Annotated in this window: 43 protein-coding genes (2 of these 43 cut by a window edge); 24 read left to right on the top strand and 19 right to left on the bottom strand. The window is 71.7% G+C overall.

Features of this window, described 5'->3' with window-relative positions; translation table 11 throughout:
* Window positions 1-133, top strand: the 3' portion of a protein-coding gene (locus tag ABZ463_RS01685; protein WP_362771941.1) for a siderophore-interacting protein. 863 nt of this gene lie to the left of the window's left edge; the window shows 133 of its 996 coding nt (coding positions 864-996); the start codon falls outside the window, past its left edge; its stop codon occupies window positions 131-133.
* Window positions 134-146: 13 nt separating this feature from the next.
* On the opposite strand, the gene ABZ463_RS01680 is transcribed toward ABZ463_RS01685, so the two are convergent.
* Window positions 147-446, bottom strand: a complete 300-nt coding sequence (locus ABZ463_RS01680) for an HGxxPAAW family protein (RefSeq protein ID WP_362771939.1) — start codon at window positions 444-446, stop codon at window positions 147-149.
* 70 nt (window positions 447-516) lie between these two features.
* Between ABZ463_RS01680 and ABZ463_RS01675 the strand changes: the two genes are divergently transcribed.
* Both ABZ463_RS01675 and ABZ463_RS01670 read left to right on the top strand, forming a co-directional pair.
* Window positions 517-999 carry a MarR family transcriptional regulator gene (locus ABZ463_RS01675; RefSeq protein ID WP_352015779.1) on the top strand — a complete coding sequence of 161 codons (483 nt, stop codon included), beginning with the start codon at window positions 517-519 and terminating at the stop codon, window positions 997-999.
* A gap of 180 nt (window positions 1,000-1,179) precedes the next feature.
* A complete protein-coding gene (locus ABZ463_RS01670; protein WP_352015780.1) occupies window positions 1,180-1,821 on the top strand; it encodes a response regulator transcription factor in 642 nt (213 codons plus the stop codon).
* 24 nt (window positions 1,822-1,845) lie between these two features.
* Here the strand turns inward: ABZ463_RS01670 and cydB are convergent, their stop codons facing one another.
* The 3 genes from cydB to ABZ463_RS01655 all read right to left on the bottom strand — a co-directional run bounded on the left by cydB (window position 1,846) and on the right by ABZ463_RS01655 (window position 5,177).
* Complete coding sequence (gene cydB, locus ABZ463_RS01665; RefSeq protein WP_352015781.1) at window positions 1,846-2,829, bottom strand: cytochrome d ubiquinol oxidase subunit II; 984 nt, start codon at window positions 2,827-2,829, stop codon at window positions 1,846-1,848.
* Window positions 2,830-2,842: 13 nt separating this feature from the next.
* Window positions 2,843-4,228: a cytochrome ubiquinol oxidase subunit I gene (locus ABZ463_RS01660; protein ID WP_362771936.1), complete on the bottom strand. Its 1,386-nt coding sequence runs from the start codon at window positions 4,226-4,228 to the stop codon at window positions 2,843-2,845.
* A 100-nt stretch (window positions 4,229-4,328) separates the two neighbouring features.
* A complete protein-coding gene (locus ABZ463_RS01655; RefSeq protein WP_362771934.1) occupies window positions 4,329-5,177 on the bottom strand; it encodes a universal stress protein in 849 nt (282 codons plus the stop codon).
* A 276-nt stretch (window positions 5,178-5,453) separates the two neighbouring features.
* Here ABZ463_RS01655 and ABZ463_RS01650 point away from each other — a divergent pair, with 276 nt between their 5' ends.
* The 3 genes from ABZ463_RS01650 (at window position 5,454) to ABZ463_RS01640 (ending at window position 7,748) form a co-directional block, all read left to right on the top strand.
* A complete protein-coding gene (locus ABZ463_RS01650) occupies window positions 5,454-5,927 on the top strand; it encodes a hypothetical protein (RefSeq protein ID WP_362771932.1) in 474 nt (157 codons plus the stop codon).
* Between the two features lie 77 nt (window positions 5,928-6,004).
* Entirely contained in the window at window positions 6,005-7,102 is a 1,098-nt protein-coding gene (locus ABZ463_RS01645; protein ID WP_362771930.1) for an LLM class flavin-dependent oxidoreductase, read from the top strand.
* Between the two features lie 31 nt (window positions 7,103-7,133).
* Window positions 7,134-7,748 (top strand): FMN reductase, encoded by a 615-nt coding sequence (locus tag ABZ463_RS01640; protein WP_352015786.1) that lies wholly within the window; start codon window positions 7,134-7,136, stop codon window positions 7,746-7,748.
* A 10-nt stretch (window positions 7,749-7,758) separates the two neighbouring features.
* Here the strand turns inward: ABZ463_RS01640 and ABZ463_RS01635 are convergent, their stop codons facing one another.
* Window positions 7,759-9,177, bottom strand: a complete 1,419-nt coding sequence (locus tag ABZ463_RS01635; RefSeq protein WP_362771928.1) for a carboxyl transferase domain-containing protein — start codon at window positions 9,175-9,177, stop codon at window positions 7,759-7,761.
* A gap of 478 nt (window positions 9,178-9,655) precedes the next feature.
* Here ABZ463_RS01635 and ABZ463_RS01630 point away from each other — a divergent pair, with 478 nt between their 5' ends.
* A complete protein-coding gene (locus tag ABZ463_RS01630) occupies window positions 9,656-18,697 on the top strand; it encodes an SDR family NAD(P)-dependent oxidoreductase (protein ID WP_362771926.1) in 9,042 nt (3,013 codons plus the stop codon).
* A gap of 57 nt (window positions 18,698-18,754) precedes the next feature.
* Here the strand turns inward: ABZ463_RS01630 and ABZ463_RS01625 are convergent, their stop codons facing one another.
* From ABZ463_RS01625 to ABZ463_RS01595, 7 genes are all read right to left on the bottom strand, one after another.
* A complete protein-coding gene (locus ABZ463_RS01625; RefSeq protein WP_362771924.1) occupies window positions 18,755-19,162 on the bottom strand; it encodes an ester cyclase in 408 nt (135 codons plus the stop codon).
* Window positions 19,163-19,199: 37 nt separating this feature from the next.
* On the bottom strand, window positions 19,200-20,015 hold the full coding sequence (locus ABZ463_RS01620; protein ID WP_352009431.1) for an SDR family oxidoreductase: 816 nt from the start codon (window positions 20,013-20,015) through the stop codon (window positions 19,200-19,202).
* A gap of 9 nt (window positions 20,016-20,024) precedes the next feature.
* The gene (locus tag ABZ463_RS01615; protein ID WP_362771921.1) at window positions 20,025-21,881 is read right to left on the bottom strand and encodes an ABC transporter ATP-binding protein; all 1,857 of its coding nucleotides are present in this window, start codon (window positions 21,879-21,881) and stop codon (window positions 20,025-20,027) included.
* Window positions 21,878-22,714 (bottom strand): ABC transporter permease, encoded by an 837-nt coding sequence (locus ABZ463_RS01610; RefSeq protein ID WP_362771919.1) that lies wholly within the window; start codon window positions 22,712-22,714, stop codon window positions 21,878-21,880. Before ABZ463_RS01610 ends, ABZ463_RS01615 begins: the two co-directional genes overlap by 4 nt.
* Window positions 22,711-23,649, bottom strand: coding sequence for an ABC transporter permease (locus ABZ463_RS01605; protein ID WP_362771917.1), 939 nt, complete (start codon window positions 23,647-23,649; stop codon window positions 22,711-22,713). Before ABZ463_RS01605 ends, ABZ463_RS01610 begins: the two co-directional genes overlap by 4 nt.
* A gap of 5 nt (window positions 23,650-23,654) precedes the next feature.
* Entirely contained in the window at window positions 23,655-25,379 is a 1,725-nt protein-coding gene (locus ABZ463_RS01600; RefSeq protein WP_352009427.1) for an ABC transporter substrate-binding protein, read from the bottom strand.
* A gap of 244 nt (window positions 25,380-25,623) precedes the next feature.
* Window positions 25,624-26,568 carry a LysR family transcriptional regulator gene (locus tag ABZ463_RS01595; protein ID WP_362771915.1) on the bottom strand — a complete coding sequence of 315 codons (945 nt, stop codon included), beginning with the start codon at window positions 26,566-26,568 and terminating at the stop codon, window positions 25,624-25,626.
* 177 nt (window positions 26,569-26,745) lie between these two features.
* On the opposite strand from ABZ463_RS01595, the gene ABZ463_RS01590 reads away from it, so the two are divergent.
* Entirely contained in the window at window positions 26,746-27,165 is a 420-nt protein-coding gene (locus ABZ463_RS01590) for a hypothetical protein (RefSeq protein ID WP_352009425.1), read from the top strand.
* 4 nt (window positions 27,166-27,169) lie between these two features.
* Here the strand turns inward: ABZ463_RS01590 and ABZ463_RS01585 are convergent, their stop codons facing one another.
* The 4 genes from ABZ463_RS01585 to ABZ463_RS01570 form a co-directional block, all read right to left on the bottom strand.
* On the bottom strand, window positions 27,170-28,372 hold the full coding sequence (locus tag ABZ463_RS01585) for a cysteine desulfurase-like protein (protein WP_352009424.1): 1,203 nt from the start codon (window positions 28,370-28,372) through the stop codon (window positions 27,170-27,172).
* Window positions 28,373-28,477: 105 nt separating this feature from the next.
* Window positions 28,478-28,771 (bottom strand): hypothetical protein, encoded by a 294-nt coding sequence (locus tag ABZ463_RS01580; RefSeq protein WP_352009423.1) that lies wholly within the window; start codon window positions 28,769-28,771, stop codon window positions 28,478-28,480.
* Complete coding sequence (locus ABZ463_RS01575; protein WP_352009422.1) at window positions 28,768-29,106, bottom strand: hypothetical protein; 339 nt, start codon at window positions 29,104-29,106, stop codon at window positions 28,768-28,770. The genes ABZ463_RS01580 and ABZ463_RS01575 overlap by 4 nt, the downstream gene beginning before the upstream one ends.
* 214 nt (window positions 29,107-29,320) lie before the next feature.
* Window positions 29,321-31,024, bottom strand: a complete 1,704-nt coding sequence (locus ABZ463_RS01570; RefSeq protein WP_362771911.1) for an AMP-binding protein — start codon at window positions 31,022-31,024, stop codon at window positions 29,321-29,323.
* A 146-nt stretch (window positions 31,025-31,170) separates the two neighbouring features.
* Between ABZ463_RS01570 and ABZ463_RS01565 the strand changes: the two genes are divergently transcribed.
* The 14 genes from ABZ463_RS01565 (at window position 31,171) to ABZ463_RS01500 (ending at window position 53,807) form a co-directional block, all read left to right on the top strand.
* Entirely contained in the window at window positions 31,171-31,815 is a 645-nt protein-coding gene (locus tag ABZ463_RS01565) for a hypothetical protein (protein WP_352009420.1), read from the top strand.
* A gap of 199 nt (window positions 31,816-32,014) precedes the next feature.
* On the top strand, window positions 32,015-32,245 hold the full coding sequence (locus ABZ463_RS01560; RefSeq protein ID WP_362771909.1) for a DUF6289 family protein: 231 nt from the start codon (window positions 32,015-32,017) through the stop codon (window positions 32,243-32,245).
* Window positions 32,246-32,699: 454 nt separating this feature from the next.
* Window positions 32,700-34,148, top strand: coding sequence for a DNRLRE domain-containing protein (locus ABZ463_RS01555; protein ID WP_352009418.1), 1,449 nt, complete (start codon window positions 32,700-32,702; stop codon window positions 34,146-34,148).
* Between the two features lie 172 nt (window positions 34,149-34,320).
* The gene (locus tag ABZ463_RS01550; protein ID WP_352009417.1) at window positions 34,321-34,812 is read left to right on the top strand and encodes a MarR family transcriptional regulator; all 492 of its coding nucleotides are present in this window, start codon (window positions 34,321-34,323) and stop codon (window positions 34,810-34,812) included.
* Between the two features lie 382 nt (window positions 34,813-35,194).
* Window positions 35,195-38,956, top strand: coding sequence for a nitrate reductase subunit alpha (locus tag ABZ463_RS01545; protein ID WP_362771906.1), 3,762 nt, complete (start codon window positions 35,195-35,197; stop codon window positions 38,954-38,956).
* A complete protein-coding gene (narH, locus tag ABZ463_RS01540; RefSeq protein ID WP_362771904.1) occupies window positions 38,956-40,581 on the top strand; it encodes a nitrate reductase subunit beta in 1,626 nt (541 codons plus the stop codon). The genes ABZ463_RS01545 and narH overlap by 1 nt, the downstream gene beginning before the upstream one ends.
* Window positions 40,578-41,204, top strand: coding sequence for a nitrate reductase molybdenum cofactor assembly chaperone (narJ, locus tag ABZ463_RS01535; protein WP_362771902.1), 627 nt, complete (start codon window positions 40,578-40,580; stop codon window positions 41,202-41,204). Before narH ends, narJ begins: the two co-directional genes overlap by 4 nt.
* Window positions 41,201-41,905 carry a respiratory nitrate reductase subunit gamma gene (gene narI, locus ABZ463_RS01530; protein WP_362771900.1) on the top strand — a complete coding sequence of 235 codons (705 nt, stop codon included), beginning with the start codon at window positions 41,201-41,203 and terminating at the stop codon, window positions 41,903-41,905. Before narJ ends, narI begins: the two co-directional genes overlap by 4 nt.
* Window positions 41,906-41,909: 4 nt before the next feature.
* Window positions 41,910-42,623, top strand: coding sequence for a hypothetical protein (locus tag ABZ463_RS01525; protein ID WP_362771898.1), 714 nt, complete (start codon window positions 41,910-41,912; stop codon window positions 42,621-42,623).
* A gap of 508 nt (window positions 42,624-43,131) precedes the next feature.
* Window positions 43,132-49,227 carry an RHS repeat-associated core domain-containing protein gene (locus tag ABZ463_RS01520; protein ID WP_362771896.1) on the top strand — a complete coding sequence of 2,032 codons (6,096 nt, stop codon included), beginning with the start codon at window positions 43,132-43,134 and terminating at the stop codon, window positions 49,225-49,227.
* A 2-nt stretch (window positions 49,228-49,229) separates the two neighbouring features.
* Entirely contained in the window at window positions 49,230-49,652 is a 423-nt protein-coding gene (locus ABZ463_RS01515) for a hypothetical protein (protein ID WP_352009410.1), read from the top strand.
* Between the two features lie 130 nt (window positions 49,653-49,782).
* Window positions 49,783-51,381, top strand: a complete 1,599-nt coding sequence (locus ABZ463_RS01510; RefSeq protein ID WP_362771894.1) for an amidase — start codon at window positions 49,783-49,785, stop codon at window positions 51,379-51,381.
* A 209-nt stretch (window positions 51,382-51,590) separates the two neighbouring features.
* Window positions 51,591-52,532: an NADP-dependent oxidoreductase gene (locus ABZ463_RS01505; RefSeq protein ID WP_362771892.1), complete on the top strand. Its 942-nt coding sequence runs from the start codon at window positions 51,591-51,593 to the stop codon at window positions 52,530-52,532.
* Between the two features lie 168 nt (window positions 52,533-52,700).
* Window positions 52,701-53,807 carry a nucleotide disphospho-sugar-binding domain-containing protein gene (locus tag ABZ463_RS01500; RefSeq protein ID WP_362771890.1) on the top strand — a complete coding sequence of 369 codons (1,107 nt, stop codon included), beginning with the start codon at window positions 52,701-52,703 and terminating at the stop codon, window positions 53,805-53,807.
* Between the two features lie 58 nt (window positions 53,808-53,865).
* On the opposite strand, the gene ABZ463_RS01495 is transcribed toward ABZ463_RS01500, so the two are convergent.
* A complete protein-coding gene (locus ABZ463_RS01495; protein WP_352009406.1) occupies window positions 53,866-54,441 on the bottom strand; it encodes a helix-turn-helix transcriptional regulator in 576 nt (191 codons plus the stop codon).
* A gap of 47 nt (window positions 54,442-54,488) precedes the next feature.
* Here ABZ463_RS01495 and ABZ463_RS01490 point away from each other — a divergent pair, with 47 nt between their 5' ends.
* Window positions 54,489-55,358, top strand: a complete 870-nt coding sequence (locus ABZ463_RS01490) for a methyltransferase domain-containing protein (RefSeq protein ID WP_362771888.1) — start codon at window positions 54,489-54,491, stop codon at window positions 55,356-55,358.
* Window positions 55,359-55,446: 88 nt separating this feature from the next.
* Here the strand turns inward: ABZ463_RS01490 and ABZ463_RS01485 are convergent, their stop codons facing one another.
* Window positions 55,447-56,478, bottom strand: a complete 1,032-nt coding sequence (locus tag ABZ463_RS01485) for a DMT family transporter (protein ID WP_362771886.1) — start codon at window positions 56,476-56,478, stop codon at window positions 55,447-55,449.
* A 73-nt stretch (window positions 56,479-56,551) separates the two neighbouring features.
* On the opposite strand from ABZ463_RS01485, the gene ABZ463_RS01480 reads away from it, so the two are divergent.
* Window positions 56,552-57,469, top strand: coding sequence for a LysR family transcriptional regulator (locus ABZ463_RS01480; RefSeq protein ID WP_362771884.1), 918 nt, complete (start codon window positions 56,552-56,554; stop codon window positions 57,467-57,469).
* An 89-nt stretch (window positions 57,470-57,558) separates the two neighbouring features.
* Here ABZ463_RS01480 and ABZ463_RS01475 read toward each other — a convergent pair whose 3' ends face one another.
* Window positions 57,559-57,671, bottom strand: partial view of a hypothetical protein gene (locus tag ABZ463_RS01475; protein ID WP_362771882.1) — the 3' end only. The gene runs 238 nt beyond the window's last position; the window shows 113 of its 351 coding nt (coding positions 239-351); its start codon lies off the right edge, out of view; it ends in the stop codon at window positions 57,559-57,561.

Here is a 57,671-nt window from a genome sequence, read left to right as displayed (position 1 = left end):
GTACGCGTGGCTGGCCGGCGAGGCGGCTGTGATCAGGACGCTCCGCCGCCACCTGGTCGCCGAGCGCGGCCTCGACCGGCGCTCGGTCGCCTTCATGGGCTACTGGCGGGCGGGCCGCGCCGAGTCCGCCTGAGCGCCGGTCTCGATCAGGCCCTCCCCGCCAACCGGCACGCGAGACAGTCGCGATGGCCGGTCATGGGGTCCTTCACCCGCCAGTCCCGCCGCCCGGCGGGCCGGGGGCCGCTCGGCTTGCCCCAGCCCGCCAGGTGCAACGCCCAGGTGACCAGGCCGGCACAGAGGATCGCTCCGGCGCCGAGCCAGAGGCCGGGCGTCCATCCGGCGCACATGGCCAGGCCCACCGCGGAGAAGCCGGCCAGGCCGATGAGGCATCCGGTCCATCCCGCGACGGTGTGTCCCAGATCGACGTCACCGTGCACACCGCTCATTGCCTCTCCTCGGCGAACGTAGAATACTTATCTCACGTAATAATTATCTTAGATGCTAAGGAGAATGCCTGTGGAGGGCAAGCCGCGGCCCGAGGCGACGGCGGAGCGGGCCCTGGCCGGGATGGACGGCCTCATCGCGCTCAGCCTCGTCGGCCAGCAGCACATCGCCCAGCGTCTCGGGCTGAACACGACGGACCTGACCTGCCTGGGCCACATCATGGGGGCCGGGCGACAGCCGATCAGCGCGGGCGAGCTGGCCGAGCGGGCCGGCCTCACCACCGGTGCCGTCACCGGCGTGCTGAACCGCCTCGAACAGGCCGGATACGCCCGCAGGCAGGCCGATCCCGCCGACCGGCGCCGGGTGCTGGTCGTCGCCGACACCTCGGCCGCCGCCCGTGTCGCCGCCGTCTACGAGCCCTTCTACCGGCGGCTCTCCGACCTGTTCGCCGACTACACGCCCGACGAGATCGGCGTACTGGCCGACTGGTTCACCCGCGCGACGGCCCTCATGCGGACCTCCCTTGAGGAGATCGGACGGGAGCCGTCCCCCTGAGCCTGTGACCCCGAGAGGCCCCGGCATGCCCTTCGCACCGGCGGCCCCCATGTCACGGCCGTCGTCGAGGACCACCGGCCAGGGGAACCTCCCGCCCGGCCTGAGCCGCGAGGGTCTTGAGGAGGTCATCGGGGACCAAGGTCCCTACCCCGCACGGCCACAAGCGACTAGCTTCGGAGCATGATTCGCGTGTTTCTCGTGGACGATCACGAGGTGGTACGGCGGGGCGTCGCGGCCCTGCTGGAGTCCGAGGACGACATCGAGGTCGTCGGGGAGGCGGGAACCGCGGAGTCGGCGATCGCCCGCATCCCGGCGTTGCGGCCGGACGTCGCGGTGCTGGACGTGCGGCTCCCCGACGGCAGCGGCATCGACGTGTGCCGGGAGGTCCGCTCGGCGACGCCGGGGGTGGCCTGCCTGATGCTGACCTCCTTCGCCGACGACGACGCCCTGTTCACGGCGGTGATGGCGGGGGCGTCCGGATACGTGCTCAAGCAGATCCACGGCTCCGACCTGATCGGCGCGGTGCGGACGGTGGCCTCCGGCCAGTCGCTGCTCGACCCGCAGACCACCGCCAGCATGCTCGCCCGGCTGCGCGACCAGGCGACCCGCAAGGACCCGGTCGAGGCGCTGTCGGAGCAGGAGCGCCACATCCTGGAGCTGATCGGCGAGGGCCTGACGAACCGGCAGATCGGCGAGCGGATGTTCCTGGCCGAGAAGACGGTGAAGAACTACGTGTCCAACCTGCTGTCCAAGCTCAACATGCAGCGCCGTACCCAGGTGGCCGCGCTGGCGGCGCGGATGAAGACGGACCGCGACCGGTGAGAGCGCTCCCGCGCTCTCCTGGCCTCACGCCCCCACGCGGGCGCCGGTGACCCGGCGGCGGAAGACCCAGTAGGTCCACCCCTGGTAGAACAGGACAAGTGGGGTGAAGATCACCGCGACCCAGGTCATCACCGTCAGCGTGTAGGGCGTCGAGGCCGCGTCGCGCACGTTCAGGCTGTTGGCCGGGTCGAGCGCGGGCATCACGTTGGGCCACAGGCTGCCGAACAGCGTGACGGTGACCGCGATGATCGCCACCGCGCTGGCCGTGAACGCCCAGCCGTCCCGGCCGCGCAGCGTCGCCAGGAGCGCGCCCGCGATCGCCGCGGCGGCCACCGCGACGGTGACCCAGGTGGCGGCCTTGCCCACGGTGAGCTGGGTGGCCAGCAGGAAGGCGCCGCCCACCAGGAGCGCGCCGACGGCCAGTCTCCCGGCCAGGGCGGCCGAGCGGGCCCGTAGGTCGCCGCCGGTGCGCAGGGTCAGGAACACGGCGCCGTGCAGGGTGAACAGGGTGAGCGTCGCCAGGCCACCCAGCAGGGCGTACGGGTTGAGCAGGGTGAGCAGCGAACCGGTGTACTCGTGGTCGGCGTCCAGCGGGACGCCCCTGACGATGTTGGCGAACGCCACGCCCCACAGGAAGGCCGGCAGCAGGGAGCCGAGGAACATGGCCCGGTCCCAGCTCCGCGGGCTGTCGCTCTTGCCGCGGTACTCGATGGCCACGCCACGCAGGATCAGCGCGACCAGGATGAGGAAGAGCGGCAGGTAGAAGCCGGAGAACAGGGTGGCGTACCACTCGGGGAAGGCGGCGAAGGTCGCGCCTCCCGCGACGATCAGCCAGACCTCGTTGCCGTCCCAGACCGGCCCGATCGTGGCCAGGATCGACCTGCGGTCGTCGTCGTCCCCGCCGAGGACCGGCAGCAGGACACCGACCCCGAAGTCAAAGCCCTCCAGGACGAAGTAACCGGTCCACAGCAGGGCGATGAGCAGGAACCAGACGGTCGTGAGCTCCATGAACGTTCCTTGGTCAGTAGGACAGGACGGGCGCCTCGCCCGTGCTCTCCGGTTCCGGTTCGTCCTCCGGGCCGCGCCGGACGAACTTCATCAGCAGCGCGACCTCGATCACCGCGAGCACCCCGTAGAGCAGGGTGAACCCGCTGAGGGTGATCGCGGCCTCGGCGACGCCGACACCGGGTGAGACCGAGTCGGCGGTGCGCATCCGCCCGAAGACGGTCCACGGCTGGCGGCCCATCTCCGTGAAGATCCACCCCAGCGAGTTGGCGAGCAGCGGCAGGCCGATACCCCAGACCGCGACCCAGTACGGCCAGCGGCTCCTGGGCAGCCGGTTCCCCCTGATGAGCCACAGACCGGCCAGCGCGACCAGGGCGGCCAGCACGCCGAACCCGATCATCAGGCGGAAGGACCAGTAGGTGAGGCCGATGATGGGCCGGTAGTCACCGGGGCCGTACTTCAGCTGGTAGCGGGCCTGGATGTCGTTGATGCCCTCGACCCGTCCGTGCAGGGTGTCGGTCGCCAGCAGGCTCAGGCCGTACGGGATCTGGATGTTGATGTGGTTCCGGCCGTTGCGGACGTCGCCGACGGCGAAGATCGAGAAGCCCGCGGAGGTCTCGTCGTCCCACAGCGCCTCGGCCGCGGCCATCTTCATCGGCTGCTGCCTGGTCATGATCTGCGCCTGCAGGTGGCCGCTGATCACGACGCCCAGCGCCGCGGCCAGGGTGACGACCATCCCGAGGCGGGCGGCGGGGCGGAACAGGTCCACGTGCCTCTTCTTGAGGAGCTGCCAGGCGCTCACCCCGACGACGAACATCCCGGCCGAGACGAACGCTCCGAAGATGACGTGCGGAAAGGTGATCAGGTTCGTGGAGTTGGTGAGCACCGCCCAGATGTCGACGAGTTCGGCGCGGCCGGACTTCGGGTTGAGCCTGAAGCCGACCGGGTGCTGCATCCACGAATTCGCAGCAAGGATGAAATATCCGGAAATCGTGGTGCCGATCGCCGCCGCCCAGATCGTCGCCAGGTGCAGTCCGGGGGACAGCCTGTCCCATCCGAAGATCCACAGGCCCAGGAAGGTGGATTCGAGGAAGAAGGCGATCAGGCCCTCCATCGCCAGCGGGGCGCCGAACACGTCACCGACGAAACGGGAGTAGTCACTCCAGTTCATTCCGAACTGGAACTCCTGCACGATGCCGGTCACCACTCCCATCGCGAAGTTGATCAGGAAGAGCTTCCCGAAGAACTTCGTCAGCCGCAGGTAGGCGGGCTTCCTCGTGCGGTACCACGCCGTCTGCAGACCGGCCACGACGGCGGACAGGCCGATCGTCAGCGGGACGAAGAAGAAGTGGTAGACCGTCGTTATCCCGAACTGCCAGCGCGACAGGTCCAAGACGTCCATGGGTGGTGCTCCGTCTCACAGATGCCGTCCCGGAACCCGGGAGACCCGCCGCGGAACCGCGGGCCTCCCTTAAAAGGACTTATGTCCTGACCATTACCCCTCAGGCCTTGGCCCGTACCACGGCCACCGGGCAGGAGGCGTGGTGCAGGACCCCGTGGCTGACCGATCCCAGTACGGCCGAGCCGAACCCGCCCAGCCCCCGTGACCCGACGACCACCAGGCCGGCGGCCTTGGAGGCCTCGCCGAGGGCGAACACGGGGTGCTCGAACAGCACCGTCTGCTCGACCTCGACCTCCGGGTGCCGCTCCCGCCACGGCGCCAGGATCTCGGTGGCGAGCCGTTCCTCGGTGCCGGAGATGTCCTCGATCAGCGGTGTGTAGGCGACGGAGCCGACCGCCATGACGGGCAGCTGCCAGGCGTGCAGGGCACGCAGCCCGGCGCCGCGGCGGGCGGCCTCCCCGAAGGCGTACTCCAGTGCGGCCTCGGACTCGGGCGAGCCGTCGAACCCGACGACGACTCCGCCGTGCCCTCCGTGCTCCTCGCCCCTGACGACCACGACGGGGACCGCCACGTGCCCGGCCAGCGAGAGTGAGACGGAGCCGAGCAGCAGCCCGGCGAACCCGCCCCGGCCCCGGCTGCCGATCACGATCTGCTCGGCGTCCTCCGCCTCCCGCCGCAGGACCTCGACGGGCCTGCCCGTCTCAAGGGAGGTGGTGACGTCGACGCCGGGGGCGCGCCCGCGCGCGAGGCTCGCGGCGGTCTCCAGCACTCCCCTCGCCTCCTCCGTCAGGGACTCCTCAAGCTCCCTCGGGGTCCCGCGCCGCCAGTCCTCGCGCACGTGGACGATCCGCAGCGCGCCGCCGCGCCGTACCGCGTCCTCTGCCGCCCACCCGACCGCGGCCTCCGCCGAGGGCGAACCGTCGGTCCCCACCACCACATGTGCCGTCATCCCGGCCTCCTGTCACGTCTGTCCTCATCCGATCACCGTCCCGCCCCGGGACTCACCGGCCGAAGGTCCCCTTCGGCCGGGACCTGTGTCCCTTCCCCGGGCGGGACGAACCATCCGGGCGCCCGTAGAGGACACAGCGGGCACGACCGATACGGCGGGCACGGCGGGTACGGCCCGCCCCGGCTGGGCATATTCAGGGGATCGCCCGCCGGGGTTTCCGCGGGGAGACGAACCGTGGAGACCGGGGGCCCGCGCACACGGATTCGGGGGACGCGCATGAATCTCACAGCCGGAGTCACCGCCGCCGCGGCGGGCATCACCGCCCTGGACACCGTCGGCTACCTGGACATGGTCGTGCGCGGCCGTCCCGCGAGCGACGTCCCGGCCGAGGCCGCGGACGAGCTGGCGGGACGGGCCGGGATCGACCTGGGGCACGGCGAGGAGGGCGACAGCAGGCGTACGGGCCTGGGAGCGCTGCTGGGCTACACCGCCGGTCTCGGGGTCGGCGTGCTGTACGGCCTGCTCCCCGGCGGACGGCGCCCGGCGCTGCCGCTGGCCGCGCTCGGGTTGTCACTGGCCGCGATGGCCGCGAGCGACATCCCTCTCGCGGCGGCCGGGGTGACCGACCCGCGGCGCTGGGACGCGGCCTCGTGGGTTTCCGACCTCCTGCCGCATCTCGCCTACGGGCTGACGACGGCCGTGGTCTACGACCGGCTCACCCGCCCTGGCCGCCGGCGGGGAAGGCGCTGACGGGGACGGGAATAGCCGGGAACCGCACCCTGTTCCCGTAGTTGAAACTTCAACCAAGAGGGAGGGCGGCGAGGATCATGCAGTTCGGAATCTTCACCGTCGGGGACGTCACGACCGACCCGACCACGGGCAGGACGCCCACCGAGCACGAGCGGATCAAGGCCACGGTCGCCATCGCGCTCAAGGCCGAGGAGGTCGGGCTGGACGTCTTCGCGACCGGAGAGCACCACAACCCGCCCTTCGTGCCGTCGTCGCCGACGACCCTGCTCGGTTACATCGCCGCCAGGACCGACAGGCTCATCCTCTCCACGGCCACGACGCTGATCACCACGAACGACCCGGTCAAGATCGCCGAGGACTTCGCGACGCTGCAGCACCTGGCGGACGGGCGGGTCGACCTGATGCTCGGCCGGGGCAACACCGGCCCGGTCTACCCGTGGTTCGGCAAGGACATCCGCCAGGGCATCCCGCTGGCCATCGAGAACTACGCGCTGCTGCACCAGCTGTGGCACGAGGACGTCGTGGACTGGCAGGGCCGCTTCCGCACCCCGCTGCAGTCCTTCACCGCGACGCCCAGGCCGCTGGACGGCGTGCCGCCGTTCGTCTGGCACGGCTCGATCCGCAGCCCCGAGATCGCCGAGCAGGCCGCCTACTACGGCGACGGCTTCTTCGCCAACAACATCTTCTGGCCCAAGGAGCACTTCCAGCGCCTGGTCGAGCTGTACCGGGAGCGCTTCGCCCACTACGGGCACGGCACCCCGGAGCAGGCGATCGTCGGGCTCGGCGGCCAGGTGTTCATGCGCCGCAACTCCCAGGACGCGGTGCGCGAGTTCCGGCCCTACTTCGACAACGCGCCCGTGTACGGCCACGGCCCCTCACTTGAGGAGTTCACCGAGCAGACCCCGCTCACGGTCGGCAGCCCGCAGGAGGTCATCGACAGGACCCTGACCTTCAGGGAGAGCTTCGGCGACTACCAGCGCCAGCTGTTCCTGATGGACCACGCGGGCCTGCCGCTGAAGACCGTGCTGGAGCAGCTCGACATCCTGGGCGAGGAGGTCGTGCCCGTGCTGCGCAGGGAGTTCGCCGCCGGACGGCCCGAAGGGGTGCCCGACGGCCCGACCCACGCCGTCCTCGTCGCCGCGGAGCGGGAGCGCGACACCGCCGAGGCCCGATAGAAGCCGTACGGAACACGAGAAGGAGAGAACGTTGACAGCCCTGAAGCTCGTCGCCGTCTCGGCGGGTCTCGGCAAGCCGTCCTCGACGCGCCTGCTGGCCGACCGGCTGACCGAGGCGACCAGGAAGCACCTCGAACCGGAGCGCCAGGTCGAGGTGCGCGTGATCGAGCTGCGCGACCTGGCGAGGGACATCGCCAACAACATGGTCACCGGCTTCCCGTCCCCCGCGCTGGACGAGGCGATCGAGGCCGTGACCGGGGCGGACGGCGTCATCGCCGTGACGCCGATCTTCACGGCCTCCTACAGCGGGCTCTTCAAGTCCTTCTTCGACGTGATCGACCACACCGCGCTCGCGGGCAAGCCGGTGCTCGTCGGGGCGACCGGAGGTACGGCACGGCACTCCCTGGCCCTTGAGCACGCCCTGCGCCCGATGTTCGCCTACCTGCGCGCGGTCGTCGCGCCGACGGCCGTCTACGCGGCCTCGGAGGACTGGGGCACGAGCGCGGGCTCGCAGGGGGAGGATCTGGCCACCCGCGTCACGAGGGCGGCCGGGGAACTGGCGGGCCTGATGCGGCACGGGCAGGCGACGACCGGCGCCGGGGAGGCGGTGCCGTTCGAGGAGCGGCTGGCGGCCCTGCGCCTGTGACGGGAGGCCCTCACAGCGGGATGTTGCCGTGGTGGCCGCGCTCCCCCGGAGCCCCGGCCAGCGCCTCGGCGACGCGGCGGCGGGTCGTGCGCGGGTCGATCACCTCGTCCACCACGCCGAGGTCGATCGCCCTGCGCACACCGCCCGCGTCCCGCTCGTGCTCCTCGACGAGCCTGGCCCGCAGCTCCGCGCGTTCCTCCTGCGGCGTCGCCGCCAGCCGCCTGCGGTGCAGGACCCCGACGGCGGCCTCCGCGCCCATGACCGCGACCTCGGCGTCCGGCCAGGCGAAGACCCGGGTCGCGCCGAGCGCGCGGGAGTTCATCGCGATGTAGGCGCCGCCGTACGACTTGCGCAGGACGACCGTCACCCGGGGGACCCGGGCCTCGGCGAAGGCGTGCAGAAGCTTGGCCCCGCGCCTGACCACCCCGTCCCACTCCTGGGCAACGCCCGGCAGGTAACCGGGGACGTCGGCCAGCACGACCAGCGGAACCCCCAGGGCGTCGCACATCCTCACGAACCTGGCGGCCTTCTCCGCGGAGAGGGCGTCCAGGCAGCCGCCCTTGCGCAGCGGGTTGTTGGCCACCACACCGACGGAGCGCCCGGCGAGACGGCCGAGCCCGACGACGACGTTCGGCGCCCAGCGGGGCTGGAACTCCTCGAACCGCTCACCCTCGTCCAGCAGGACGCGCACCAGCGGCCGGACGTCGTAGGCCTGCCGGGGAGAGGAGGGCAGCAGCGCCGCGGGGTCGCGGCCCTCGTCGAGGTCGTCGAGGTCGTAGTCTCCCTGGGCACCGAGGGCGAGCGCGATCCGCCGGGCGCGCAGGAGGGCGTCCTCCTCCCCTGCGGCGACCACGTGCACCACCCCCGAGCGGCGGCCGTGGGCGTCGGCGCCGCCGAGCCGCTCCATGTCGATGTCCTCACCGGTCACGCTGCGGACCACGTCGGGGCCGGTCACGAAGACCCGGCCCTGCTCGGACATGACGATCACGTCGGTGAGCGCGGGCCCGTAGGCCGCCGCCCCCGCCGCCGGGCCGAGGACCACGGAGATCTGCGGCACCAGCCCCGAGGCGCGGGTGTTGGCGGCGAAGACCAGCCCCGCGCCGTGCAGCGACTCGACCCCGTCGCCCAGTCTCGCTCCCCCGCAGTGCCACAGGCCGATGACCGGGACGCGTAGCCGTACGGCCTCGTCGACCGCCGCCACGATGTGCCGTGCCCCGGCGATGCCCAGGGCCCCTCCCATGACCGTGGCGTCCGTGCAGAACGCGACCACCGGATGCCCGCCGGCCAGCCCCTTGACCGCGAGGACGCCGCTGCGGTCCTCCGGGTGCAGCGGGGTGACCGATCCCGGGTCGAGCAGCCGGGCGAGCCTGTCCCCCGGGTGCCTGGAATCGCGGCCGATCTCCCCCGGTGCCGCCGCGACAACCGTCATGAAGCGCTCCCGTGTCTTCTCTTTTAACCGCCGATGCTTATTGGCACGCTAGGCGCGGCATCACGGGAACGTCCAATCACGATTCTTAATGAGTAACGACAAAGGAAGCCTTATGGCAGGTCAGAGGCCCAAAAAACCCTCAATCCCGCTTGACTTTGTAGGGAAATGCGTGCGACCTTCGTAGCGTGAACAGGGAAATAACCGCGACCGACCATCCGTGCCGGGACGTACGGCGGGCCGACCGGGCCTGTCGCTGAGTCCCACCGGGTTCCGCCCACGTAACACCGCCGCCCGCCGGAAGAGACCGAACGGGGAGAATCCTTTCCCCCACGGCTGTGCGATCTCACCGAATTCTTGCCGACGCGCCTTTTAATTGCGACGTCCGCTGGGCGGCCACCACCCGCGCCACAACTCCCGGAAGTCGATATCCGGAGCGCGAACGGATCGAAGAAGGCACGACAAGAGGCGGGTTTTCACAATGGCAGGAAATAAGCCGGAGAAGAGCACGCGGCGGGAGCGGAACGGCGGGGAGGCGATCGCGGTCATCGGGCTCGCCTGCAGACTGCCCGGCGCGCCGAACCCGGCGGACCTGTGGGAGCTGCTGCGGTCGGGACACGACGCGACCGGTGAGCCGTCCGAGGGCCGGCTGCGGGCCGACCCCGGGATCGCGGGGCTGCGGGGTGGCTTCCTCGACCACGTCGACCTGTTCGACGCCGGGTTCTTCGGCGTCTCCCCCCGTGAGGCCACGGCCATGGACCCCCAGCAGCGGCTCGTCCTCGAACTGGCCTGGGAGGCGCTGGAGGACGCCGGGCTGCCGCCCGCCACGCTGGCGGGGACGGCCTCGGGGGTGTTCCTCGGCGCGATGGCCTCCGACTACGCGACGCTGGTTTACCGGAACGGTGCGAACGCGGTGACCCGGCACACCCTCGCCGGGCTGACCAGGGGAATCCTCGCCAACCGCGTGTCCTACTTCCTCGGGTTGCGCGGCCCGAGCCTGACGGTCGACACGGCCCAGTCGTCGGCGCTGGTCGCGGTGCACCTGGCCTGCGAGAGCCTGCGTTCGGGGGAGTCGGCCGTCGCGCTGGCGGGTGGCGTCAACCTCAACCTCGTGCCGGAGAGCACGGTGACCGCCGACCGGTTCGGCGGCCTGTCCCCCGACGGACGCTGCTTCACCTTCGACGCGCGCGCCAACGGCTACGCGCGCGGGGAGGGCGGCGGCCTGGTCGTGCTCAAGCCGCTCGACCAGGCGCTGGCGGACGGGGACGAGGTGCACGCCGTCATCCTGGGCAGCGCGGTCAACAACGACGGCGCGACCAGCGCCCTGACCGTGCCCGACGCCACGGCCCAGGAGGAGGTCGTACGCCTGGCGCTGGGCAGGGCCGGGATCGAGGGCTCCGCCGTACAGGTGGTCGAGCTGCACGGCACCGGAACCAGGGTCGGCGACCCCGTAGAGGCCGCCGCGCTCGGGGCGGCCCTCGGCGCCGGCCGCCCCGCCGGGCAGCCGCTGCTCGTCGGCTCGGTCAAGACGAACATCGGCCACCTGGAGGGGGCCGCGGGCATCGCCGGGCTGCTGAAGGCCGTGCTGAGCATCCGCAACCGGGAGGTGCCGCCCAGCCTCAACTTCGAGACCCCCAGCCCGCTGATCGACTTCGAGGCGCTGAACCTGCGGGTCGCCTCCGGTACGGCACGGCCCTGGCCCCGCCCCGACGCCCCGCTTGTGGCCGGGGTCAGCTCCTTCGGGGTCGGCGGCGTGAACTGCCACGTCGTCCTGGGCGAGGCGCCCTCCGGCACCCGGGAGGAGGTCACCACGGAACCGGCCGCGGAGGCCGTCGCCGTACCGCTGGTCCTGTCCGCCGGGACGCCCGCCGCGCTGCGCGCGCAGGCCGCGAGGCTGGCCGCCTCCCCCGCGCTCGACGGGGACGTGCCGGACGTCGCGTTCTCACTGGCCACCACCCGGACGGCGTTCGGCCACCGGGCGGTGTTCGTGGGGGCCGAGGGCGGGGAGCTGCGCGAGCGGCTCAGGGCGTTCGGCGCGGGCGAGCCGGTCAGGGGCTCCGTGCGGGGCACGGCCCGTGAACTCGGCGGAACCGTGTTCGTCTTCCCCGGCCAGGGCGGGCAGTGGGCGGGCATGGGCAGGCGGCTGGCCGAGTCCTCCCCGGTGTTCGCCGGACACCTGCGGACCGTCGCCGAGGCCCTCGAACGGCACGTGGACTGGTCCCTGACCGACGTGCTGTGGCAGAAGCCGGGAGCGCCCTCCCTGGAGCGGGTGGACGTCGTCCAGCCCGCGTTGTTCGCGGTCATGGTCGCGCTGGCCCGGCTGTGGGAGTCGTTCGGCGTCCGCCCCGACGCCGTGATCGGCCACTCGCAGGGGGAACTCGCCGCCGCCGCCGTGACCGGGGCGCTGTCCCTGGACGACGCCGCCGCGATCGTGGTGCTGCGCAGCCAGGCGCTCGCCGCCATCTCCGGGCGGGGCGGGATGGCCTCGCTCCCGCTGCCCGTCGAGCGGGTCCGCGCCACGCTCGCCCGCTGGGAGGGACGGCTGAACATCGGCGCCGTCAACGGCCCCGACACGACCGTGGTCTCCGGTGACGCCGACGCGCTCGACGAACTCGTCGCCCACTACGAGGCCGAGGACGTCCCCGTACGGCGGGTGCGGATCGACTACGCCTCGCACTCCGCGCACGCCGAGGCGGTGCGGGACCGGCTGCTGGAATTCCTCCCCCGGTACGGCGCGCGCGGCACCGGCGTCGCGTTCTACTCCAGCGTCACCGGAGGTCCGCTCGACACCGCCACGCTCGACGCCGACTACTGGTACCGCAACCTCAGGCAGACGGTCGAGTTCGACCGGGCCGTACGTGGCGCCCTGGCCGACGGCCACACGGTGTTCGTCGAGGTCAGCCCGCACCCGATCCTGTCCACCGGGATTGAGCGAATCCTGGAGAGCGCCGCGCCCGGCTCCTCCGACGGGGTGGTGACGGGGACGCTGCGGCGTGGCGACGGCGGCCTGGACCGGTTCCTGCTGGCGCTCGCCCACCTGTACACGCACGGCGCCCCCGTCGACTGGACGGCCGCGCTGCGTCCCGGTGCGCGCCGCGTTCCCCTGCCCCTCTACGCCTTCCAGCGTGACCGCCACTGGATCGCCGCCACCGAGCCCGTACCGCCGCCGCTCGGCGGGCCACCTGTCCCGGATCCTGTCGCCAGGCCGTCCGGGCAGGCCCGGGAGCTGCTCGGCCTGGTCGTCTCGGCCACCGCGGAAGTCCTCGGCCACGAGGACCCGGGGGCCGTCGAGGCGGGCCGTACCTTCAGGGATCTGGGGCTCGACTCGCTCGGCGCCGTCGAGCTGCGCGACAGCCTGTCCTCGGCGACCGGCCTGACGATCCCCACGACCGTCACCTACGACCACCCGACCCCGCTCGCCCTGGCCAGGCATCTGGAGGCGACGGCCGAGGGCCGTACGGCGGACGTTCCCGCCGCCGAGGACGACCGGCGGGGCCAGGAGAACGAGCCGATCGCGCTGGTCTCGATGGCGGGACGGTGGCCGGGCGGCGCCGACACCCCCGAGGCCCTCTGGGAACTGGTGCTCGACGGCACCGACGCGATCGGTGCCTTCCCCGCCAACCGGGGCTGGGACGTGGACGCGCTCCACGACCCCGAAGGCGTACGGCCCGGCACCTCGACCACCCGGGAGGGCGGTTTCCTGCACGACGCCGACCGGTTCGACGCCGAGTTCTTCGGCATCGGCCCCAGGGAGGCCGCCGCGATGGACCCGCAGCAGCGGCTGCTGCTTGAGACGGCGTGGGAGGCCCTCGAACGCGCCGGCATCGTGCCCGAGACGTTGCGGGGCAGCCGCACCGGGGTGTTCGTCGGGCTGACGCCGCAGGACTACGGTCCGCGCCTGCACGAGACCGGAGAGGGGGCCGAGGGGTACGCGCTGACCGGCACCACCGCGAGCGTCGCCTCCGGCCGGATCTCCTACGTCCTGGGCCTTGAGGGGCCCGCGGTGACCGTGGACACCGCCTGCTCGTCGTCGCTGGTCGCGCTGCACCTGGCGGTCCGTTCGCTGCGTTCCGGGGAGTCGGACCTGGCGCTGGCGGGCGGGGTGACCGTCATGTCGGCGCCCGGGATGTTCACCGAGTTCTCCCGGCAGGGCGGGCTCGCCCCTGACGGCCGCTGCAAGGCCTTCTCCGGCGCCGCGGACGGCACCGGCTGGGCGGAGGGCGTCGGCCTCCTGCTGGTCGAGCGGCTGTCGGACGCCCGGCGCAACGGGCACCGGGTGCTGGCCGTGATCCGGGGCACCGCGATCAACCAGGACGGCGCCTCCAACGGCCTCACCGCCCCCAACGGCCTCGCGCAGCAGCGGGTGATCCGGCAGGCGCTCAGGGACGCCGCGTTGACCTCAACCGACGTCGACGCCGTCGAAGCCCACGGCACCGGAACCACCCTCGGCGACCCGATCGAGGCGCAGGCGCTCATCGCGGTCTACGGCAAGGACCGCCCCGAAGACCGGCCCCTGTGGCTGGGGTCGCTGAAGTCCAACATCGGCCACACCCAGGCCGCCGCAGGAGTCTCCGGTGTCATCAAGGTCGTGCAGGCCCTGCGGGAGGGGATCCTGCCCAGGACGCTGCACGCCGACCAGCCGTCCGAGCACGTCGACTGGGCCGGGGGCGGGGTCCGGCTGCTGACCGAGAACGTTCCGTTGCCCCGGAACGGACGGCCCCGCCGCGTGGGTGTCTCGTCGTTCGGGATCAGCGGCACCAACGCCCACGTCATCATCGAGCAAGCCCCGGAAACACCGTCGGAACCCCGCGACGAACAGCCCAACCCCGCCCCCGTCGCGCTTCCCCTGTCAGCCCGCTCGGCGGCGGCCCTGACCGCCCAAGCGTCCCGCCTGGCCGACCACCTGGAAACCCACCCCGAGCTGCGCCCCGAGGACGTCTCCCACTCCCTGGCCACCACCCGCGCCACCTTCGAACACCGCGCGGTCGTCCTCGGCGACACACCCGCCGAACTGGCCGGAAAGCTACGGGCGCTCACCGACTCCCACCCCGCCAAAGGCACACCCCGGGTGACCTTCCTCTTCACCGGCCAGGGCAGCCAACGCACCGGCATGGGCCGCACCCTGTATGACACCTACCCCGCCTTCGCTCACGCCTTCGACCAGGTCACCGCACTGTTCGACCCCCACCTCCCTGTTGCGTTGAAGGACGTCATCTTCGACCCCGCCCACGAAGAACTGCTCAACCACACCCTCTACACCCAACCCGCCCTGTTCACCCTCCACACCGCCCTGCACCACCTCCTGGCCTCCTGGAACATCCACCCCACCGCTCTGGCAGGCCACTCCATCGGCGGCATCACCGCCGCCCACCTCGCCGGCGTGCTCACCCTGGAGGACGCCGTCCACCTGGTCGCCGCCCGCGCCCGCCTCATGGACGCGTTGCCTCCCGGCGCCATGGCCGCCATCAACGCCCCCGAAACAGACATCACCCCCCTACTCGGCCCCGGGGTGGGTATCGCCGCCCTCAACACCCCCACCTCAACCGTCATCACCGGCGACGTGGAAGCCGTCCAGGAACTCACCGACCACTTCACCGAACTCGGCCGCAAAACCAAGCACCTCACCGTCAGCCACGCCTTCCACTCCCACCACCTCGACCCCATCCTCAACGAGTTCCGCGACGCCATCAGCACCCTGACCTTCAACCCCCCGACCCTGCCCGTCATCTCCGACCACACCGGCGAACCCCTCACCCACACCGACCCCACCTACTGGACCAACCACCTACGCCACCCCGTCCGCTTCCACGACGCCCTCACCACCGCCGCACCCACCACCGACCTCTTCCTCGAACTCGGCCCCGACCCCGTCCTCACCACCTTCGCCACCGAAACCACCCCCACCGTCCCGGCGCTGCCCACCCTGCGCCGCAACCGGCCCGAACCCATCACCGCCCTCACCGCAGCCGCCCACCTCCACACCAACGGCACCCACATCGACTGGACCGCCACCCTCACCGGACAGCCCAGGACCGTCGACCTGCCCACCTACCCCTTCCAGCGGGAACGGCTGTGGGCGCAGCCTCCCGCGGACCTGCCGCGTGACGTGGCGGGGCTGGGGCTCGGCGCGGCGGAGCATCCGCTGCTCGGGGCGGCGGTTCCGCTCGCGGACGGTGCGGGAACCGTTCTGACCGGCCGTCTGTCCCTGGCCACCCATCCCTGGCTGGCCGACCACGCGGTCTTCGACACGGTCATCGTCCCGGGCACCGCCTTCGTCGAACTGGCGGTCCACGCGGCCGACGTGACCGGCCTCGACACGATCGAGGAACTCGTTCTGCACACGCCGCTGGTCCTCACCGCCCGCGACGCCGTACAGCTGCAGGTCGTCGTCACCGGCTCCCAGGGGAGCGCCGTGGAGATCTACTCCCGTCCCGGTGACGGCTCCGGCGAGTGGACCCACCACGCCAGTGCGACCCTGACCGAGGGCGGCCCCCGGAAGGAGGCGGCCGACCTGACGGTGTGGCCGCCGGTCGGCGCGGAGCCGGTCGAGGTGGGGACGGTCTATCCGGTCCTCGACGAGGCGGGGCTGCGGTACGGCCCGGCGTTCCGGGGGTTGCGTGCCGCCTGGCAGCGCGGCGAGGAGTTGTTCGCCGAGGTCGCCCTGCCGGAGCCGTACGCGCAGGACGCGGCCGGCTTCGGGGTGCATCCCGCGTTGCTGGACGCCGCGGTGCACCTGCCCGCGCTGCGGGGGCTGGCCGACGTGCCGGAGGGCGGCAACCGGTTGCCGTTCGCCTGGAACGGCGTACGGCTGCACGCCTCCGGCGCGACCACGTTACGGGTCCGGGTGGTGATGTCTGATTCGGGGTCGTTGACCCTGTACGCGGCCGACGCCACGGGGGCGCCCGTCGTCTCGATCGACGCGCTCGTCGCCCGGCTCGTCTCGGCGGATCAGCTGAGGGAGGCGGGGCCCGCCACGGAGAGCGGCCTGTTCCGGGTCGAGTGGTCCGAGTTGGCTCCGGGGGTTCCCGGACGTCAGGCCTGGGCCGTACTCGGGGATCGGCAGCTGTACGACGGGCTCAGGGAGACCGGGGTGATCGCCTCACTCTTCGCCGACCTGGACTCGCTGACCGACGCCGTTTCCGCCGGGGAGCCCGTCCCGGCCTTCGTCGTGCTCGCGGTCTCTCCTCAGGACGATCCGGTGGCCGGGGCGCACGACAACGCGGAACGGGTGCTGGCCGTACTGCGGGAGTGGGTCGAACGGTGGGACGACGGACGGCTGCTGGTCCTGACCAGCGGCGCCGTCACCACGGGCGAGGAGCCCTCCGACCTGTCCACCGCCCCGGTCTGGGGGCTGACCCGTTCGGCGCAGGTGGAGCATCCGGGGCGTGTGCTGCTGGCGGACCTGGACGGCGCGGCGTCGTCGATGGAGGGGCTGCCGTCGGCGGTCGCCGCGGCGGTGGCGGGTGAGGAACCGCAGTTCGCGGTGCGCGCGGGGGTGGCCCTCGCTCCCCGGCTGGTTCCTCTGCGTGTCCCCGAGGTCTCCGAGGGGCTCGGGCTGGACCCTGAGGGGACGGTGTTGATCACCGGCGGCCTCGGCACCCTCGGCACCACCATCGCCCGCCACCTCGTCACCACCCACAACATCCGACACCTCATCCTCACCAGCAGACGCGGACCCCACACCCCCGGCGCCACCCAACTCCACACCGAACTCACCACCCTCGGCGCCCACATCACCATCACCACCACCGACACCACCGACCGACACGCCCTCACCCAACTCCTCAACACCATCCCCCCCAACCACCCCCTCACCGCCATCATCCACACCGCAGGCGTAACCGACGACACCCCCCTGACCACCCTCACCCCCCAACGACTCCACCCCGTCCTCACCCCCAAAATCGACGGCGCCCACCTCCTGCACGACCTCACCCGAAACCACCCCCCCACCATCGTCCTGTTCTCCTCCATCTCCGGACTCCTCGGCGGAGCCGCCCAAGCCGCCTACACCGCCGCCAACACCTACCTCGACGCCCTCGCCACCAACCACCCCACAACCACCTCCCTCGCCTGGGGACTCTGGCAACAGGAAAGCGACATCACCGCCCGGTTGAGTTCGGCGGACCAGGCGCGCATCGCGCGCACCGGGCTGCGGTCACTGCCGACGGAGCAGGCACTGGCGCTGTTCGACGCGGCCGTCTCGGGGCGGACGCGAGGCTCGGTCGTGGTGCCCGCGTTGCTGGCTCCGGCGGTGGAGGGGACACCGGCTCCGCTGCTGCGCGGGCTCGTCCGGTCCGCCCGGCCGGCCGCGCGGACCCGCGCGGGCGCGGGCGGCGGGGCGGCGTCCCTGGCGGGCAGGCTGGCCGGGCTCGACCGTGAGGCGCGCGCCGAGGCCCTGCTGGAGCTGGTCCGCGGCGAGGTCGGCACGGTGCTCGACCATCCGGCACCGGGCACCATTCCCGGTGACCGCGCGCTCATCGAGCTGGGTCTCGACTCGCTGACCTCCGTCGAACTGCGCAACCGCCTCAGCACCGCCACCGGACTCCGCCTACCGGCGACCCTCACCTTCGACCACCCCACCCCCCAGGCCGTCGCCGACCTGCTCGACCGTGAGCTGGGGGACACGGCCCGGGAGGTACGGCCAGGCCGTACCGGGGTGAGCGGGGCGGGCGGCGGGCTGGCCGCGATCCACCGGCGGATGCACGAGACGGGCAAACACCTGCAGGCGGCCGAGTTGCTGCTCGCGGTCTCGCACGTGCGCGGCCAGTTCGGCGCCGCCGAGCGCGACCGGTACGCGCGGCCCCCGATCAGGTTGGCCACCGGCCCCGGGCGGGTGTCCCTGGTGTGTTTCCCCGCGCTCAGCGCGATCTCCGGACCGCACGAGTACTCGCGGTTCGGCCAGGTCTTCAGAGGGGAGCGGAACGTCCACGTCGTACCGTCTCCCGGATTCACCGACGGGGAGGCCGAGGCGCTGCCCGACTCGCTGGAGACACTGGTCCAGATGAACGTGGAGGGTCTGCGTGCCTGCGTCGGCGAGGACGAGCCCTTCGTGATCGTCGGCCGTTCGATGGGGGGCTGTGTCGCGCACGCGGTCGCCGTCGCGCTTGAGGACCAGGGGCTGAGGCCCGCCGGGCTCGCGCTGATCGACAGCTATCCGATCGACGCGGCGGGCCAGGAGGGCATGGAGTGGTGGCTGGGCGGCATGATCGGCGGGATGCTCGACCGGATCGACCGGTTCGACATGACGTTGCACGACGACAGGCTGACCACGATGGGTCTCTACAACCGGCTCTTCGTCGGCTGGCAGCCGAAGCCGGTCCAGACGCCGATCCTGCTGCTGCGGGCGACGGAGCCGTTGCGCGGCACGACGGTCGATCCCGAGGGCCGGCTGGACTGGCGGGCGTACTGGCCGGTGGCGCACGAGTCGACCGACATCCCCGGCGACCACTTCACCACTCTTGAGGAGCGTTCGGACACCACCGCCCAGGCGATCAGGTCGTGGGTCGACGGGCTGGTGTGACGGCCGCATGGCACCGCCGCCCGCTCCGGACTCCCGGAGCGGGCGGCGGGCGGGCGCTCAGACGAGCTGCTGCACGATGCCGAGACGGTCGGGCAGGACCTCGTACTCGATGATCTGGCCGTCACGGAACCTGATGGTGCTGATGCTCTGGCCGACGAAACGGCGTCCGCTCGGCGGGGCGCCGAACACCTCGCCGCGCTGCACCCCTTCGATGGTCCAGTAGACGACGACCCTGTCGTTCTCGGCGACGGTGTCGGTCACCGTGGCCGTCACGCCCTCGACCGCCTGGCGCAGCCAGGTGATGTGCTGGACGAAACCGGCGCTCCCGCCGCCGCCCAGCGCGGGTCCCGCGGCGTCGGTGCCGTCCTCGGCGACGATCTCGTCGAGGACCTCCAGGCGGCCCTTGGACACGACCTCCTCGTAGAAGCGTCGCGCCACCGCGCGGTTGGTCTCCGTGGTGCTCATCGTTGACTCCTTTTCCGTTGAGGTGTGGGGAACGGGGTCACCGGACGCCGGGCAGCGGGAGGACTCCCAGGCTCGCGTCGAGGCCGCCGTCGGCGACCAGCGTCGTCCCGGTGACGTAGGAGGCGGCCGGGGAGGTCAGGAACCAGACGACCTCGGCCTGTTCGCGGGGTTCTCCGAAGCGCTGCAGCGGGATGCGCCTCTCGATCTCCGCCGCGAAGGCCGGGTTCTGCCGTACCCCCTCGTTGATCCGGGTCCAGGTGAGGCCGGGGGCCAGGGCGTTGACCCGGATGCCCTGGACGGCGTAGTCGATGGCGGCGGCCCGTACCAGGTTGATGACGGCGCCCTTCGAGGCGTTGTAGGCCCAGTTGCCCGGGTCTGCGCGCAGGCCGGCGACGGAGGCGGTCACCACGATGGAGCCGCCGCCTCCCTCGCGCAGCACGGGTGCCGCTGCCCGGATGCCCAGGACGGGGCCGCGCAGGTTGACGGAGAGGATGCGTTCGGCGGCCTCTACCGCGCCGGGCGCCTCGAAGGGACGGGTACCGCCGATCCCGGCGTTGAGCACGACGGCGTCGAGCCCGCCGAACTCCTCGACGGCCAGCGCGACCGCCTTCCGGTTGGCGGCCTCCGTGGACACGTCGCCGACGAGGGGGACGACCCGGTCGAGGCGGGCGATCTCCTTGAGGCTCCACTCGTCGTGGTCGACGGCGACGACGCCGACTCCCCGTTCGGCGAACAGTTCCACGGTCGCCCGGCCGATGCCCGAGGCGGCGCCCGTCACGACGACGGATCGCGGCGCCGGGGTCCAGCCCGGGTAGAGGCCCTCAGGACGTGGTTCAGGGGTGGTTGGGGTCATGTCGGCCTTTCAGGTCCGTGACGGGGACGGGTCTCCCGGCCGCGGGTCGCGCGGTTCCGGGTTCTGGGAAACGCGGGTGTGCCGTACGGGGCCGGGGCCGATCCGTGGCACGGCGGCGAGCAACGCCCGGGTGTAGGCGGCCTGTGGAGCACGGAAGACGGCCTCAACCTGTCCGGTTTCGACCACCTTGCCGTCCTTCATGACCGCCACCCGGTCGCACACCTGGCGGATGACGCCCAGGTCGTGCGAGATGAACAGCAGTGAGACCCCGGCCTCGTGTCTGAGCCGGGTGAGCAGCGTCAGGATCTGCGCCTGCACGGTGACGTCGAGCGCGGAGACCGGCTCGTCGCAGACGAGCACGTCGGGGGCGGGGGCGAGCGCCCTCGCGATGGCCACGCGCTGCCGCTGACCGCCGGACAGCCGGCCGGGCCGGCTGCGGAGGACGGCGGGGTCGAGCCCGACCTGCCCGAGCAGCTCGGCGACGCGTTCACGTACGACGCCTTTCCGAGCGCGGGGCAGCGCCTCCGCGACGATCTCCTCAACGGTGTGGCGGGGGTCGAAGGAGCTCAGCGGGTCCTGGTCGACGAGCTGGATGCGGGAGCGCCGGGCGCGGCGGTCCCGTTCCTTCAGGCCGCTCCAGGGCCGGCCGTGCAGCAGCACCGATCCGGCGTCGGGTTCGAACTCGGCCATGACGATCCTGGCGGTCGTGCTCTTGCCCGAACCCGACTCCCCCACGATTCCCAGCGCCTCCCCCGCGGCCAGGTCGAACGACACGTCGTCGACCGCGGTGCGGTGGGAGCCGCCGGGTGAACGGAAGCGTTTGACGACCCCCCGGACGGTGAGGACCGTCTCGGCCCGCGTCGGCGCGGCGGGGCCTGCGGCGCGCTTCCTGGACGCGGTCGCGGGCACGGCCCCCGGATACCAGCAGCGCACCACCCGGTCCGTCCCGTACGGCAGCGCCTCGGGCGGCCGTTCACGGCAGCGGTCGTCGGCCAGCGGGCAGCGGGGCGCGTAGGGGCAGCCCTCCTGGGCGGCGGGTGCGGAGCGGAGCCCGGACAGGTCGGGCACCGGGCCGTCGACGGAGGGCACCGCGGCGAGCAGGTCGGCCGTGTAGGGGTGGGCGGGCGCCGTGAGCAGGCCGACTGCGGGCCCCTGTTCGACGACCGTTCCCGCGTAGAGGACGGCGACGTGGCCGGCGAGCCTGGCGACGACCGCCAGGTCGTGGCTGATCAGCAGCAGTGCCGTACCGGCGTCCCTCCTGGCGGCCAGCACGTCGAGGACCTGGGCCTGGACGGTGACGTCGAGGGCGGTCGTCGGCTCGTCGGCGATCAGCAGCCGGGGGCGGGCCGCGACGGCGGAGGCGATCAGGGCGCGCTGCCGCAGGCCGCCGGACAGTTCGTGGGGGTACTGCAGGAGGCGGACCTCGGGGTCGGGGACGCCCACCTCGGACAGCAGCGCGATGACCTGGTCGTCGAGGTCGTCACGGGTGGCCAGGCCGTGTACCTCAAGGGGTTCGGCGACCTCGTAGCCGACCCTGCGCAGCGGGTCGAGGGAGGTCAGCGCGTCCTGCAGGACGTAGCCGATCCGCCGTCCGCGCAGCCGCCGCCACTGCCGTCCGCCCAGCCCGAGCAGGTCGTGTCCCGCGAAGGACAGGGTGCGCGCGCGAACGTCGGCGCCCTGCCCGGCCAGGCCGAGCAGCGCGCGGGCGGTGACGCTCTTGCCGGAGCCCGACTCGCCGACCACGGCCAGGCACTCGCCCGCGCGCAGCGTCAGGCCGACGTCCCGTACGGCGCGCACGACGCCGTGCCGGGTGGTGAAGTCGACGGAGAGCCCGTCCACGACGACCAGCGGTTCCTCCCGCGTCACGGCTCCCGCCTCTCGTAGCGGGCCTGCAGGGCGCGCCCCACGGCCGTGGCGGACATGACGGTCAGGGTGATGGCGGCGCCGGGGAAGAGGGCGAGGGTCCAGGAGACGTCGAGGTAGTTACGGGCCTGGGCGAGCATGGAGCCCCATTCGGGGGCCGGTGGCCGTGGGCCGAGGCCCAGGAAGCTGAGGGAGGCTCCGGCGATGACGGCGGTGCCGACGTTCAGCGTCGCCAGGACCAGCAGCGGCGCCAGCGTGTTCGGCACGATGTGCCTGCGCAGAACGCGGCGGGGTCGCAGCCCCAGGTTGGTCGCGGCCCTGACGTAGGCGGAGTTCCGCACGAGGAGGGCCTGGACCCTGACGACGCGGGCGAAGCCGGGGGCCAGGGCGACGGTGATGGCCAGGGTGGCGTTGCGGGTGCCGGGGCCGAGGACGGCGACCACGAGCAGTGCCGTGAGGACGCCGGGGAAGGCCAGCAGGATGTCGGCCAGGCGCATGGCCACCTCACCGGCGACCCGTCCGCCGAGCGCGGCCAGCAGTCCCCACGCCGAGCCTGCGGCTCCGGCGAGCAGTGTGGAGCCCAGGCCGACGAACAACGAGGCGCGGGCGCCGTACACGACACGGGCGAACACGTCGCGGCCGAGCTGGTCGGTGCCGAACGGGTGCCCGGCGCCGGGGCCTCGCAGGGCGGCGGTCGCGTCCACCTGGTCGGGTGCCCCGGCGAACAGCGCGGGGAACGACGCGGCGCAGCAGACGAGGGCGAGGAACGCGCAGGCCGCCCACAGTCCTGGCCGCGGGCGCGTTCCCCGGTACGGCACGAGCGTGGGGGCGGTCACGGGGTGGCCTGCCGTACACGGGGGTCGACCACCCGGTAGAGCAGGTCGAGGCCGGTGTTGATCACTGAGAAGATGAGGGCCGCGAGCACGACGACGCCGGTCACCACGGGGAAGTCCCTGCCGTTGACCGCCGAGACGATGACCTGGCCGAGTCCCTGGCGGGCGAAGACCGTCTCGACGACCACGACTCCGGCGAGGAGTTCGCCGAGGGCCCAGCCCGACAGGGTGAGGACGGGCAGTGCGGCGTGCCGCAGCGCGTGCCGCAGCCGGATGCGGTTCTCCGTGGCGCCCCTTGACCTGGCGGTCAGGGCGAAGGGCTGTCCGAGGGCGCGTTCGACGCCCTCCCTGGTGATCTGCGCGAGCACGCCCGCGATGGGCAGCGCGAGGGTGATCCACGGCAGCACGAGCGCGCGGGGACCGTCCTCGCCGAGTACGGGGAACCAGTGGAGGGTGAAGGAGAAGGCGCCGAGCAGCAGGATGCCGATCCAGAAGTTGGGGGTCGAGACGGCGCAGAACTCCAGGACGCGGGAGACGGCCCCGGCTCTGGGGCGTCCCGCGGTGAACAGGGCCAGGGTCACCGCCAGGGTGAAGCCGAGGACCGCGGCGCCGGTGGCCAGGGCGACGGTCGCGCCGAGCTGTTCCAGGATCACCGCGCTCACCGGCTGGTTGAGCTGGTAGGACTCGCCCAGGTCGGCGCGGGCCAGCCTGCCGATGAAGATCGCGTACTGGACGGGCAGGGGATCGTGCAGGCCGTACCGGGCGCGGATCGTCTCCAGCACCTCGGGGGTGGCGTTCGCCTGGACCCCGCCCGCGATGACGTGGGCGGGGTCTCCGGGCACGAGCCGCATGCCGATGAAGGCCAGTGTCGCCGTCCCCCACAGCACGAACAGGGTCAGCGCGAGCCTGCGTGCCAGCCGGCGTGCCAGCGGCGGCATGGGGATCAGGCCCCCAGCCAGGCGCCGTGGAAGACGGGGTAGGTCTGCGCGTCGAAGGCGACGCCGCGCACCCGCCCCGACAGGCCGACGAGTTGCACCGGCGTGTAGAGGGGCAGCACGTAGGCCTGCCTGAGGACCTCCTTCTGCACGGCCGCGTAGTCGCGCCTGGCCGTCTCCGGGTCCGAGGTCTCGGCCGCCTCCTCGACCCGTTCGTCGATCTCGGGTGAGTCGACGAGAGCGACGTTGCCGCCCGCCTTGGCGTAGGTGTTGCCCGAGGCGAAGGCGAATCTCAGCACGTCGGGGGTCGGCCTGGCGAAGCTGACGTCGATCAGGTCGTAGCCGCCGCCGATGAGGTACTCGCTCACGTAGGCGCCGGTGTCGACGGGGGGCCGCCGGATCTCGATGCCGGCGAGTTTGGCCTGTGCCTGGACGCCCTCGGCCAGGACGTCGCGCTGGTCCTTGTTCCCCTCGGCCCAGAAGGGCCACACGAGGGTGAGCCGTTCGCCGTCCTTGACGCGGTAGCCGTCCTTGTCGGTCTCCTTCCAGCCCGCCTCGTCCAGGAGCCTGGCCGCCTCCTTGGGGTCGTAGGAGGCCAGTTCGCTCTCGGCGCCCGCGTCGTAGGCGGCGGTCACCGCGCTGAGCGGGTTGCGCGCCGCCCTGTAGTGACCGAAGTAGACGCTCCTGACCAGCTGGTCGACGTTGACCGAGGCGGACAGGGCGCGGCGGACCCGCACGTCGCGCAGCGGCCCCCGGGTCTGGTTGAGGTAGAGGTTGTAGTTGAGGCCGGGTGTCTCCTGGGCGTTCAGCGTGAACCCGGGCAGCGTCTTCAGCCTGTCGGCGTTGACGGGCGGCACACCCGCCATGGCCTGTGCCTGGCCGCTGGTCAGCGCGCCGTACCGCGTGGCGTCCTCGGAGACGAACTCGAAGACCAGGCCGTCGAGGTAGGCGGCTCCCTGGTGGGAGGCTCCCGCGGGGGTCGCGGTGTAGCCGGGGTTGCGCCTGAGGGTGACGCGCCTGTCCTTCTCCCAGGAGACGTAGGAGAAGGGGCCGGTGCCGACCGGCCGGTACTCGGAGACCGGCTCGGCGAGCGCGGCCGGGCTCTGGATGCCCAGGTAGGGCACGGAGAGCGCCTGCAGGAAGGGGGTGAAGGGCCGGGAGAGCGTCACCTCGACGACCAGGTCGCTCACCACGCGCGCCCTCCGGTACGGGGCGATCAGCGAGGCCGCGTAGGCCGACTTCGTCCCGGGGTCGACCACGTGGTCGAGGGAGGCCTTGACCGCCGCCGCGGTGAGCGGGGTGCCGTCGTGGAAGGTGACGCCCTCGCGGAGGGTGAAGGTGTAGACCTTGCCGTCCTTGGAGACCGTCCACTCCTTGGCCAGCCAGGGACCGAAGCTGTCCGGGCCGGTCTGCGCCACCAGGGAGTCGAAGACGTTGCGGTCGATGAGACCGGTCACCGCGGTGGCCGCGACGGCCGGGTCCAGCGATACCTGGGTGCCCGCGATCGCGTAGGTGAGGGTGCCGCCCGCGACGGGCGCGCCCGAGGGGCCCGCGACGGCCCGCGCCACCGGCCGGTCAGCGCCTCCTGTCATCACGGAGACGACGACGGCGCCTGCGACGACGGCCGTGGCCAGACAGGCGATCAGGACGACGGGGCGCCGGGAGCGCAGGGCGCCCCGCCTGCGGCCGGGGATCGGGGTGGCTCTGGTGGCCGGGTCATCGCTCGGTGTCATCGGCGTGGCCTTCTTCTGGGGCGTGGAACGCGTGCGCGAGAAGGGGCGGACATGCCATCGGCGGGTGAGCCGAATGGCCGGAAAACGCACCCTCCGTGGAAAGAAATCATTTTCCCCGGCCCCGGGCAAACGTCAGGGCCGCACAGCGATCACACCATGTCAGGCGATTTACGTCAATGACGTCCGAGCATTTCAGGCCACCTTTCACGAATATTCGCCAAGCAATTCACCCTGCCAATCGATGTCAATTTGAATTGCTTATCGGATGGCTGGTCTTGTATTGGTCGCGACGCTGCCGCTCTCCACCGGGAAGGCCGGTGAGAAACGGCCGGGAGGGCGGGACCTCGGCGAAGAAGGCGCGCAGGGTGTCGCCCGCGTACGCCTCGATCGCCGGGTCGAGTCCCTGCCTGCTGAGCAGGCGCAGCCCGAGTGTGCCCTGCGGGGGCAGCTGGCGGACCTCCTCAAGTCCCGGCGGGACGCCGCACGCGGTCGGCATCAGGGCGACGCCGAGCCGCGCCCTGACCGCGGTGAGGACGCCCTCCAGATTGGCCGCCTCGGTGGTGATCCGCACGATCCAGCCGAGTCTCTCCAGCGCGCCCACGGCCTGCTGGCGCAGCCCGCAGGGCTCCTGGAAGGCGACGAGCGGCAGCGGCGCGCCGGGCGCGGGCGGAACCCAGTCCGGCGCGGCCAGCCAGCGCAGCGGCAGGGAGCCGACCTCCGTCCCTCCCACGTTGGCGACCGCGCCGAGGATCAGCGCCATGTCCACCGTCCCGCGCAGCGTCGCCTCGGCGAGGACCGTGCTGCGGTCCAGCCGGAACACCACGTCGCGTCCCGGCAGGGCGGACATCAGGACGGTGAGCAGGTCGGGCAGGACCGGGGAGGCCGCGTGCTCGACGGCCCCGACGGTCAGCGTCGGAACCGGCTCCGCCCCGAGCCTGCACATCGCCTCGTCGTGCGCGGCGAGGAGTCGCCGCGCCTCGGCCAGCAGCGCCTCGCCGGCCGCGGTGAACCTGGTCAGCCTGCCGGCCCGTTCGACCAGCGGACGTCCGACGACACGTTCCAGAGACCGCACGTGCTGGCTCACCGTGGGCTGGCTCGTCCGCAGCGCGGACGCCGCCCGGCCGAAGCCGCCACACTCCGCGATGGCAACAAAAGTACGCAGTTGCACAAGATCGAGCAATGCTCCCATGTTCCCATGATAAACCGAAAACCCACTTTATCTACCTAGAATGTTGGTTGTTGGGTCCGGAACCCGCCTGAACGGCCGAAACGCGGGCGCACGAGCCGCGCGGAGGCGGCCTTGAAAGAGAGGAAATCCGTCAGCTACGCTGACGATCAACTAAGCTGATGGATTGGAGCCCGCCGCATGTCCTCGACACCACCCGGCGAGATCGCGGCCCGCGCCGCCCTCGCGGTGACGGGCCTGGTCACCACGCTCCCCGTGTTCGCCCTGGTCAACCCGTCCATGCTGGGGTCGACCTACGGCGTGACCGACCCCGATCCCATGGTGCTGGCGCTGCTGCAGCACCGCGGCGTGCTCCAGCTCCTGCTGGGCGCCGCCCTGCTGTGGGCCGTCCTGTCCCCGCCCGTCCGGCTGGCCGCGTGCCTGGCCGCGATCCTCGCCAAGGCCGCCTTCCTCGGGCTCACCTTCCTCAATCCGGCGGCCCGGCCCGGCCTGTCGACGGTGAGCATCGTCTTCGACCTGGGCAGCATCGCCCTGCTGGCGTTCGTCGCCGTACGTGAGACGACCGCCCGGCGCGCGCAACCCGCTGGGACGGCCGCCTGAGAGCTCACCCGGCCAGTTCGCGCACGCCCTTCAGCAGCCGGTCGACGTCCTGCTCGTCGGTGTAGGGGGCGATCCCGGCGCGCACCGCGCCCGTGTCCCCCAGGCCGAGCCTGCGGGAGCACTCCAGCGCGTAGAAGGAGCTGGCGGGCGCGTTGACCCCGCGTTCGCCCAGCAGCCGGTAGGTGTCGGCAGGCGTGACCCCGCCGACGGTGAACAACGTGGTCGGGGTGCGCTCGCGCCCCGGCGCGCCGTACGTCCGCACCCCGCCGATCTCGGCCAGGCCCGCCTCAAGCCGGTCGAGCATGGCCCGTTCGTGCCCTTCGAGCGCGGCCATCGAGCGGGCGAGCCGCGCGCGCCTGTCCCCCTCGCCCGGCACGAGGTCCGCCAGGAAGCCGACCGCCGCCGTCGTGCCCGCCAGCAGCTCGTACGGCAGTGTGCCCAGCTCGAACCGCTCGGGCACGGCGTCACTGGCGGGCAGCAGCTTGTCGGGGTTGACCGTCTCAAGCAGCGCCGGGTCCGCGGCGAGCACGCCCAGGTGCGGGCCGAGGAACTTGTACGGCGAGCAGGCGTAGAAGTCGGCGCCGAGCGCCCCCACGTCGATCAGACTGTGCGGCGTCAGGTGCACCCCGTCCACGTAGACCAGCGCCCCGGCCTCGTGCGCCCGCGCGGCGATCGCCGCGACGTCGGGACGGGTACCCAGCAGGTTCGACGCGGCCGTGACGGCGACGAGCCTGGTGCGCTCGGTGAGCAGGTCCGCGACCGCGGCGACGGGCAGTTCCCCGCTGTCCGGGTCGAAGTCGGCGCGGCGAACCGTGACGCCGCGCGCCAGGGCGGCCTGCTCCCAGGGCCGGATGTTGGCGTCGTGGTCGAGTGTGGTGACCACGACCTCGTCGCCGGGACGCCACTCCTTGGCCAGCGCGCGGGCCATGTCATAGGTCAGCTGCGTCATGCTGCGGCCGAAGACGACGCCCTCCGGCGTGGCCGCGAGCAGGTCGGCCATCGCCCGGCGGGCGCCGGTCACGATCGCGTCGGCGCGGCGTTCGGCCGCGGTCATGACTCCCCGGTTGGCGACGGCGGAGCGCAGCGTCCCGGCCACCGCCTCGGCGACCACACCGGGGGTCTGCGAACCGCCCGGCCCGTCGAAGTGCGCCGCCCCCTCCGCCAGCGCGGGGAAGTGCGCCCGTACCGCCGTCACGTCGTATGCCACAGGGCCTCCAGGCTCGTTCCTCGGACAGCCGGTCGCCGTGTGGACCGGCCCCCCGGACAGACTTCCCCGGACGGCCGTCTCCGACTCCTCACCTGGGGCCCCGGGTCAGGGGTGCTCGTGCCGTACGTGTGCCTCCTCGGGCCGGTCGCGCCGCAGCCTGTCGTGGAAGCGGCGGATCAGCCTGGCGGCTCCCGCCGGGTCTCCGGTCGTGTGGTACCTCCACCGGTCGCGTTCCCCGACCCACCGGAACCACTCAGGCCCGGCCCACACGATCAGCCCCGGGGCGAGGCTGAGCATCGGATCGCCGGAGCTCGTCGCGAACACGTCGTGCTCCTCGGTCTCGACCCCGGCCGCGCGCAGCTCCCGCCGCAGGTCGGCCAGTGCCCGCTCGGCCCTCACCGCGCCGCCCGCGCCGGTGCCTGACTCGGTGGCCTGTCCCTCGGCTCCCCATGGAAAGGGATGTGCTCCGCGTGGCGCCCGCCGTACGGAGCCTCGGGTCCGGGAGAGGCGGCCCGCGCGGCGAGGTACTCCATGTGCCTGACCGTGCTCTCCAGCTCCTGCGGGGTCGAGGCCTCGACGTGGGGTGTGGCGGCCAGGTGTCCCGCCGTGGGCATCGCCCAGAAGCTGTGGGTGTGCAGGCCGTACCAGATCGTCCAGTTCGGCAGCCGCAGGGCCAGCTCCCGCGCCGCCGCCACGTTGCCCGCCGTTCGCTCGTCCGTCGTTCGTCCGTTCACCGCGCGCTCCCACCTCCGCCGAAGAAACCACCGACTTCCTCAGAGAGGTCGCGCGACCGTCCGTGCCGGGTGGCAGCCGGGGGCGTGGGGCGGACGGTCCCGTCCGCCCCACGCCCCCGGACCAGGCACTGTTCGTGAACGGGTGACATGTTTGTCCACTCCCGGTCACCGTCCCGGTCACCCTCACCGTCGCCGGGGCGGGGTACGGCGGGCCTCAGGAACGCAGTTCGGGGAACTGGTCGTCGCGCCACTCGCCGGAGGAGCCGCCCTCGGCCGCGTCCCGTTCCGCGCGTCCCCTCAGCTCCACACGGCGGATCTTGCCGGAGACCGTCTTCGGCAGCCCGGAGAACTCCAGGCGCCGTACCCGCTGGTACGGCGCCAGCCGCTCGCGGGCGTGACGCAGGATGGCCAGCGCGGTCTCCCTGTCCGGCTCCCACCCGGCCGCCAGCGTGACGTAGGCCTTCGGCACGGCCAGGCGCAGCTCGTCGGGCGCGGGCACCACGGCGGCCTCGGCGACGGCCGGATGCTCGATGAGCACGCTCTCCAGCTCGAAGGGGGAGATCTTGTAGTCGGAGGCCTTGAACACGTCGTCGGTGCGGCCGACGTAGAAGATGTAGCCGTCCGCGTCGCGGGAGGCGACGTCTCCGGTGTGGTAGTAGCCGCCCGCCATGGCCTCGGCGTTGCGTGTCTCGTCGCCCCGGTAACCGGCCATCAGCGAGACGGGCCGCTCGCCCAGGTCGACGCAGATCTCCCCCTCCTGGGCGCGCTCGCCGGTGACGGGATCGACCAGAACCACCGGGACCCCGGGCATGGGCAGCCCCATCGAGCCGGGCTTGACCGGTTCGCCGGGCACGTTGCCGACCGAGAGCGTGGTCTCGGTCTGCCCGAAACCGTCGCGGATCGTCAGCCCCCAGTGACCGCGGACCTGCTCGATCACCTCGGGGTTCAGCGGTTCCCCGGCGGAGACCACCTCCCGCAGCCGCCCCGGCCCGCCCGACAAATCAGCTTTTATCAGCATCCGCCAGACGGTCGGCGGTGCGCAGAACGTCGTCACCTCCGCCCTGCGGATCTGCGCGAGCAGCGCGCCCGCGTCGAACCTGCCGTAGTTGTGCACGAAGATCGTCGCCTCGGCGATCCAGGGCGCGAAGAAGCAGCTCCAGGCGTGCTTGGCCCACCCGGGGGAGCTGATGTTCAGGTGCACGTCCCCCGGCCGTACGCCGATCCAGTAGGCCGTCGTCAGGTGGCCGACCGGATAGGAGACCTGGGTGTGCTCGACCAGCTTCGGCCTGCTCGTGGTACCCGAGGTGAAGTACAGCAACAGCGGGTCGTCCGGCATGGTGCCCGGATGCGCCGCCGGGGGCGCGTCGAGGGTGTGGGCGTCACGGTAGGCGACCCAGCCCGCCGGGGCGCCGTCGGCGCAGATCCTGACGTAGGTCCCCTCGATCCCGTCGAACTTGGGGGTGTCGGCGGCGTTGGCGATCACGTACCGGGCTCCGCCCCTGCCGATGCGGTCGGGCAGGTCGCCCGGGCCGAGCGCGGTGGTCGCGGGCAGGATCACCGCGCCCAGCTTCATCACCGCCAGCATCGACTCCCACAGCTCGATCTGGTTGTCGAGCATGAGCATGACGCGCTCCCCCCGGCGAACCCCCTGGGCCGCCAGGAACGCCGCGACCCGGTCGGAACGCCGGGCCATCTCGTCGAAGGTGTAGCGGGCCTCGGAACCGTCCTCCTCGACGATCCACAACGCCGTACGGCCGTTGCCGCGCGCGATCGCGTCGAACCAGTCGACCGCCCAGTTGAAGGGGCCCTCGAACCGGGGCCAGGTGAAGCGCCGCACCGCCTCCGCGTGCTCCCCGCCGCATCCCAGCAGCAGGTCACGCGCCTGACGATAGATCTCCGTGTTACCGCTTTTCCCCATCGCACGACTCCTCTCTGCGGCACCTTACTCCGGGCGGCGCTCGGCACCGTTTCCGAAACAAAGGGCTTTTTCGTGAACCGGCCGGCGGGCGCCGGCGTCATCGTGCGGGAGGCCACAGCGGGCTCCCGCACGAGTGAGGAGTCATGATGCGTGGGTCGAAGGCCACCGCCGTACTGACCGCCGCGGGAGCGCTGGCGCTCTGCGCGCCGGCACAGGTCCAGGCGGAGACCGCGACGACGGCGGGGCACACCGCCGTGGCGAAGCCGTCCGAGGTGGCGGGCAGATTGTTCCGGGCCTGGCTGGGGAGGGACCGCCGCGCGGCCTCCGCCGTGGCGACGCCCGCCGCGGTGAACGCGGTCTTCGGGTACCCGTACCGGGCGCCGGACCGCTTCGCCGGTTGCGCCGGCAACGCCTGCCGGTTCGTCCACACGAGCGTCCGCGTCCCCGGCGGGCTCAACGGAATTCTGATGATCGTGTCGGGACCGAGGGTGACCAGGGTCTACACCTCACGCCACGTCGCCACCCCCGGCGGGGCCGCCACCCGCCTCTTCGGCGCATGGCGGGCCGGAGACAGGAACCGCGGTCTTGAGGTCGCCTCGGCCGGGGCGGTGAAGACCCTGTTCAGGACCAGGTACGGCGGCGTCGGCCACATCTTCCAGGGATGCGAGTCCGAGCGTGGCGGGCAGCGGTGCGCCTACTCCTACGAGGGCGGCGCCATGTTCATGCACGCGCGCAGGCTGTCGGCGGGGTCGGGGTACTGGATCGACTCGATCGACTACGTCGCGGACTGATTTTCGGACATCGCCGTCCCGGCACCGCGACTGTCGGGACGGCCTCATCCATGAGACCTCCGGTTGCCGGTTCACCGTCCCGCGCACACCCTGGCAGTGATCCATGAAGGATCCGTGAGGGATCCATGAGGCCTCCGCCGTCCGCCATCGGGGCCTTTTCGTTCCACGCCCTCCCACGAACAGGAAGGACCCCCCAACGATGCGCCGCGTGCTCCTCGTCACCGCGTTCGCCGCTCCCCTTCTCGCCCTTCTCCCCGCCGCCCCGGCCCAGGCCATGCCCTGTGGGATGGGGCGCAGCTGCAGCACCACCTACTACTCCGACGACTCGCTCACCACCGCGGTCGGCGGCGAGTGGACCGACTGCTACGGCTACACCGCGAGCTGGGGGGTCTGGAGCGGTCACAGCACCTACCACGAGAGCGACTGCTGACAGTCCGCGGGGCCGTACGTCCGGGAAACGGGGGTGCGGCCCCGCGCGTTCCGCGTCGCGGAAGGAAACGAATACGCCGGTGTGACGTGCGCCACACTGCACTAATGTCCTTATTTTTCAGTACTTATTCGTGATAGTTATTTGGGCCAACGGGGATCTTGCTTCATCGCAGAAACGGGGAACCATGCTCGCACCCACGACGGGACACCCTCACCAAGGGTGATCACACCGGTTCGCTCGGCGAACCGGCCGCCTTCCTCCCTCTTCACACCGACGCCACGGGGCAAGAAACGGCGCCGGTGAATCCCATGCCGGAGGAATCCGTAACCGCCCGCCGTTTCCAGGGGAAATGACGGGCGCTCGAACTCCACGCGACCCGTCACGGTCGGTGTGAACGCGTTTTCCGTGCGAAAAGGCATTCCCGTCGAATGTTCGCTCACGACATAGGACGCACATGCGCATTTCTCTTGGGGGTTCCCTGGGCCGGCTGGCCCTGGGCGTGACGACGGTGGCCGCTCTCACCGGCGGGACGGCCGTCCAGGCCCTGGCCGCGCCGGGCGCAGGGCAGCCGCAGACCGTGGCCGACGACGACGCTCGGGACGCCGTCGAGCAGGCCGCCGCGGAGCAGGCCGCCTCGCTGGGGCGGGCCGTCCCCGTGCCGGGTCTGACCGACGAGACCAGCACCACCGTGGCCAACCCCGACGGCAGCTTCACCTCCACGATCACCTCCGGCCCCTCGCAGGTCAGGCGGAACGGCCAGTGGGTGGCCGTCGACACCGACCTGGTCGAGGAGGGCGGGGCGCTCAGGCCGCGCGCGGCGCGGGCGGACGTCAGGATCTCCGGCGGCGGCGACGGGCCGCTGGCGACGCTGACGGACGACGCGGGACGCGTGTTCTCCCTGCAGTGGCCCAAGCCGCTGCCCAAGCCCGTCGTCAAGGGGAACGTCGCGACGTTCACCGACGCCGCCGGACCCGCCGCCGACCTCGTCGTGACCGCGCTGCCCACCGGTTTCCGGCACGACGTGGTGCTGCGGGAGCGGCCCTCTGGCCCGCTCGAACTGCGCATCCCCGTCCAGACCACCGGGGTCGCGCTGTCGGAGTCCCCGGCGGGACGGCTGCTGCTGACCGACACCGAGGGCACGGACAACGGCGAGGTCGTCGCCTCGGCGTCGCAGCCGCTGATGTGGGACTCGCGCGGGCACGGCAAGCCCCGCGGTAAGGCGGTCTCGGTGATCGACACGAGGGTCGAGACGGAGAACGGCTCGACGACCCTGGTCCTCAAGCCGGACCAGGCGTTCCTGTCCAACCCCGCGACCGTCTACCCGGTGACCGTCGACCCGACGACCACCCTGCCCATCGAGGCGGACACCGACGTCGCGACCTCCTGGAACTCCCACCCGGGCGACGTCCTGATCATCGCCGGGACGATGCTGAAGGAGGACCAGAGCGGAAGCGACGTCATGCGCTCCCTGCTGAGGTTCGACACCCACGCGCTGAACAGGAAGAAGGTCCTGTCGGCCCGGCTCGGGCTGTGGAACGTCGAGACCAGCGCCTGCGGCAGGCGGGTCGGCTCGGGCCTGACCGTGGAGCGCCTCACCGGCGCCTGGAACGAGCACAACCTGACCTGGGCGAACAAGCCCCCGGCGACCTCGGTGGGCGCCACGACCAACCGTGAGGGTCGCGGCCGTACCTGGACCGCTCCCTGCCGCCGCGGGGCGGGCTACCTGCGCTGGGAGGTGACCTCCATCGCCCGTGCCTGGGCCGCCGGCGCCCCCAACCACGGCGTCCAGCTGCGCAGCGCCAACGAGGCCGAGGCCGACAACTGGCGTGCGTTCGCCGCCTCGGAGAACAAGGAGGAGGGCGTCGGGCAGCCGACGCTCACCGTCACCTACCGGCGGCACTGACCCCTCGCCGACCCCTTTCACCGACCCAGGACCGGCCCCGGCGGGCGGGCGCGACGCGCTCACCCGGCGGGGCCGGTCCGCGTACACGGTCGTGCGGACGGCCCGGGCTCAGTACGGTCTAAACAGAGGGCGTCGCCACGGGGGCGGCGAACCGTACAGCGAAAGGGCGCGCATGACCACCGAAGCGATCCACGGCGGCGGCGACGAGCTTCCCTCCGGCGGGGAGAGCGATTCGGCCTGGGTGGTCGAGGAGGCCTCCCTGGTCCTGGTCGAGGTGACGCTCAACGCGGTGGCCGAGATGAGCGACCTGTCGCTCACCCAGCTTCGGGTGCTGCTGGCGGTCGACCGGCACGGCCCGCTCAACCTCAGCACGCTCGCCGCCCACCTCAGCATGTCGATCTCGGCCACGGGCCGGATGGTCGACCGGCTCGACGGCGCCGGGCTGCTGACCCGTTTCCCCGCCCCGCACAGTCGCCGTGAGATCCGCATCGAGACCGCCGAGCGGGGCCGGGAGACGCTGCGGCGGCTGCGCTCGGCCCGTCGCAGGCGCATCGGCGCGGCGCTGGAGCGGCTGACGCCCGGGACGCGGCAGGCTCTCGCCCGGGGGCTGCAGGAGTTCACCGCGGTCGCGCAGGACGAGGACGATACCGACCTTCTCTCCTGAAGCTCCGTTTTCCCCATGACAACCCCACACATCCAGCCATAAAGGCCCGTTCGCGACGGCCCACATCAATGGCTCATTTTCCTTCCTCATATCCACCTGACGTGCAGAAAACCCCGCAGACGGCCCTTCTGGCGACCCTTTCCGTCGTTCCGGAGGACCGTCTCGCGCGTTTCGGGCCCGAAAGAATCGACATGCCGAGCAGACGGATTCCCCCGTTAACCATCGCATGATAGAAACACTTTCCTTGACGAAAGTGTTGCCCGTCTGCTGACTCCGGTTGTTTCCATGCGGCAATGAGGCCGCCACCGACAGCGGGCAGCTCCACACAGTGAACATCAGGAGCGGCGCGGGCGTGATGACGCATGCCCGCCGAGGGGGTTCCATGGTTCCTCGGACAGCGCGTGACAGAACCGACCGGGCGGCGGCAGCCGCAACGGAGATGCTCCTCCAGGCGGGCAGGTTACTGCACCGCTCGGAGACAACCCCCGACCTGCGGGCCGTCTTCCGCGGCGACCAGGCGGTCAACGACGCCCCCTACCGGGAGCGATGGGCGCACGACAAGGTGGTGCGCTCGACCCACGGGGTGAACTGCACCGGGTCGTGCTCCTGGAAGGTGTACGTGAAGGACGGGCTGATCACCTGGGAGACCCAGCAGACCGACTACCCCTCCGTGGGTCCCGACCGGCCGGAGTACGAGCCGAGGGGGTGCCCGCGCGGGGCCTCCTTCTCCTGGTACACCTACTCTCCGACCAGGGTCCGCCACCCGCACGCCCGTGGCGTCCTGGTACGGATGTACCGGGAGGCCAGAACCAGGCTCGGTGACCCCGTCGCGGCCTGGGCGGAGATCACCTCGGACCCGGAGAGACGACGGCGCTACCAGTCGGCGCGCGGCCAGGGCGGGCTGGTGCGGATCGGGTGGGAGGAGGCGCTGGAGATCGCCGCCGCCGCGCACGTCCACACCATCATGAAGTACGGCCCCGACCGCGTCGCGGGCTTCTCCCCCATCCCCGCCATGTCGATGGCCTCGCACGCGATCGGCGCGCGTTTCATGTCGCTCATCGGCGCCCCCATGCTGTCCTTCTACGACTGGTACGCCGACCTGCCGGTGGCCTCGCCCCAGGTCTTCGGGGACCAGACCGACGTGCCCGAGTCGGCCGACTGGTGGGACGCGGCCTACCTGATGCTGTGGGGGTCGAACGTCCCGGTCACCCGCACCCCGGACGCGCACTGGATGGCCGAGGCCCGCTACCGGGGCCAGAAGGTCGTCGTGGTCTCGCCCGACTACTCGGACGCGACGAAGTTCGCCGACGAGTGGCTGCACCCGCACCCGGGCACGGACGGCGCGGTCGCCATGGCGATGGGACACGTGATCCTGAACGAGTTCTTCGTCGAGCGCACCGTGCCGTACTTCACCGACTACGTCAGACGCTTCACCGACCTGCCGTTCCTGGTCGCGCTGGAGGAGCACGAGACGGGCGGATACGTGCCCGGCAAGTTCGTCACCGCCGCCGACCTGGCACCGGACGGCGCCCCAGAGGGCAGCGCCCCAGGGGACGGGGCCGCGGTGAACGGGGCCGACCGGTGGCGGCCGGTGCTCCTCGACGCGGTCACCGGTGAGCCGGTCGCGCCCAACGGCACCCTCGGCGAACGCTGGAGCGAGGCGGGCGCAGGCCGGTGGAACCTGGACCTGGGCGCGGTCGAGCCGCTGCTCAGCCTCCACCCGCCGCAGGGCGGCGAGACCGCCGAGATCCTGCTGCCCCGCTTCGACTCCGGCCTCGGTGAAGGCGACGGGGAGACGGGCGCAGTACGGCGCGGGGTGCCGGTGCGGCGGATCGGCGGACGCCTGGTGACCACCGTCTTCGACCTGCTCCTCGCCCAGTACGGCGTGCGCCGCCCCGGCCTTCCCGGACGGTGGCCGGACGGCTACGACGACGCCGAATCCCCCTGCACCCCGGCCTGGCAGGAGCGGATCACCTCGGTCCCCGCCGAACGGATCACCCGGATCGCCAGGGAGTTCGCCACGACCGCGGAGAAGACCCGGGGCCGGGCGATGATCGTGATGGGCGCGGGCACCAACCACTGGTTCCACTCCGACACGATCTACCGCTCGTTCCTCTCACTGCTGCTGCTGACCGGCTGCCAGGGCGTCAACGGCGGCGGGTGGGCGCACTACGTGGGCCAGGAGAAGGTACGGCCGCTGGCCGGATGGCAGCAGCTGTCCACTGCCGCCGACTGGGTGCGTCCCTCACGGCAGATGGCGGGCACGCCGTACTGGTACGTGCACACCGACCAGTGGCGCTACGAGCGTTTCTCCGCCGACGCGCTGTCCAGCGCGACCGGGCGGCGGCTGTTCGCGGGACGGCACACCGCCGACCTCGTCGCGCAGTCGGCCAGGCTCGGCTGGATGCCGTCGTATCCGACCTTCTCCGCCAACCCCCTGGAGCTCGGGGCCAGGGCGCGGGCCAGTGGGAAGGACCCGGCGCTGTGGGCGGCCGAGGAGATCGCGGCGGGCAGGGTCGGCTTCGCCTGCGAGGACCCGGACGCGCCGGAGAACTGGCCGAGGGTGCTGACGGTGTGGCGGGCCAACCTCATCGGCTCCTCCGCCAAGGGCAACGAGTACTTCCTGCGGCACCTGCTCGGCGCTCCCGACAACGCCACCGCCCAGGAGGCGCCCCCTGGCGACAGGCCCCGTGAGGTGGAGTGGCGCGACGAGGCACCGCGCGGCAAGCTCGACCTGCTGCTCTCGCTGGACTTCCGGATGACCTCGACCACATTGTTCTCCGACCTGGTGTTGCCCGCCGCGACCTGGTATGAGAAGCACGACCTGTCCAGCACCGACATGCACCCGTACGTGCACGCCTTCTCCCCCGCCATCAGCCCGCCCTGGCAGGCCCGCACCGACTTCGAGATCTTCCACGGTCTGGCGCGCAGGTTCTCCGAACTGGCCGCGGGGCGGCTGGACGTCGCCCACGACCTGGTCGCCACCGCGCTGCAGCACGACACGCCCGGTGAGACTGCCCAGCCCGGCGGCCGCGTCCCCGACTGGCGCGGCGGCGACGTCCCCGCGCGGCCGGGCCACAACCTGCCCGCGCTGACCCTCGTCGAACGTGACTACACCGCCGTCGCCGCCAAGCTCGCCTCCCTCGGCCCGCTGCCGGAACAGGTGGGCCTGACGGTCAAGGGCGTCACCGTCGGCACCGCGCCCGAGGCGCGCTGGCTGACCGCGCGCTGCGGGCAGGCCGGGGACGGCCCGGCGGCGGGCAGACCGCTGCTGGACAGCGACGTCAAGCTGTGCGAGGCGATCCTGGCCCTGTCCGGCACCACGAACGGGCGGGTCGCCGCCGAGGGCTTCACCAGGCTCGGCGAACGCTGCGGCCCCGGCTCCGGCATGGCCGAACTGGCCGCCTCCGTCGCCGAGCGCAGGGTGGTCTTCTCCGACACCCAGGACCGTCCCGTGCAGGTCGGGGCGAGCTTCGAGTGGTCGGGCAAGGAGGCCCCCGACCGCCGCTACGCGCCGTTCACCGTCAACGTCGAGCACGCCAAACCGTGGCACACCCTCACCGGGCGCCAGCACTTCTACCTCGACCACGACTGGATGGCCGAGCTGGGCGAGCAGCTCCCGGTCTACCGGCCGCCGCTGGACACGGCGGCCCTCGGCGAGTACGGCGGGACCCACGAGGGGGATCTCGCGGTGACCGTCCGCTACGTCACCCCGCACTCCAAGTGGTCCATCCACTCCGAGTACCAGGAGAACCTGCTGATGCAGACCCTGGCCAGGGGCGGCCCCGTCATCTGGGTCAGCGTCGAGGACGCCCGGGCCGCCGGGATCGCGGACAACGACTGGATCGAGGCGGTCAACGCCAACGGCGTCGTCGTCGCCCGCGCCGTGGTCTCCCACCGGATGCCGCAGGGCACCGTCTTCATGTACCACGTGCAGGAACGCCTGGTGAACGTGCCGAGGTCGCAGGCCACGGGGCGCCGGGGCGGCGTGCACAACGCCCTCACCAAACTGCTGATCAAACCGACCCACCTCATCGGCGGGTACGGCCAGCTGTCCTTCGCGCCCAACTACTACGGGCCGACCGGCAACCAGCGTGACGCGGTGACCGTCATCCGCCGCCGTTCCCAGGAGGTGCAGTACTGATGCGCGTGATGGCTCAGATCGCCATGGTGATGAACCTGGACAAGTGCATCGGCTGCCACACCTGCTCCGTCACCTGTAAGCAGACATGGACCAACCGGGCGGGCACCGAGTACGTCTGGTTCAACAACGTCGAGACCCGTCCCGGGCAGGGTTACCCCAGGGGCTACGAGGACCAGGACAGGTGGAAGGGCGGCTGGCGGCTGCGCAACGGCAGGCTGGTGCCGCGTTCCGGCGGCCGGGTCAGGCGCCTGAGCCGGCTGTTCGCCAACCCCGAACTGCCGCTGCTCGACGACTACTACCAGCCGTGGACCTACGACTACGAGAACCTCATCAACGCCCCGCTGGGCGACGACGTGCCCACGGCCGCGCCCCGTTCGCTCATCGACGGCTCCCCGACGGCCGTCACCTGGGGGCCCAACTGGGACGACGACCTGGGCGGCGGCCCCGAGCACCTGGCGGGCGACCCGGTGCTGCGCAGGGTCAGCCAGGAGGTGCGGCTGGAGTACGAGCGCTCCTTCATGTTCTACCTGCCGCGCATCTGCGAGCACTGCCTCAACCCGTCCTGCGTGGCCGTCTGCCCCTCCGGCGCGATGTACAAGCGGCTTGAGGACGGCATCGTCCTGGTCGACCAGGACAGGTGCCGGGGCTGGCGGATGTGCGTCAGCGGCTGTCCGTACAAGAAGGTGTACTTCAACCACGACAGCGGCAAGGCGGAGAAGTGCACGCTGTGCTACCCGCGGATCGAGGCCGGGGCGCCGACCGTCTGCTCCGAGACGTGCGTCGGCAGGCTGCGCTACCTCGGGGTGATGCTCTACGACGCCGACCGGGTCGGTGAGGCCGCCGCGACGCCCAGGGAGGAGGACCTCTACCCGGCCCAGCTCGACTGCTTCCTCTCGCCCGACGACCCCGAGGTGGTCGCCGCCGCGGAGGCGGCGGGCATCCCGCACGACTGGATCCTGGCCGCCAGGCGCTCCCCGGTGAACGCGCTCATCACCCGTTACCGGGTCGCGCTGCCGCTGCACCCGGAGTACCGGACCATGCCGATGGTCTGGTACGTGCCGCCGCTGTCCCCGGTGGTGGACGCGCTCGCCGGGACCGGCAACGACGGGGAGGACGCGGACAACCTCTTCGGCGCGATCGACGCGCTGCGCATCCCGCTGGAGTACTTGGCGGGGCTGTTCACCGCGGGCGACACCGCTCCGGTCGAGGCGGCGCTGCGCAGGCTCGCGGCGATGCGCTCGCACATGCGGGCGCTCAACCTCGGCGAGAAGCCGGATCCCACGGTCGCGGAGGACGTCGGGATGCGGCCCGGGGAGATCGAGGAGATGTACCGCCTGCTCGCCCTGGCCAAGTACGACGAACGGTACGTCATCCCCACCGCATACGCCGCGGGCGCGGGGCGGGCCGACGCGGCGGCGGGGTGCAGCCTGGACGGACCGGGCGGCCCCGGCATGACGGAGGACATGTTCGCGGGGATGAGGGCGGGAGCGGACACCGCCGCCTTCCACGCGTCACCGATCCCGGACGGCGGCGACGAGCGGCGCGGGCGGTTCAACCTGTTCGGCTGGGACGGCAGGGGCCGGCCCGACGGCCTGTTCCCACCCCGCAGAGGAGAGGCCGGATGAACCACGCCGTCGTCCACCAGGCCGCCTCCCTGCTGCTCGCCTATCCTGGTCCCGACTGGCCCGGCCACCTCGACCTGGTAGGACGGGCCCTGGCCGTCGTCCCGACACCGCCCGCCCGCCTCCTGCTGCGCTTCCGCGACCACGTGCGGGAACAGGACACCCTCGACCTCGCCGCCCGGTACGTCACGACCTTCGACCGCAGCGGCCGCCGTACCCTGCACCTGACCTACTACACCGACGGCGACACCAGACGGCGGGGCGCCTCCCTCGCCGAGATCAAGGCGCTCTACCGCGCCGGCGGCTGGCGGCCGGAGGAGGCGGAACTACCCGACTTCCTGCCGCTGATGCTGGAGTTCGCGGCACGCTGCCCCGAACGGGGCGGGCCACTGCTGCGCGGGCACCGGGCGGCGCTCGACCTGCTGTCCGCCGCCCTGCACAAGTACCGCAGTCCCTACGCCGACGTGCTCGACGCCGTGCGCGCGACCCTGCCTCAGGCGAGCGCGCGGGAACGCCGGGCGGTGGGCGAGATCGCGCAGGCGGGGCCGCCCTCCGAGAGCGTCGGCCTCGACCTCACTCCCTATCCAACGGTCACTCAGCACTCCAGCCAGGGAGCCCGCCGGTGAGACATCTGCAGATCGCGTTGTGGGGCGTACTGCCCTACCTCGTCCTCGTCCTGTTCGTCGCGGGCAGCGTCTGGCGCTACCGCTACGACCGCTTCGGGATGACCACCCGATCAAGCCAGCTGCACGAGAGCCGCCTGCTGCGCGTGGCGGGGCCGCTCTTCCACTACGGCCTGCTGTTCGTCATCGCGGGCCACCTCGTCGGGCTGCTCGTCCCCGAACGGCTGACCGAGGACATGCACATCACCGAGTCCCTCTACCGCGCGAACGCGCTGTTCGTCGGCGGCCTGGCCGGGGTCGCCGCCGTCTGCGGGCTCGCCCTCCTGATGTGGCGAAGGCTGCGGGTCAGTGCCGTCAGGCAGGCCGGCGTCCGTGGTGACCGCCTGGTCTATCCGGTGCTGGCCACCGTCCTGCTCGCCGGGGTCGTGGCCACCCTGATCGGCGCGAGGACGGGCTCCTACGACTACCGGCTCGGGGTCTCGGTGTGGTTCAGGAGCCTGTTCGAGCTGGAGCCCGACGTGCCCGCCATGGCGAACGCCCCGCTGCTCTTCCAGGTGCACACCCTGCTCGGCATGGCCCTGTTCGCGCTGTGGCCGTTCAGCAGGCTGGTGCACGCCTTCGGCGTCCCGCTGGGTTATCTGGTGCGCCCCTATGTCGTCTATCGGTCGCGGGCCACGCTCGCGGGCCGGGGCGGGAAGCGCTGATCCCATGACCACTTCACCCCTCCCCGCCCCGGTCGCGCTGGTCTCGGTCAGGATGCCCATGACCGTCACCCCCCACCTGCTGACCCGGACCCCCCACCCGCCGAGTGGACCGACCACCTTTCTCGTCACGTTGGGCCTGCTGCGCACCCACTGGCAGCTCCTCGCCCTCATGCTCGCCGTGGCCGTCGCCACGGCCGTGCTCCTCACCGTCAACCGCCAGGCCAGGCGCCCCCGCCTCCTGACCCCCACCGCCGAACTGCTCACCTTCCTGCCCGCGGAACCGTCCTCGGCCTCGTCGCCGCTCCCGTCGGCCCTGGCGGCCCCGGCACCGAGGACGGTGCGAAAGAAAAAGGACAACAGCCTGCCTCCGGTCAAGGAGACCGCGGCACGGCGGGCCGCGGAGATCCTGGTGGCGACGATGCCCACCCCGCTGTGGCCGATGGCCAGGGCCAGGGCCGTACGGCTGCTCGCCCGGGGGGACTCCGCCCGTGAGGCGGAGGTCCGCCGCCGCCTGAACCTGTCGCGGACGGCCCTCACGGAGGCCGCCCCCGCCGAGACGGAGACCGTCCACCGCGCCGTCGTCGAACAGTGGAGCCTGGCGTTCACCGTCACCCGGGAGAAGGACTCCCACGCCTGCGCCCTGCTGCACGCCTTCAGCGACACCTTCGCCCATCTGCTCGTCACCGCCGTCCCCAGACGGGACCCCGACCCCCGCTGAGAGCACTTCCGGCACCCGCGCCCACCCGGTCGTGGGTGCCGGGAAGTGGATCGCGACGGCCGTACCCGGCGGTGGACAGGGTGAGCGCGGGGTGCGTCCCGGTGGCGCGGAAAGCCAAGGAAGGCGCCGTGTTCCCGCGTCACACGGAATACGCGGAGCGTGAGCAAGGATCAGGTCGGCCGATCTTTCCGATTGATTAGGGAAGATCCCCGGAATTGCATCGCACCAGGCCGGAACCGTTGATCACGTTTTCCCCGCATTAACGACCTGCTCGGCGCAGCGAATTCGGGCTCTATAACAAAACGTCATCGGCGAAACAAAGCCATTGCAGTGCACAATGCCGAATGATTCCCTCGTTGGCGTACCTGGATAGCTGATTCTTCCGCTGCCGGTCCCTCCACGGGGGAGGTTTTGGGCAATGCCCGCCATCGGTCGACTTCGTCATGCCCGAATTCTGATTCCACTTGTCGTCTCGACGCTCGTCGCGTCATTTCTCACGGTACCGGACGTGCCTCCCGCGATTGCCGCGCCGCCACCGGTTCCGCAGGCCAGGCCCGGTCCCGGCCCCGTCGAACGCCCCCTGCCCAGGGGGATACGCCCGGACAGGGCGTTCAAAGCGGGTGAACGGCCTCCGGTCGTACCCCTGGGTGCGAAGGCCGCGGGCCAGCCGGTCAGGGTCAGCGGGGAACGCTGGACGTCCCTCACCGGAAGAACCGCGAGAAAGGCCGTGGACGACGGGTTCACCGATCTGTCGCTGCGTCCGGGTTATGTGCTGGGCGACACCTCGCTGGTGACCTACTTCAACGTCGGCCAGGCCGGTCCCTCGTGGACGGCGGCGCGGGTGCGGCTGTACGACGCCCAGTCGCAGACCGAGCAGACCTCCACCCTGGTTCAGCGCCCCGACCTGCAACGGTCCTACTGCGGCGGCGCGGGCGACCTCTGCCGTTCCTTCGGCGCCGCCGACGGCTGGACGCTGGAGACCGGCAGGGAGTACTTCGTCACCGTCGCCGCGGTCTACGACGACGGCCGCGAGGTGGTCTCCGCCCCGTCGGACCGCTCGGTCCCGCGCGAGACCGTGGACCCGCCGCCGGTCCCGAACGAGCAGGCCTCCGGCTGTGGGTGCGGCAACGCGCTGGCGCTGACCGCCGCGGGCCAGGCCTCCAGGGCGCTGGGCGTCAACACCGGCACGGGTGCCTTCGTGCGGACCGAGCGCGACCTGGCGATGGCCTCCTACGGCCCGCAGTTCGTCTCGGCGCGCACCTACTCCTCGATGAACCGGGGGGCGAGCCCTCTCGGTCCCGGCTGGGCCTGGTCCTACGACATGCGGGTGAGCGTGGGCGAGGACGGCGTGGCCGTGGTACGTGCCGAGGACGGCGCCCAGGCCCGCTACACCCCCGCCGCAGGCGGCGCCTACAAGCGCCCGCCCGGCGTGCGCTCCACCCTGCGCGGAACGGCGGACGGCTGGGAGCTGACCACACCACGGCAGGTGCGCTACGGCTTCGACGGTCAGGGACGCCTCGTCTCGATCCGCAACGCGCGTGGCGTCGGGGTACGGCTGGCCTACGAGGGGCTCGGGGTCAACATCACCGACGCCTCGGGCCGGGTGGTCTCGGTGCGGATCGAGGGCGGCCTGATCCGGGAGATCAAACTGCCCGACGGCCGCAACGTGAACTACTTCTACACCGACGGATTCCTGACCTCGGTGATCGACGCCCGCGGGTTCACCTGGAGGTACCGCTACCACGCCACCACCCTGCTGTCGCAGGTGGTCGACCCGCACAACGTGGCGATCATCTCCAACGACTACGGCACCGACGGCCGGGTGACCGCGCAGCGCGACGGCCTGGGCAAGCAGACCACCTTCGCCTGGGACGCCGCCAAACAGGAGGCCACCACCACCGACCCCGACGGGGTGGTGCTCTGGGACGGCTACCGGGGCAACACGCTGGTGTACTCCCAGCGCGGCACCGGCGACTCCGACAACCACCGCTACGACCGGGAGCTCAACCGCGACCTGGTGGTCAACGGCAAGCAGCACCAGCACGAGGCGACCTTCGACGCCAACGGCAACCGCCTGCAGACCAAGGCGCCCCAGCCGCTCGGCTTCTCCGAGAAGACCCGGTTCGACGAGCGCAACAACCCCACCACCCACACCGACGCCAACGGCCAGGTGTGGAAGGACACCTACAACGAGTTCAACGAGCTGGTGCGCAGCGAGGACCCCGAGGGCCACGCCGTCACGCACACCTACGACTCCCGCGGGTTGCGGACCTCGACGACCGACCAGCGCGGCAAGGTGAGCCACTACGAGTACCTGCCGCAGGGCGACCCGAACGCCGGACTGCTCAAGGCGGCGATCTCCCCCGCCGGGCGGCGCGGCGAGGTCGTCTACGACGCCACCGGGCGTCAGACCGCCACGGTCGACCCGCGCGGTACCGTACCCGGTGGCAACCGGGCGGCCTACACCACCCGTTACGCCTACGACGCCCAGGACCGGGTGACCAGCACCCTTGAGCCGGGCAAGAACGGCGCCTGGCGCAGCGGGTTCGACGAGACCGGCCGCCTGGTGCGCAGGCAGACCCCGACCGAGGCCACAACCGACTACTTCTACTTCGCCAACGGCCTGCTCAAGACGGTCGACGACTCCCGGCGCACCACCACCTACACCTACACCGACGCCGGACGGCGGGCCTCGACGCAGGCGCTCCTGCGTACCAGGGCCCCCATCACGACCACCTACGGCTACGACGGCAAGGGCCTGCTCAAGACCGTCACCTCGCCGCGCGGCAACGAGCCGGGCGCCAACCCGGCCGACTTCACCACCACCTACTTCTACGACGCCGACGACAACCCGATCCGGGTACGGCACCCCTATCCCGGCGGCGGGTTCACCGAGCGCGACATCAAGGTCGACGCTCTGGACCGGACCACGAACAGGACCGACGAGCTGGGCAAGCAGTCGGCGTTCGGACGCGACAACAACGGCCAGGTCACCTCCACCACCGACGCGCTCGGCCGCAGGACCACCATGGGTTACGACCGCAGCGGCCGGCAGACCGAGATCAAGGACCCGGCGGGCAAGACCACCCGCACCGAGTACGACGCGGCGGGCAACCGGATCAAGGAGACCAACGCCGAGGGCGGCGTGACCACCTGGAGATACGACGACGACGGCCTGCTGACCGGCGTCACCGAACCGCGCGGCAACGTCGAGGGCGCCGACCCCGCCCGCTTCACCACCCGCTACGAGTACGACCAGGCGGGCAACCAGGTCAAGTCCGTCGACCCGCTCGGCAACACCACGGCCGCCGTCTACGACGCGAGCAACCGGGTCACCTCGGTCACCGACGCCAAGGGACGCACCACCTACCGGACCTACCGGGAGGACGACCTCCCGGCCACGGTCCACACCCCGGAGACGCCCTACAACCCGAACGACCCGACGGCCCGCTCCACCGTCTACACCTACAGCACCGACGGGCTGCTGGAGTCGGTGCGCGACCCGCTGGGCCGCTACACCCGGATGTCCTACGACGACGCCGGACGCCTGATCACCAAGGCCAATCCGCTGTCGCGGCGGGTCGAGGTCACCTACGACGCCGAGAGCAACCCGCTGACCGCGATCACCGTCAACGGTCCCGAGTGGGTCAGCCCCGAGGAGCGCCTCAAGCGGACCGTCGTCAACACCTACGACATCCTGAGCCGCCGTACCAGGACGGCGCTGGGCTCGCAGGGGCCGGCCTACACCTTCGGTTACGACGCCAAGGACCGCACCACCTCCTACGGTGACCCCACCGGGGTGCGGGAGGTCGGCTACGACGACGAGGACCAGATCCTCAAGGTGACCCGCAAGACCGCCGGCCAGGCCGACGAGACCTTCTCCTACGGCTACGACGAGCGCGGCAACATCACCTCCCGTACCTATCCCGACGGCACCGCGGTCACCTTCGCCTACGACGGTGACGGCAGGCAGACCGAGCAGAAGGTGACCGGCGGCACCGCGGGCGCGGGCGCCGAGTGGCGCTTCGGCTACGACGTGGCAGGGCGGCGCACCAGCACCACCCTGCCCGGCGGCACGGGCCTGACCGAGAGGCGGGCCTACGACGACGCCGGACGGTTGACCCGCATCGCCACCGCGAACGGCGACGCCGATCCGGTCTCGGCCTTCGACCTCACCCTGGACCAGGTCGGCAACCCCACCAAGGTCGTCACCACGCGCGGCACCGCGAGCGAGTCGGTTTCCTACGCCTACGACACGGTCGACCGGGTCACCTCTGCCTGTTACTCGGCCACGAGCTGCGCCACCGGCTCGCAGATGGCCGGGCGGATCGACTACACCTACGACCTGGTCGGCAACCGCCTCAGCCAGAAACGCACCGGTACGGCGGGCAACGACACCACCGTCTACGCCTACGACGAGGCCGACCAGCTGACCCGCGAGACCGTGACCCGGCCCGGCTCCAGCGTCGCCCGCGACTTCGCCTACGACGTCAACGGCAACCAGATCCGCGCGGGCGCCGACCGGTTCGAGTACAACCTCGACAACAGCCTCGCCAAGGCCACCGTCAACGGCAACTCCACCACCTTCGCCTACGACGCCACCGGCCTGCGCCTGTCGGCGACCAGCGCTGGAGCCGGTGGCACCGTCTCGGCGATCCAGCGCTGGAGCTGGGACGTCAACGGCACCCTGCCGCAGATCGCGCTGGACACCACCGTCAACGCGGGCGGCGCCGTCGTCGAGAGGCAGGGCTTCACCTACGGCCCCGAGGACGAGCCGCTGGCCCTGCTGACCGGCGGCGCGCACTCCTACACCCACGACTGGCTCGGCGGCGTCGCCAACATGGTCTCGCCGGCCGGCCAGATCGAGGCGGGCTACGACTACGACCCGTTCGGCAACCCCCGCACGGGCACCACCCTGACCGCCGGAGCCGCCGGGCGGGCGACCCCGCCACCGGGAGGGGCCGGAGCCGCCGGGCGGAGCGGAGCCGGCGCGCCCGAACGGAGCGTCGCGGCGGGCCCGGACAACCCGCTGCGGTTCACCGGCGCCTACCAGGACAGCACGACCGGCGACGGCAACTACTACCTGCGCGCCCGCAACTACAACCCCGGCACGGGCCGGTTCAGCAGCGTCGATCCCATGCCCACGGGTGTCGGCGCCACCTCCGCCTACACCTACGCCTCCAACAACCCCCTCGTCTACACCGACCCCACCGGCATGGTGAACGCGGCGGCGGACGGCGGCGGCAGCGGTACCGCCCCCGGCCAGGAGGCCGAGTCCGGGCCCAGCCCCGAGGACGTCGCCAAGGCCCAGCAGTTGCAGAACAAGAGCGTGCTGGACGTCATCCTGGAGGCGGGCGGCCAGATCCTCATGGAGATCATGGGGATCAACGACATCGTCAACTGCCTCAACGGCGACATCGGCTCCTGTGTGATGGCCGTGATCGGGGCGCTGCCCTGGGGCAAGATCTTCAAGGCCAAGAAGATCGCCGAGGCGATCTGGCGGGCGGGCAAGGCCGTCTTCGCCTTCTTCGAGGAACTCAAGTGGGCCAAGGCCATCCTGCGCGGCGCGGAAAAGGCGGCCGAGGCGGCCAAGGCCGCGGCCGCGAGGGCGGCCAGAGCGGCGGCGGAGAAGGCCGCGGCGGCCAAGGCGGCGGCCGAGGCCTACGCCAAGAAGGTCGCCGCCGAAGCAGCCGAGAGATCCAAAGCCCTCGCCGCCAAGGCCAAGGCCAAGACGAAACCCAAGGCCGCGTCGGAGAGGCCTCGTCTCGACAGGCCGAACTGCAAACCCGGCAACAGCTTCGTCGCCGGCACGCCGGTGCTCATGGCCGACGGCACCGTCAAACCCATCGAAAAAGTCGACCTCGGCGAACAGGTCGTCGCCACCGACCCGGAGACCGGCCAGACCACGGCCAAACCGGTCGTACGACTGATCGTCGGCGAGGGCGAAAAGAACCTGGTCCGCGTCACCGTCGACACCGACGGCGACAGGGGATCGGCCACCGGCCAGATCGCGGCGACCGACGGCCACCCGTTCTGGGTCGAGAGCGCACACAAGTGGCTCAAGGCCGGCGAACTCCAGCCCGGCATGTGGCTGCGCACCAGCGCGGGCACCCACGTCCAGGTCACCGCGCTCAAGAAGTGGACCGCCCACGAACGCGTCCACAACTTCACCATCGCCGACATCCACACCTACCACGTGGTCACCGGCGGCACCTCGCTCCTTGTCCACAACGACGGCTGCGACTTCATCGGCCCCAAGGACCATGTGGCGCTCGGAAGACGTGACTTCAAACTGAACGAGTTCTCGGAGAAGGTCAGCGCGCGCAATCTCCTCGGAGCGCCAAGCGCGACGTGGCGGGACGAGGTCCAGTCGGCGATCGCCAGGGCCGGACGCGGCGAGGGCGAGATCTCGTTCATGCTGGACGGTCTCCCCGGCGCCAACCGTGGGCCCGCGAAGGCACTGGAGATCGCCAAGAACACCAACTCTCGTGACCTGCTGCACACCCAGTGGGAGCTGTTGCAGGTGGACGCTGCGGGCATCATGGATCAAGTCAACTTCTTCCGCTGGAACCGTAGGCTCAACGACTGGGCTGGTGTGGGATGAACGTGTCGATCGAGAACGGACGGCTCCCGCTCGTCCTGCCGGGACGGTTCAAGCCCTGGGCGATCGAGGTGGGGCACGGCAAGGTGCTCCTGCGAGGCTTCGACGGCGACCCCGAGGGCGAGGAGAGACCGAGAGTGTTCGACGTCCTGTTCCAGGACGTCTCACGGATCTCCCTGCCCGCCCTCCACTCCGGTTTGCGCCTCACCGTCGCCGATCCCGAGGTGACACGCTCGGAGGAGCGCCGGGTCGGAGAGAACTGGGGAAAGGCGAGGATGTTCCTCCTGGACCCGGACAGAAACTCCGACTACGTGGTCGCGGGGTTCGTGTTCTGGGCGGAGGTGCTCGTCGGTGGCGGCTCGCCGAGCCCCCTCCTGGCCGAGGAACCGGCTGAGGGGTCGATCAGGGGAGCCGTCCACCGTCTCTGAGAGGTCGCGGTCCGCGAGATCCTCCTCTCGCGGACCGCGGTCCGTCAGCCCATCACAGCGGCCCCTGTCCGGCAAAAGTATGAACCGGAAACATTTTCCTCAGAAAGCATGATCGCTACGCTGGTCGTCCATGACTTTCACGCATTCCACGCGATGGCTGGCGGCGGCGACACTCGTCGCCGGGCTGTCCGTGGCCGCACCGGCACACGCCCACGAGGCGGCCGTACCCCCGTCGAGCACCGTCCTGCGCGGCCTGGACCTGGACCGCGCGACCGTCCTGGACATGCAGCGCGCCATGAACCAGAAGCGCTTCGACTCGGTGGCGCTCACCCGCTTCTACCTCGACCGGATCCGTACGGTCGACCCGTTGCTGCACGCGGTCATCTCGACCAACCCCGCGGCGCTGCGGGAGGCCAAGCAGAGCGACCTGCGGCGGCGCCAGGGCGCGCGCGGCCCCCTTGAGGGCATCCCCGTCCTGCTCAAGGACAACATCGCCGCCACCGGACGCGCGAGCGCCGGTTCGCTGGCGCTGCTCGGCTCCCGCCCGGCCCGTGACGCCTTCCTGGTCCAGCGGCTGCGCGCGGCGGGCGCGGTGATCCTCGGCAAGACCAACCTGTCCGAATGGGCCAACTTCCGTTCCAGCGCCTCCTCAAGCGGGTGGAGCGCGGTCGGCGGCCAGACCAACAACCCCTACGTCCTGGACCGCAACCCCTGCGGGTCGAGCAGCGGTTCCGGGGTCGCCGCCGCCGCGAGCCTGGCCGCGGTCACCATCGGCACCGAGACCGACGGCTCGATCGTCTGCCCGGCCGGCATCAACGGCGTCGTCGGGGTCAAACCGACGGTCGGCCTGGTCAGCCGCGCCGGAGTGGTGCCGCTCTCCCTGGCCCAGGACACCGCGGGCCCGCTCACCAGGAACGTCACCGACGCGGCCGCCGTGCTCTCCGTCATCCAGGGGGTTGACCCGCGCGATCCGGCCACCGTGCCGGGCGGCAACCGTGACTACCTCAAGGCGCTGCGGCCGGACGCGCTCGTCGGCAAGCGCATCGGCGTCTGGCGTTCGGCCGCGGGGAACAAGCGGGAGGTGGTCGCCGCCCTGGACGCCACCATCGCCACGCTCAGGGCGCGCGACGCGACCGTGGTCGACAACCTCGAACTGACGGGGACGGACGAGGCGGCCGAGCAGGAGTTCCCGGCTCTGACGAACGAGTTCAAGCACGACGTCAACGCCTATCTGGCCGAGGCCCCCGGGAAGCACCCGGCGGACCTGGCCGGGCTGATCGAGTTCAACAAGAAGCACGCCTCGACCGAACTCCGCTACTTCGGGCAGGAGCTGTTCGAGCAGGCGCAGGCGACCAGCGGCGACCTGAACGACTTCGAGTACCGCGCCGCGAGGGAGAAGGCGACCTCGCTCTCCCGTGACGCGATCAACTCCGTGATCTCCACCAACCGGCTCGACGCGGTGCTCGCCCCGACCAACAACGGGGCCTGGGTGACCAATCTGACCAAGGGTGACGACTTCACCGACTTCGTCGCCACCTCCTCGCCCTCGGCCATGGCGGGCTACCCGGCGGTCACGGTCCCCGGTGGATACGCCAAGGACGTGCTGCCGCTCGGCGTGACGTTCTTCGGCGGCCGTTTCTCCGAGCCGACGCTGATCGCCATCAGCTACGCGTTCGAGCAGGCGAGCCAGGTGCGCAAGCCGCCGACCTACCTGCGGACGCTGCCCTGACCGGGGCCCTTTCCGGCTGACGGCCGCACCCCGCGGACGGGTCTCCGCCCGTGGGGTGCCCTCCGGAAATCCCGACTCTGAGACTAGGATTTTCGATCCTAGGGAAAACACTCCGCTTCTCGTCCGTCTCGGGCGATGAGACCGTTTCGGCCGTGTCCCGGTGCGCGGGCGCACCGCCCGCGCACCCCGATCAAGGCTCAAGGAGTGTCATGTCCTCTTCGTCCTTCCCCACCGTCGGCAGGGCCGTCGTCGTCTCCTCCTACGGAGGCGCCGAGGAACTGCGGCTCGCCGAGGTGCCCGTCCCCTCCCCCGGTCCCGGCCAGGTGCTGCTGCGGGTACGCGCCGCCGGGGTCAACCCGGTCGACTGGAAGATCCGGGCCGGACTGCTCAAGGAGTTCCTGCCGGTCGACCTGCCGTACACGCCGGGAGGCGAGGCGGCCGGTGAGGTGGTGGCGGTCGGCGAGGGCGTGAGCGCCTGGGCGGCCGGGGACGAGGTCCTCGGCCCGGTCGCGGGCGGGTACGCCGAGTACGCCCTCGCCGACGCCGCCCAGCTCTCCGCCAAACCGGCCGGCCTGTCCTGGGAGGCCGCCTCCGGGCTGTACACCTCGGCGGAGACGGCCAACCGGGTGCTGGACCTCCTCAAAGTCGGTGCGGGGGAGACCCTGCTGGTCCACGGGGCCGCCGGCGGCGTCGGCGGCCTGGTGGTGCAGTTCGCGGTCGCGTCCGGCGCCCGTGTCGTCGGTACGGCCGGCGCGGCGAACCACGATTACCTGCGTGAGCTCGGCGCGGTTCCTGTCCTCTATGGAGAGGGGGTGTTCGACCGGGTTCGTGAGGTGGCGCCCCAGGGGGTGGACGCCGTGCTGGACGCGGCCGGGGGCGCGCTGGCCGGTTCGGTCGGCCTCCTCGGTGGCCCCGAGCGGATCGTCGGCATCGTGAGCGTGCCGGAGGCCGTCGAGACCGGGACGCGCTTCACCGGGGGCGGTGAGGGGGAGAGCCACGGTGTCCAGGCCGTGGCACGGGCCCTGGCCCTGCACGCGGCAGGGACCCTCGCCCTGCCGGTCCGCGCCGTCCTCCCGCTGGCCGACGCCGCGGGGGCGCACCGGCTCAGCGAGGAGGGGCACGGACGCGGCAAGATCGTCCTGGTGCCCTGACTCCCGTGAGAAGTCACCCGGGTGGCTCTTGATCAACACGTGTGGGATTCGGTTGACTTGACCCCGGAAGAGCAAGGTCAAGAAAACAGGGTGTCAAACGACAGAGGGGACCTGTCAGAAATGCACGTGCTTTTCGTACCTGCTCCGGGAATCGGGCATGTGTTTCCCATGGTGCCGCTCGCGTGGGCGTTCCGCCTCGCCGGCCACGAGGTCACCTTCGCCGCCGCCGGGGACGCCCTCGCGGTCCGCGACGCCGGGTTCCTCACACTGGACGCCGTACCCGGCCTCACCACGGCGCGGATGATCGCCGACTTCCAGGAGGGCCCCGCGGCCGAGCGTCTCCAGCAGCCCCGGGAGGGCATCAGTCCCGAGGAGCTGGAGCAGATCAAGCCGCTCGTCGTCGCGATGTGGGACGGCTACGTGGACGGGCACGTCAGGCTCGCCGAGCGCCTGCGCCCTGACCTGATCGTCTACGACCCGATCTTCACCGCGGGGCCGGTGGCCGCCGCCAAGCTGGGCGTGCCGTGTGTCGCGCACAACTACGGGGTCGGTGGGTTCGAGCCCGAGGTCTTCGATCGGGCGCCCGCGAACGAGGCGTTCCTGCGCCACGGCGTCACGGTGCCCAAGGGCGTCGAGACGATCGGCGTCGTCCCGTCCTCCCTGGTGATCGGACCCCGGCCCCGGTGGTCGATGCGTTACACGCCCTACAACGGCGGCGGGCTGCTGCCCGAGTGGCTGCTCGACGAGGGTGACCGGCCCCGGGTCGCGGTCACCCTGGGCACGGTGGTTCCCGAGACCCACGGGCTCGGCGAGTTCGCCCCGATCATCGAGGCGGCCGAGGCGGTGGACGCGGAGTTCGTGATCGCCACGGGCTCCGGCGAGACCTCGTGGTCCACGCCCCTGCCGCCGAACGTCCGGGTGACCGGCTGGGTGCCGCTCGGGGCTCTGCTGCGCGGCAGCGCGGCGGCCATCCACCACGGCGGCGCGGGCACCACGCTGACCTGCTCCGCGCTGGGCGTTCCGCAGCTCATCCTGCCCAACGGGGCCGACCGGCACATCAACGCCGAGACGCTGGCCGCCAGGGGCAGCGCGCTCACCACACTGATCGGTGACCTGCAGGTGCCGCTGATCGAGCGCCTGCTGACCGACGAGGCGCTGCGCGCGACGGCGCACGAGGTCAGGGCCGAGATCGAGGCGCTGCCCACACCGGCCGAGATCGCCGCCGAACTGGCGGCGCTGTACACCCCGGACGCGCTCAGGCCCGCCGTGGCGTGACGCCGCGGGCCGGCCCGGCCCTACCCCGGACCTCATGTCACGGGTACGGCCGGGCCGGTCAGGGCAGCTGCCACAGGTGGGTGCGCTGTCCCTCGTGGTCGAGGACGCACAGGATCTCCGCCGGGCCGTCCTCGGCCCCGAAGGCGTGCGGGATCATGGTGGAGAACTCGGCCGCCTGCCCGGCCTCGACCCTGATGGTCCGCTCCCCCAGCAGCAGCGTGAGGGTTCCGGACAGGACGGTGAACCAGTCTCTGCCGGGGTGGACCTTCAGCTCGTCGACGCCGCGCCGTACGGGCTTGGTGACGCGCATCTTCGCGACGGTCACCCCGTGCGGCCCGTCGCGTCCGCCCAGCATCCAGGTGGTCAGCCCCCGCGCCTCGTCGTGCCTCGGCCTGATCACCACGTCCTCGTCGCCCACGGGCTCGACGAGCTGGTCGATGGTGGTGCCCAGGGCCCGGGCGATCGCGCTGAGCTGGTCGAGGCTGATGCGCCGGTGGCCGGTCTCGATGCGGCTCAGGGTCGAGGGGCTCAGGTAGCAGCGGCCCGCCAGGTCGTCGAGCGACCAGCCCCTGGCCACGCGCAGCCCTCTGATCCGCCCGCGCACCACGCTGTCGAGATCACCGTCTTGCTTCATACGCAAGATGGTATGTCATCGGCGCAAACTCCTCGTAGGGTTCCCTCATGGGAAACCCTCACCACCACCATCATCACCACGCCACCGCCGACCACGACGGCTCGGGCATGGCCGAGCTGCTCGATCTGGACGCGGAGGTCCTGCACGCCCACCTGGCCGAGGTGACGGACCTGATCGCCGGACTGGCCGCGGACTCGCCGCCCCGTACGGTCCTCGACCTGGGCAGTGGTACGGGAACCGGCGTCCTGACGCTGCTCGCGCGGTTCGGGGAGGCCGAGGGGATCGCCCTCGACCAGGACGAGCACATGCTGCGCCGCCTCACGGACCGGGCCCGCGCCCTCGGCCTCGACCGGCGGGTCCGCACCGTCCAGGCGGACCTGGACACCGCCTGGCCGTCCGTCGGCGCCGTCGACCTGGTCTGGGCCTCGGCCTCCATGCACCACATGGCGGACCCCGGCCGCGTCCTGGCCGACGTCCACGCGGCCCTCAGACCCGGAGGGCTGCTGGCCGTACTCGAAATGGACTCCCTGCCGATGCCGCGTTTCCTGCCCGACGACCAGGGCGTCGGCCGTCCCGGGCTTGAGGCGCGCTGTCACGCCCTCCTGGCGGAGGTGCGCGCCGAGCACATGCCGCTCCTGGGATCCGACTGGGGGGCGCCGCTGGCCGAGGCCGGGTTCACCGTCGAGACCGAGCGGAACTTCGCCATCGACCTGCGGCCGCCACTGCCCGCCGCGACGGGCCGCTACGCCCTGGCGACCCTGCGGCGCGTCCGCTCCGGCGTCGAGAACCTGCTGGACGCCGACGACCTGGCCGCGCTCGACGTTCTCCTCGACGGCGACGGCCCGGAGTGCGTGCTGCGGCGGACGGACCTCACCGTCCGTACCACGAGGACCGTGTGGCTGGCCAGAAGGCCGTGACCGGCGGGCCGGACGACCGCCCGGACGGCTGTGTGGTCGCGCCGGACCGGATCAGGCGGGCAACCGGTCGACCGGCCCGTCGAGGTGATCAGGGGTGATCGGGCCCGCATCGCACGGGACGCGCATGTAGCTCGGCACCAGGAGACGGTCCGGCACTCCCAGGGCGTCGGACGGGTCCTGCCCGCCGGACCGCCGCGGGCGAGGGGTTCGTGCGGGCACCGGCGCGCCGGAGCTGGAGGACCGCCACGGACGACAACACCAGCGCGCCGCCGGCGAGCTGCACCGGGGTCAGGGACTCGCCGAGGAAGACAGCGGCCAGCGCGGCGGTGACGACGGGCTCGAAGGTGGACATGATGGCGGCGGTCGACGGGCCGGTGCGCCTGAGCCCGGCGAAGAAGGTCAGCATCGCCACGACGGTGGAGACCACGGCGATGCAGGCCAGCCAGAGCCATCCCGGCGCCCCGAAACGGAGATCGACGCCGCCGGTGAGCAGGGCGCAGGCGCCGAGGGTGCCGGCCGCACCGGTCATCACCAGCGCGGACAGCGCCACCGGTGCCAGTCGGTGCACGACGGTGTCGGCGACGAGGATGTAGACGGTGTAGGTGATCGCGGAGGTGAAGGCCAGCAGCGCCCCGAGCGGGTGGAAGCTCACGCCGCCGGCGCCGAGCAGGACCAGAAGCGTTCCGCCCGAGGCGGCCGCCAGCGCCGCTCCGCGTGCGGGGGTGAGCCGGTCACGGCCGAGCAGCACCGCCACCACGGTGACCATGACCGGGTAGGTGTAGAGGATCAGAGCCAGCAGGGACGCGTCCATCAGCCGCAGCGCGGAGAAGAACAGACTCGCCTGCGTGGCGTACCCGACGGCACCCAGGCCGACGGCGACGGCCGTCACCCTGCCGCGCGTCATCGCCGGCCGACCGGCCGCCTCACCCCGGGGGGAACCGGAGGCGGCGCGGCGCAGCCCCGGCCGTACCAGCAGGACGATCCCGAGCAGGACGGCGGCCAGGGCGAAGCGCACCAGCAGCAGCGCCCCGGGGGAGACACCGGCGTCGTAGGCGAGCTTGCCGAAGATCGCCATGGCGCCGAAGCAGGCCGCGGACAGAAGACACAGTGCTGCACCCATGCGCCCAAGGATTGGGCACCTGACCCATCGGGTCCAGCGATGTTTCCCGGAGGTGACCCGTTAGGGTTTCCGAATGATCGAGCTGGACCTTCGACGGCTGCGCTTTCTGCGGGAGTTCGAGGAACGAGGCACCCTGGCCGCGGTCGCCGCGGCCCTTGGCTACAGCCCCTCCACGGTCTCCCAGCAGCTCGCCCTGCTGGAGAGGGAAACCGGCGCCCGGCTGCTCGACAAGGCCGGGCGCGGTGTGCGGCTCACCGACGCCGGACGCCTGCTCGCTCAGCACGCGCGGGTGTTGCTTTCGGCCGCCGAGGCTGCGGAAGCCGACCTTGCCACCCTCAGCGGCGTCATCCGGGGCACTGTCCGCGCCGGCGGCCTGCAATCGGCGGCCCGCCGCCTCCTCATCCCGGCGGTGGCCCGCATGAAGGCGGACCACCCGCAGGTTCGCGTGGAGATCTTCGAGCTGGAGCTCGAACAGTCCCTGCCGGGTCTACGCCTGGGCGCGGTCGATCTCGTCATCGGCGACGAGTACGACAGCCACCCCCGCCCTCGCCCGGCCGGGCTCCGCTTCACGCTTCTGCTCGAAGAACACCTGAAGATCGTGCTGCCGGCCGCGCATCGGCTCGCCCGGCCCGGGAGACCCGTGGCGCTCACCGACCTGCGATCCGACATCTGGGCCGCCTCGGCCGAGGGCACCGGTCACCACGCCATGGTCGTCGGGACCTGCCGCGCCCTCGGCGGCTACGAGCCCGACATCCGGCACCGCTCCAGCGACGCCGACGTCCAACTCGAACTCGTCCGCGCCGCGACCGCCGTCGCCCTCATGCCGACCCTGAGCCTGCCCGGCGACGACCCCGCCCTCGCGATCCGGGACATCGCAGAAACCACCCTCAGACGCCGCCTGGTCGCCGTCACCCGGGACACCCCGCCCACTCCCGCGCTGACCGCCCTCCTGACAGCCGTGACGGACCAGGTGCGCAAACTCGGCCTGTAGAAGCCCGTCGGGTCAACCGTCCGGCGTTGTTCCCGGGCCGGAAACCGTGGGCGGTCCACAGCGGAAGAGGTCAGGGCAGAGCGATTCGATCAGGACGTGAGGTCCACGGACTCGACCTCGAAGTCCTCGGGGCCCAGGTCGCCCAGGTCTGACGAGAACACGGCGGAGCACGGATCACCGGCACGCAGGAGAAACCCGCGGC

The organism is Streptosporangium sp. NPDC020145, from assembly GCF_040631275.1.
Classification (GTDB): Bacteria; Actinomycetota; Actinomycetes; order Streptosporangiales; family Streptosporangiaceae; genus Streptosporangium.
The sequence above is the reverse complement of the archived record's forward strand: the minus strand, read 5'-3'. Positions and strand labels throughout refer to the sequence as shown.

Coding starts and splice junctions, on each gene's coding strand:
- ABZ463_RS01680 (WP_362771939.1), bottom strand. CDS start 446: ATGAGCGGTGTGCACGGTGACGTCGATCTGGGACACACCGTCGCGGGA.
- ABZ463_RS01670 (WP_352015780.1), top strand. CDS start 1,180: ATGATTCGCGTGTTTCTCGTGGACGATCACGAGGTGGTACGGCGGGGC.
- cydB (WP_352015781.1), bottom strand. CDS start 2,829: ATGGAGCTCACGACCGTCTGGTTCCTGCTCATCGCCCTGCTGTGGACC.
- ABZ463_RS01660 (WP_362771936.1), bottom strand. CDS start 4,228: ATGGACGTCTTGGACCTGTCGCGCTGGCAGTTCGGGATAACGACGGTC.
- ABZ463_RS01655 (WP_362771934.1), bottom strand. CDS start 5,177: ATGACGGCACATGTGGTGGTGGGGACCGACGGTTCGCCCTCGGCGGAG.
- ABZ463_RS01650 (WP_362771932.1), top strand. CDS start 5,454: ATGAATCTCACAGCCGGAGTCACCGCCGCCGCGGCGGGCATCACCGCC.
- ABZ463_RS01645 (WP_362771930.1), top strand. CDS start 6,005: ATGCAGTTCGGAATCTTCACCGTCGGGGACGTCACGACCGACCCGACC.
- ABZ463_RS01635 (WP_362771928.1), bottom strand. CDS start 9,177: ATGACGGTTGTCGCGGCGGCACCGGGGGAGATCGGCCGCGATTCCAGG.
- ABZ463_RS01630 (WP_362771926.1), top strand. CDS start 9,656: ATGGCAGGAAATAAGCCGGAGAAGAGCACGCGGCGGGAGCGGAACGGC.
- ABZ463_RS01625 (WP_362771924.1), bottom strand. CDS start 19,162: ATGAGCACCACGGAGACCAACCGCGCGGTGGCGCGACGCTTCTACGAG.
- ABZ463_RS01620 (WP_352009431.1), bottom strand. CDS start 20,015: ATGACCCCAACCACCCCTGAACCACGTCCTGAGGGCCTCTACCCGGGC.
- ABZ463_RS01605 (WP_362771917.1), bottom strand. CDS start 23,649: ATGCCGCCGCTGGCACGCCGGCTGGCACGCAGGCTCGCGCTGACCCTG.
- ABZ463_RS01600 (WP_352009427.1), bottom strand. CDS start 25,379: ATGACACCGAGCGATGACCCGGCCACCAGAGCCACCCCGATCCCCGGC.
- ABZ463_RS01595 (WP_362771915.1), bottom strand. CDS start 26,568: ATGGGAGCATTGCTCGATCTTGTGCAACTGCGTACTTTTGTTGCCATC.
- ABZ463_RS01590 (WP_352009425.1), top strand. CDS start 26,746: ATGTCCTCGACACCACCCGGCGAGATCGCGGCCCGCGCCGCCCTCGCG.
- ABZ463_RS01570 (WP_362771911.1), bottom strand. CDS start 31,024: ATGGGGAAAAGCGGTAACACGGAGATCTATCGTCAGGCGCGTGACCTG.
- ABZ463_RS01565 (WP_352009420.1), top strand. CDS start 31,171: ATGCGTGGGTCGAAGGCCACCGCCGTACTGACCGCCGCGGGAGCGCTG.
- ABZ463_RS01560 (WP_362771909.1), top strand. CDS start 32,015: ATGCGCCGCGTGCTCCTCGTCACCGCGTTCGCCGCTCCCCTTCTCGCC.
- ABZ463_RS01555 (WP_352009418.1), top strand. CDS start 32,700: ATGCGCATTTCTCTTGGGGGTTCCCTGGGCCGGCTGGCCCTGGGCGTG.
- ABZ463_RS01550 (WP_352009417.1), top strand. CDS start 34,321: ATGACCACCGAAGCGATCCACGGCGGCGGCGACGAGCTTCCCTCCGGC.
- ABZ463_RS01545 (WP_362771906.1), top strand. CDS start 35,195: ATGGTTCCTCGGACAGCGCGTGACAGAACCGACCGGGCGGCGGCAGCC.
- narH (WP_362771904.1), top strand. CDS start 38,956: ATGCGCGTGATGGCTCAGATCGCCATGGTGATGAACCTGGACAAGTGC.
- narJ (WP_362771902.1), top strand. CDS start 40,578: ATGAACCACGCCGTCGTCCACCAGGCCGCCTCCCTGCTGCTCGCCTAT.
- ABZ463_RS01525 (WP_362771898.1), top strand. CDS start 41,910: ATGACCACTTCACCCCTCCCCGCCCCGGTCGCGCTGGTCTCGGTCAGG.
- ABZ463_RS01510 (WP_362771894.1), top strand. CDS start 49,783: ATGACTTTCACGCATTCCACGCGATGGCTGGCGGCGGCGACACTCGTC.
- ABZ463_RS01505 (WP_362771892.1), top strand. CDS start 51,591: ATGTCCTCTTCGTCCTTCCCCACCGTCGGCAGGGCCGTCGTCGTCTCC.
- ABZ463_RS01500 (WP_362771890.1), top strand. CDS start 52,701: ATGGTGCCGCTCGCGTGGGCGTTCCGCCTCGCCGGCCACGAGGTCACC.
- ABZ463_RS01495 (WP_352009406.1), bottom strand. CDS start 54,441: ATGAAGCAAGACGGTGATCTCGACAGCGTGGTGCGCGGGCGGATCAGA.
- ABZ463_RS01490 (WP_362771888.1), top strand. CDS start 54,489: ATGGGAAACCCTCACCACCACCATCATCACCACGCCACCGCCGACCAC.
- ABZ463_RS01485 (WP_362771886.1), bottom strand. CDS start 56,478: ATGGGTGCAGCACTGTGTCTTCTGTCCGCGGCCTGCTTCGGCGCCATG.
- ABZ463_RS01480 (WP_362771884.1), top strand. CDS start 56,552: ATGATCGAGCTGGACCTTCGACGGCTGCGCTTTCTGCGGGAGTTCGAG.